Source organism: Pseudomonas sp. PvP028, assembly GCF_017832255.1.
Taxonomy (GTDB): domain Bacteria; phylum Pseudomonadota; class Gammaproteobacteria; order Pseudomonadales; family Pseudomonadaceae; genus Aquipseudomonas; species Aquipseudomonas syringae.
Genome location: NZ_JAFIBL010000001.1, coordinates 2,143,582 through 2,201,252, shown reverse-complemented (window position 1 = coordinate 2,201,252; position 57,671 = coordinate 2,143,582). Strand labels below are relative to the sequence as shown.

The 57,671-nt window shown below is 60.8% G+C and carries 49 protein-coding genes (2 of these 49 only partly in view); 36 read left to right on the top strand and 13 right to left on the bottom strand.

The window, feature by feature from the left end; genetic code table 11:
- Positions 1-895: the 5' portion of an MATE family efflux transporter gene (locus tag JOE34_RS09915; protein ID WP_209995635.1), read on the bottom strand. The gene continues 446 nt to the left of window position 1, outside the view; the window shows 895 of its 1,341 coding nt (coding positions 1-895); it begins with the start codon at positions 893-895; its stop codon lies beyond the left edge, outside the window.
- A gap of 292 nt (positions 896-1,187) precedes the next feature.
- Between JOE34_RS09915 and JOE34_RS09910 the strand changes: the two genes are divergently transcribed.
- Entirely contained in the window at positions 1,188-6,134 is a 4,947-nt protein-coding gene (locus JOE34_RS09910; protein WP_209995632.1) for an alpha-2-macroglobulin, read from the top strand.
- A 345-nt stretch (positions 6,135-6,479) separates the two neighbouring features.
- Here JOE34_RS09910 and JOE34_RS09905 read toward each other — a convergent pair whose 3' ends face one another.
- Positions 6,480-6,773 (bottom strand): hypothetical protein, encoded by a 294-nt coding sequence (locus JOE34_RS09905; RefSeq protein WP_003307908.1) that lies wholly within the window; start codon positions 6,771-6,773, stop codon positions 6,480-6,482.
- Positions 6,774-6,868: 95 nt separating this feature from the next.
- On the opposite strand from JOE34_RS09905, the gene pbpC reads away from it, so the two are divergent.
- On the top strand, positions 6,869-9,217 hold the full coding sequence (gene pbpC / locus JOE34_RS09900; protein ID WP_209995630.1) for a peptidoglycan glycosyltransferase PbpC: 2,349 nt from the start codon (positions 6,869-6,871) through the stop codon (positions 9,215-9,217).
- 125 nt (positions 9,218-9,342) lie between these two features.
- On the opposite strand, the gene JOE34_RS09895 is transcribed toward pbpC, so the two are convergent.
- Both JOE34_RS09895 and JOE34_RS09890 read right to left on the bottom strand, forming a co-directional pair.
- On the bottom strand, positions 9,343-9,750 hold the full coding sequence (locus JOE34_RS09895) for a response regulator (protein ID WP_003340978.1): 408 nt from the start codon (positions 9,748-9,750) through the stop codon (positions 9,343-9,345).
- Between the two features lie 41 nt (positions 9,751-9,791).
- Positions 9,792-9,998, bottom strand: coding sequence for a Flp family type IVb pilin (locus tag JOE34_RS09890; RefSeq protein WP_004416006.1), 207 nt, complete (start codon positions 9,996-9,998; stop codon positions 9,792-9,794).
- 331 nt (positions 9,999-10,329) lie between these two features.
- On the opposite strand from JOE34_RS09890, the gene cpaB reads away from it, so the two are divergent.
- The 20 genes from cpaB to JOE34_RS09790 all read left to right on the top strand — a co-directional run bounded on the left by cpaB (position 10,330) and on the right by JOE34_RS09790 (position 32,909).
- Positions 10,330-11,289 carry a Flp pilus assembly protein CpaB gene (gene cpaB, locus JOE34_RS09885; protein WP_209995628.1) on the top strand — a complete coding sequence of 320 codons (960 nt, stop codon included), beginning with the start codon at positions 10,330-10,332 and terminating at the stop codon, positions 11,287-11,289.
- A gap of 20 nt (positions 11,290-11,309) precedes the next feature.
- On the top strand, positions 11,310-12,560 hold the full coding sequence (locus tag JOE34_RS09880) for a type II and III secretion system protein family protein (protein ID WP_209995626.1): 1,251 nt from the start codon (positions 11,310-11,312) through the stop codon (positions 12,558-12,560).
- Positions 12,557-13,747, top strand: coding sequence for a pilus assembly protein CpaE (locus JOE34_RS09875; RefSeq protein ID WP_003421096.1), 1,191 nt, complete (start codon positions 12,557-12,559; stop codon positions 13,745-13,747). Before JOE34_RS09880 ends, JOE34_RS09875 begins: the two co-directional genes overlap by 4 nt.
- A complete protein-coding gene (locus JOE34_RS09870; RefSeq protein ID WP_003313926.1) occupies positions 13,747-15,003 on the top strand; it encodes a CpaF family protein in 1,257 nt (418 codons plus the stop codon). Before JOE34_RS09875 ends, JOE34_RS09870 begins: the two co-directional genes overlap by 1 nt.
- 18 nt (positions 15,004-15,021) lie before the next feature.
- Complete coding sequence (locus tag JOE34_RS09865) at positions 15,022-15,906, top strand: type II secretion system F family protein (protein ID WP_024662958.1); 885 nt, start codon at positions 15,022-15,024, stop codon at positions 15,904-15,906.
- 1 nt (position 15,907) lies between these two features.
- Positions 15,908-16,792: a type II secretion system F family protein gene (locus JOE34_RS09860; protein WP_209995624.1), complete on the top strand. Its 885-nt coding sequence runs from the start codon at positions 15,908-15,910 to the stop codon at positions 16,790-16,792.
- Positions 16,793-16,827: 35 nt separating this feature from the next.
- The gene (locus JOE34_RS09855) at positions 16,828-17,565 is read left to right on the top strand and encodes a hypothetical protein (RefSeq protein ID WP_024650497.1); all 738 of its coding nucleotides are present in this window, start codon (positions 16,828-16,830) and stop codon (positions 17,563-17,565) included.
- On the top strand, positions 17,562-17,834 hold the full coding sequence (locus JOE34_RS09850) for a DUF3613 domain-containing protein (RefSeq protein WP_003421100.1): 273 nt from the start codon (positions 17,562-17,564) through the stop codon (positions 17,832-17,834). Before JOE34_RS09855 ends, JOE34_RS09850 begins: the two co-directional genes overlap by 4 nt.
- Before the next feature lie 106 nt (positions 17,835-17,940).
- The gene (locus JOE34_RS09845) at positions 17,941-19,731 is read left to right on the top strand and encodes a protein-disulfide reductase DsbD (protein ID WP_277250963.1); all 1,791 of its coding nucleotides are present in this window, start codon (positions 17,941-17,943) and stop codon (positions 19,729-19,731) included.
- A 129-nt stretch (positions 19,732-19,860) separates the two neighbouring features.
- Complete coding sequence (gene aroQ, locus JOE34_RS09840; protein WP_003313934.1) at positions 19,861-20,313, top strand: type II 3-dehydroquinate dehydratase; 453 nt, start codon at positions 19,861-19,863, stop codon at positions 20,311-20,313.
- A gap of 76 nt (positions 20,314-20,389) precedes the next feature.
- Positions 20,390-20,845 carry an acetyl-CoA carboxylase biotin carboxyl carrier protein gene (gene accB / locus JOE34_RS09835; protein WP_003313935.1) on the top strand — a complete coding sequence of 152 codons (456 nt, stop codon included), beginning with the start codon at positions 20,390-20,392 and terminating at the stop codon, positions 20,843-20,845.
- Between the two features lie 17 nt (positions 20,846-20,862).
- Positions 20,863-22,206, top strand: a complete 1,344-nt coding sequence (gene accC, locus JOE34_RS09830; RefSeq protein WP_003313936.1) for an acetyl-CoA carboxylase biotin carboxylase subunit — start codon at positions 20,863-20,865, stop codon at positions 22,204-22,206.
- Positions 22,207-22,343: 137 nt separating this feature from the next.
- Positions 22,344-23,222: a 50S ribosomal protein L11 methyltransferase gene (gene prmA, locus JOE34_RS09825; protein WP_004415992.1), complete on the top strand. Its 879-nt coding sequence runs from the start codon at positions 22,344-22,346 to the stop codon at positions 23,220-23,222.
- A gap of 24 nt (positions 23,223-23,246) precedes the next feature.
- Positions 23,247-24,569, top strand: a complete 1,323-nt coding sequence (locus tag JOE34_RS09820) for a DUF3426 domain-containing protein (protein WP_046266351.1) — start codon at positions 23,247-23,249, stop codon at positions 24,567-24,569.
- Between the two features lie 317 nt (positions 24,570-24,886).
- Entirely contained in the window at positions 24,887-25,900 is a 1,014-nt protein-coding gene (dusB, locus tag JOE34_RS09815) for a tRNA dihydrouridine synthase DusB (RefSeq protein ID WP_024693336.1), read from the top strand.
- Positions 25,897-26,217, top strand: a complete 321-nt coding sequence (fis, locus tag JOE34_RS09810; RefSeq protein WP_002555375.1) for a DNA-binding transcriptional regulator Fis — start codon at positions 25,897-25,899, stop codon at positions 26,215-26,217. The genes dusB and fis overlap by 4 nt, the downstream gene beginning before the upstream one ends.
- Positions 26,218-26,297: 80 nt before the next feature.
- Positions 26,298-27,902 carry a bifunctional phosphoribosylaminoimidazolecarboxamide formyltransferase/IMP cyclohydrolase gene (gene purH / locus JOE34_RS09805; RefSeq protein ID WP_046266350.1) on the top strand — a complete coding sequence of 535 codons (1,605 nt, stop codon included), beginning with the start codon at positions 26,298-26,300 and terminating at the stop codon, positions 27,900-27,902.
- Between the two features lie 165 nt (positions 27,903-28,067).
- Complete coding sequence (gene purD / locus JOE34_RS09800; RefSeq protein ID WP_003399692.1) at positions 28,068-29,363, top strand: phosphoribosylamine--glycine ligase; 1,296 nt, start codon at positions 28,068-28,070, stop codon at positions 29,361-29,363.
- A 90-nt stretch (positions 29,364-29,453) separates the two neighbouring features.
- The gene (retS, locus tag JOE34_RS09795; RefSeq protein ID WP_003421108.1) at positions 29,454-32,243 is read left to right on the top strand and encodes a hybrid sensor histidine kinase/response regulator RetS; all 2,790 of its coding nucleotides are present in this window, start codon (positions 29,454-29,456) and stop codon (positions 32,241-32,243) included.
- 69 nt (positions 32,244-32,312) lie between these two features.
- On the top strand, positions 32,313-32,909 hold the full coding sequence (locus JOE34_RS09790; protein ID WP_010417720.1) for a MarC family protein: 597 nt from the start codon (positions 32,313-32,315) through the stop codon (positions 32,907-32,909).
- A gap of 7 nt (positions 32,910-32,916) precedes the next feature.
- Here JOE34_RS09790 and JOE34_RS09785 read toward each other — a convergent pair whose 3' ends face one another.
- The 8 genes from JOE34_RS09785 to cobG form a co-directional block, all read right to left on the bottom strand.
- Positions 32,917-33,552 carry a hypothetical protein gene (locus JOE34_RS09785; RefSeq protein WP_010417717.1) on the bottom strand — a complete coding sequence of 212 codons (636 nt, stop codon included), beginning with the start codon at positions 33,550-33,552 and terminating at the stop codon, positions 32,917-32,919.
- Positions 33,553-33,587: 35 nt separating this feature from the next.
- On the bottom strand, positions 33,588-34,223 hold the full coding sequence (locus JOE34_RS09780; protein ID WP_209995622.1) for a hypothetical protein: 636 nt from the start codon (positions 34,221-34,223) through the stop codon (positions 33,588-33,590).
- On the bottom strand, positions 34,216-34,914 hold the full coding sequence (locus tag JOE34_RS09775) for a hypothetical protein (RefSeq protein ID WP_209995619.1): 699 nt from the start codon (positions 34,912-34,914) through the stop codon (positions 34,216-34,218). The genes JOE34_RS09780 and JOE34_RS09775 overlap by 8 nt, the downstream gene beginning before the upstream one ends.
- A 58-nt stretch (positions 34,915-34,972) precedes the next feature.
- On the bottom strand, positions 34,973-35,788 hold the full coding sequence (locus tag JOE34_RS09770; RefSeq protein WP_003391886.1) for a hypothetical protein: 816 nt from the start codon (positions 35,786-35,788) through the stop codon (positions 34,973-34,975).
- Between the two features lie 348 nt (positions 35,789-36,136).
- Positions 36,137-37,840: a precorrin-3B C(17)-methyltransferase gene (gene cobJ / locus JOE34_RS09765; RefSeq protein ID WP_209995617.1), complete on the bottom strand. Its 1,704-nt coding sequence runs from the start codon at positions 37,838-37,840 to the stop codon at positions 36,137-36,139.
- The gene (locus JOE34_RS09760; RefSeq protein ID WP_003313952.1) at positions 37,840-38,571 is read right to left on the bottom strand and encodes a precorrin-2 C(20)-methyltransferase; all 732 of its coding nucleotides are present in this window, start codon (positions 38,569-38,571) and stop codon (positions 37,840-37,842) included. The genes cobJ and JOE34_RS09760 overlap by 1 nt, the downstream gene beginning before the upstream one ends.
- Positions 38,571-39,197 (bottom strand): precorrin-8X methylmutase, encoded by a 627-nt coding sequence (locus tag JOE34_RS09755; RefSeq protein WP_003313953.1) that lies wholly within the window; start codon positions 39,195-39,197, stop codon positions 38,571-38,573. The genes JOE34_RS09760 and JOE34_RS09755 overlap by 1 nt, the downstream gene beginning before the upstream one ends.
- A complete protein-coding gene (cobG, locus tag JOE34_RS09750; RefSeq protein ID WP_096112894.1) occupies positions 39,190-40,533 on the bottom strand; it encodes a precorrin-3B synthase in 1,344 nt (447 codons plus the stop codon). Before cobG ends, JOE34_RS09755 begins: the two co-directional genes overlap by 8 nt.
- 135 nt (positions 40,534-40,668) lie before the next feature.
- On the opposite strand from cobG, the gene JOE34_RS09745 reads away from it, so the two are divergent.
- From JOE34_RS09745 to JOE34_RS09735, 3 genes are read left to right on the top strand one after another with little or no spacing between them, the layout of a single operon-like run.
- Positions 40,669-41,871, top strand: coding sequence for a bifunctional cobalt-precorrin-7 (C(5))-methyltransferase/cobalt-precorrin-6B (C(15))-methyltransferase (locus tag JOE34_RS09745; protein WP_024650486.1), 1,203 nt, complete (start codon positions 40,669-40,671; stop codon positions 41,869-41,871).
- A complete protein-coding gene (locus JOE34_RS09740) occupies positions 41,871-42,983 on the top strand; it encodes a cobalt-precorrin-5B (C(1))-methyltransferase (protein WP_024662973.1) in 1,113 nt (370 codons plus the stop codon). The genes JOE34_RS09745 and JOE34_RS09740 overlap by 1 nt, the downstream gene beginning before the upstream one ends.
- Entirely contained in the window at positions 42,980-43,699 is a 720-nt protein-coding gene (locus JOE34_RS09735; RefSeq protein WP_046266346.1) for a cobalt-precorrin-6A reductase, read from the top strand. Before JOE34_RS09740 ends, JOE34_RS09735 begins: the two co-directional genes overlap by 4 nt.
- Before the next feature lie 804 nt (positions 43,700-44,503).
- Here JOE34_RS09735 and JOE34_RS09730 read toward each other — a convergent pair.
- Complete coding sequence (locus JOE34_RS09730) at positions 44,504-44,962, bottom strand: transposase (protein WP_010417652.1); 459 nt, start codon at positions 44,960-44,962, stop codon at positions 44,504-44,506.
- 142 nt (positions 44,963-45,104) lie between these two features.
- On the opposite strand from JOE34_RS09730, the gene JOE34_RS09725 reads away from it, so the two are divergent.
- The 11 genes from JOE34_RS09725 to JOE34_RS09675 all read left to right on the top strand — a co-directional run.
- A complete protein-coding gene (locus tag JOE34_RS09725; RefSeq protein ID WP_010417648.1) occupies positions 45,105-45,566 on the top strand; it encodes a copper chaperone PCu(A)C in 462 nt (153 codons plus the stop codon).
- Positions 45,567-45,959: 393 nt separating this feature from the next.
- Positions 45,960-49,430 (top strand): DUF6543 domain-containing protein, encoded by a 3,471-nt coding sequence (locus tag JOE34_RS09720; protein ID WP_010417645.1) that lies wholly within the window; start codon positions 45,960-45,962, stop codon positions 49,428-49,430.
- A gap of 255 nt (positions 49,431-49,685) precedes the next feature.
- A complete protein-coding gene (urtA, locus tag JOE34_RS09715; RefSeq protein ID WP_010417642.1) occupies positions 49,686-50,951 on the top strand; it encodes an urea ABC transporter substrate-binding protein in 1,266 nt (421 codons plus the stop codon).
- A gap of 319 nt (positions 50,952-51,270) precedes the next feature.
- The gene (urtB, locus tag JOE34_RS09710) at positions 51,271-52,860 is read left to right on the top strand and encodes an urea ABC transporter permease subunit UrtB (RefSeq protein WP_032662544.1); all 1,590 of its coding nucleotides are present in this window, start codon (positions 51,271-51,273) and stop codon (positions 52,858-52,860) included.
- The gene (gene urtC, locus JOE34_RS09705; protein WP_004415957.1) at positions 52,860-53,939 is read left to right on the top strand and encodes an urea ABC transporter permease subunit UrtC; all 1,080 of its coding nucleotides are present in this window, start codon (positions 52,860-52,862) and stop codon (positions 53,937-53,939) included. The genes urtB and urtC overlap by 1 nt, the downstream gene beginning before the upstream one ends.
- The gene (gene urtD, locus JOE34_RS09700; RefSeq protein ID WP_003391874.1) at positions 53,936-54,796 is read left to right on the top strand and encodes an urea ABC transporter ATP-binding protein UrtD; all 861 of its coding nucleotides are present in this window, start codon (positions 53,936-53,938) and stop codon (positions 54,794-54,796) included. Before urtC ends, urtD begins: the two co-directional genes overlap by 4 nt.
- 109 nt (positions 54,797-54,905) lie before the next feature.
- Positions 54,906-55,604 carry an urea ABC transporter ATP-binding subunit UrtE gene (gene urtE / locus JOE34_RS09695; RefSeq protein WP_003391872.1) on the top strand — a complete coding sequence of 233 codons (699 nt, stop codon included), beginning with the start codon at positions 54,906-54,908 and terminating at the stop codon, positions 55,602-55,604.
- A 48-nt stretch (positions 55,605-55,652) separates the two neighbouring features.
- The gene (locus JOE34_RS09690) at positions 55,653-56,498 is read left to right on the top strand and encodes an urease accessory protein UreD (protein ID WP_003317022.1); all 846 of its coding nucleotides are present in this window, start codon (positions 55,653-55,655) and stop codon (positions 56,496-56,498) included.
- Positions 56,499-56,799: 301 nt separating this feature from the next.
- The gene (gene ureA, locus JOE34_RS09685; protein ID WP_003347927.1) at positions 56,800-57,102 is read left to right on the top strand and encodes an urease subunit gamma; all 303 of its coding nucleotides are present in this window, start codon (positions 56,800-56,802) and stop codon (positions 57,100-57,102) included.
- 10 nt (positions 57,103-57,112) lie between these two features.
- A complete protein-coding gene (locus tag JOE34_RS09680) occupies positions 57,113-57,655 on the top strand; it encodes a GNAT family N-acetyltransferase (protein WP_003347925.1) in 543 nt (180 codons plus the stop codon).
- Positions 57,656-57,665: 10 nt separating this feature from the next.
- A protein-coding gene (locus JOE34_RS09675) for a GNAT family N-acetyltransferase (RefSeq protein ID WP_003347923.1) crosses the window boundary here: on the top strand, positions 57,666-57,671 show its start. Its footprint extends 528 nt past the window's final position; the window shows 6 of its 534 coding nt (coding positions 1-6); its start codon is at positions 57,666-57,668; the stop codon falls past the right edge of the window.

The following is a 57,671-nucleotide window of genomic DNA, read 5'->3' as shown; positions in this document are numbered from 1 at the left end:
CTTCGACCGCATGCGCCAGCCCATCCAGGGCATGGGCAGTCAACAGCAGGCCATTGAGCAGCAAGGCATTAGCGGCGACCGTCGCATCCCCCAGGCGAGCGCCCTGCACGGTGATCAGGAACATCACCGATTGCAGCGCCAGCGTGCGCAGAAAGATGTCCCGGTTGACTGCCAGCAAGGGCCGCCAGTTGCTCCATAGCCGCAAGGCCGACCAGACGATCCGCCCAGGCCAGGCGCGCAAGGTGTTACGCGCCAGCAGCAGACCGAGCACCACGCCCGTCCACTCCGCGAGTACCGAAGCACGTGCCGAGCCAACCACGCCCCAGTCCAGCCCCATGACGAACCACAGATTGAGCACGATGTTGACGGCATTGGTCACCAGCAGAATCGCCAGTGGCGCCCGAGCGTTCTGTGCGCCAAGAAACCAGCCGACCAGCGCATAACTGGCCAGCGCCGCAGGCAGGCCGAACAGTCGGGTATGGAAGAAATCCAGGGTCATTTGCTGCAGATCGGCAGACGGCTGCATCATCGTCAGCGCCAGATGGCTGAACGGCAAGGCGATCACACCCAGCAGCAACGCCAACCCGACAGCCAGCAGCAGCCCCTGCAACAGAATCCGGCGCAAGGCAGCGCTGTCACTGCGCCCTGCCGCCTGCGCGGCAAAACCGGTAGTGCCCATGCGCAGAAAGCCCATGGCCCAGGCGAGAAAGGTATACAGCGTGGCGCCCACCGCCACGGCGCCCAGTTGATGGGCGTGGGGCAAATGACCGATCACCGCGCTGTCGACCAGCGCCACCAACGGCACGGAAATATTCGACAGAATCATCGGCGTCGCCAGCGCCCAGACGCGACGATGGGTTGAGCGATGACGCCAGTCAGTGAGCAACGTAGACATGAGAACCCCCGGCAAGGCGGGCATTGTAGCCAGATCAAACGCAGGGTGTCCCAGCGTTTCGATACGTCCGGAAACGGTACTCATGCCTCGAAAGCTGCAGCGTTATCGTTGCGCACGCTCCAGTGGGAATGCATTTCGTGACGCTCGGCGTCACCCGCTGCATGCCAACGCGCAATGGCACGGATAGTCAGTCCGTTCGATAGATGACCTTACGGGTCAATCTGACAGTAATACTTGTCATCACGACTGTTATATAGTCGCATCCTCTCTACCGTTGCCGATGAGTGCCCCCATGTTAAACAAAGGATTGTTTCTGGCTTGCGCGCTTGCGCTGCTGAGCGCCTGTGATTCTTCTTCCACGGATAAACCCGCGCCCGCTACGGCCCCCACGACCCAGGCAACGGTCAACGACACAAAGCCCAAACCCGCGGTCGATCTCGCCGCGCTGAGCAAGCGCTACGCAGGCCGCGAACTGACGGTCATCGACGTGTCGGAAATCCAGGTCGAGGGCGCAAGCACCCTGTCGGTGAGCTTCTCGGTCCCGCTCGACCCCGAGCAGAAATTCGACGAAAAACTTCACCTGGTGGACAGCAAGAGCGGCAAGGTCGACGGTGCCTGGGAGCTATCTGACAACCTCATGGAATTGCGCCTGCGCCACCTGGAGCCGCAGCGCAAACTGGTCCTGACCGTCGATGCCGGTCTGCTGGCCGTCAACAAGGCCAAACTTGCCGCCGAATACATCAGCCGTCTGGAAACCCGCGACCTGCAGGCCTCCGTCGGTTTCGCCAGCCGTGGCAGCCTGTTGCCGACCCGTCTGGCCGAGGGCCTGCCGGTGATCGCGCTGAACGTCGACAAGGTGGATGTCGAGTTCTTCCGCATCAAACCCGACTCGATGCCGAACTTCCTCGCCCAGTGGGACGGCGCGTCGAGCCTGTCCAGCTACAGTTCCGAAGAGCTGCTGCCCATGGCCGACCTGGTCTACAGCGGCCGCTTCGACCTCAAGCCCGCGCGCAACACCCGTGAAACCCTGCTGCTGCCGATTGCCGGTATCAAGCCCCTGCAACAGCCAGGTGTGTATCTGGCGGTGATGCGCGCCTCGGGCACCTACAGTTACTCGCAGCCGGCCACCCTGTTGACGCTCAGTGACATCGGCCTGTCGGTGCACCGCTACAGCAACCGTCTGGACGTCTTCACTCAAGCGCTCGAGGGTGGCAAGGCGCTGGGTGATATCAGCGTCGATGTGTATGACGACAACGGCAAGGTCGTCGCCCAGGGCAAGACCGACAGCGACGGTCACGCGCAACTGCCATTGCCGGCCAAGGCTGCCGTGGTGCTGGCGCACAAGGACGAACAGACCAGCATGCTGCGCCTCAACAGCTCGGCGCTGGACCTGGCCGAGTTCGATATCTCCGGCCCGCAGGCTCACCCGCTGCAATTCTTCATCTTCGGCCCGCGCGACCTGTATCGCCCTGGCGAAACCGTGCTGCTCAACGGCTTGCTGCGCGACAGCGACGGCAACACCGTCAAGCCGCAGCCCGTCACCGTCGAAGTGCGCCGTCCCGATGATCAGGTCAGCCGCAAATTCGTCTGGGAAGCCGACAGCAACGGTTTCTACCAGTATCAATTGCCGCTTGCCGACGAAGCCCCCACCGGACGCTGGCAACTGGTGTTCGACCTGGGCGACGGCAAACCGCAGCTCTACGAGTTCAAGGTAGAGGACTTCCTGCCCGAGCGTCTGGCGCTGGAGCTCAAGGGCAGCGACACGCCGGTGGCACCTGCTGACGACCCGCAATTCGATATCACGGGCCGCTACCTGTATGGCGCGCCCGCTTCGGGCAATACGCTGACCGGTCAGGTCTATGTCCGCCCGTTGCGCGAGGCGGTGCCGAAGCTGCCGGGTTATCAGTTCGGTTCGATCACCGAAGAAGACCTCAAGCATGATCTGGAGCTTGAACCCGTCACCCTCGATGCCGAAGGCCATTCGACCATCGCCGTGCAGAGCGCATGGGCGCAGGCCAAATCGCCGCTACAGCTGATTCTGCAAGCCAGCCTGCAAGAGTCTGGCGGGCGTCCGATCACCCGTCGTCTGGTGCAGCCGATCTGGCCTGCCGAACACCTGCCCGGCGTGCGTGCACTGTTCGGCAGCAGCACTGGCAGTGACGACTACGACAACGAGGCCAAGGGCGAGGCGCAGACCAACGGCGACGGCCCGGCCGATTTTGAAATCGTCATGGCCGACGCGGCTGGCAACAAGCTGGCCGCTGACAACGTGAAAGTCCGGCTGATCCGCGAGCGTCGCGATTACTACTGGAACTACTCGGCCGACGACGGCTGGAGTTACCACTTCAACGAGAAATTCCTCAACCTCAACGAAGAGACCGTCAGCATCACCAAGGACGCCACCGCCAAAGTCAGCTTCCCGGTCGAATGGGGTCCTTACCGTGTCGAGGTGGAAGATCCGTCCACCGGAATGGTCAGCAGCCTGCGCTTCTGGGCCGGTTATCGCTGGCAGGACAACACTGACGGCGGCGCGGTCAGACCGGATCAGGTGAAGCTGGCGCTGGACAAGCCGGCCTACAACGATGGCGACACCGCGAAAATCACTGTCACCCCGCCGGCTGCGGGCAAGGGTTATCTGCTGGTCGAGTCCAGTGAAGGGCCGCTGTGGTGGCAGGAAATCGATGTGCCTGCCGAAGGCAAATCGTATGACATCCCGCTGGACAAAAAATGGGCGCGCCACGACCTGTACGTCACCGCTCTGGTGATACGTCCCGGCGAGCGCAAGGCCAATGTCACACCCAAGCGCGCCGTGGGTGTTCTGCATCTGCCGCTGGACCGGGCGCAGCGCAAGCTGGCGCTGACGGTCACCGCGCCGGAGAAAATGCGCCCCAGACAACCGCTGACCCTCAAGGTCGCCGCCAAAAATGCTGACGGCAGCGTCCCCAAACAAGTTCACGTGCTGGTGTCGGCGGTGGACGTCGGCATCCTCAATATCACGAGTTACGCAACGCCCGATCCGTTTGCCAGCCTGTTTGGCCGCAAGCAGTACGGAGCAGACCAACTGGACATCTACGGTCAACTGATCGAAGCCGGCCAGGGGCGACTGGCAAGCATGGCGTTCGGTGGCGATGCACTGGCGAAGGGCGGCAAACGTCCGGACACCAGCGTCACCATCGTGGCGTTGCAAAGCGCGCCGGTGACGCTCAATGACGCCGGTGAAGGTGAAGTCAGCGTTGATATACCGGACTTCAACGGCGAGCTGCGAATCATGGCTCAAGCCTGGACCGACGACCGCTATGGCATGGCCGAGGCGAAAACCGTGGTTGCTGCGCCGATCATCGCCGAACTGTCGACGCCGCGCTTTCTTGCCGGTGGCGACCAGACCAGCGTGGCGCTGGACGTCTCCAACCTGTCGGGCAAGGCACAGAAGCTGGACGTGAAAATCAGCGCTGAGGGCCAGTTGAGCATTCCGGGCGGCGAACAGAGCAAGCCCCTGCAGCTCAAGGAGGGCCAGCGCGTCACCCTGAAGGTTCCGGTGCTGGCGCAAGGCGGCCTGGGTCAGGGCAAAATCAAGGTGCTGGTCGAAGGTCTGGAACTGCCGGGCGAAAACCTGCCGGCCTTCACCCGCGAATGGACCGTCGGCGTACGCCCTGCCTACCCGGCGATGCTCAAGCATTATCGCGCCACGCTCAATGATCAGCCCTGGAGCCTGCCGGAGGGCGCGCTGGAAGCGTTCGAACCGGCCGGTCGTGAGGCGCTGCTGTCATTGTCGAGCCGTCCGCCCTTGAACCTCGGCGAACAGATTCGCGCATTGAAAGCCTACCCTTACGGCTGCCTGGAACAGACCGCCAGCGGCCTGTACCCGTCGCTGTATGCTGATGCCGCAACCCTCAAACGCCTGGGTCTGACCGGCGAAACGGATGCCGAACGCAAGCGCAAGGTCGAGATCGGCATCGAGCGGCTGCTGGGCATGCAACGTTACAACGGCAGTTTTGGCCTGTGGGGCTCGGACAGCGACGAGGAATACTGGCTGACTGCGTATGTCACCGACTTCCTGCTGCGCGCCCGCGATCAGGGCTTTGCCGTACCGCCGGATGCGCTGAAGAAAGCCAGTGAACGCCTGCTGCGTTATCTACAGGATGCCGGACAGATTCAGGTCAATTACAGCCAGAACGCCGAACATACGCGCTTCGCAGTGCAGGCCTATGCCGGGCTGGTGCTGTCGCGCAGTCAGCAGGCACCGCTCGCGGCCTTGCGCAGCCTGTTCGACCGCCGCAGCGACGCGCGCTCCGGCCTGCCGTTGGTGCAACTGGCAGTCGCGCTGGAGAAGATGGGCGACAAACCCCGCGCCGACCAGGTCCTGATGGCGGGTCTGGCCGCCAGCCGCAAGAATGAATGGCTGGCCGACTACGGCAGCTCGCTGCGTGATCAGGCGTTGATACTGGCATTGCTGGAAGAAAACGACCTCGCCAAAGACAAGCGTGATGAGCGCCTGTTCGCCCTGGCCGATGAGGTGGCCGCCAATCGTTACCTGTCCACGCAGGAAAGCAATTCACTGTTCATGGCTGGCCATAACCTGCTGGGCAAACCGGAAAAGGACTGGACCGCCAGCATCGCCAGCGGCACTCAAACCCGCGAACTGAGCAACCGGCAGCCGGGCCTCAAGCTGGACGGTTCGCTGCTGGCCTCGCCGCTTTCGGTACACAACCAGAGCAGCGAAGCGCTTTACCAGCAACTGACCGTCTCCGGTTATCCCACCCAGGCGCCTGTAGCGGGTGGCGAAAACCTGAGCATTCGCCGCGAGTACCTGAACCTGAGCGGCGCACCGCTGAACATCGGCGCCTTGAAAACCGGGCAATTGGTGCTGGTGCACCTTGAGATCGGTGCCAAACAGCGCGTGCCGGATGCACTGGTGGTGGACCTGCTGCCTGCGGGCCTGGAGCTGGAAAATCAGAACCTGGCGCAGAGCGCGGCGAGCCTGGAAGACGCCAGCGAAGACGTGAAAACCATCCGCGAGTCGATGGAAAACGCCGGGATCAAACATCAGGAATATCGTGGCGACCGCTACGTGGCAGCCCTGGACATCGAGGGCAGCAGCACCGTGCACCTGCTCTACCTGGCGCGAGCCGTCACCCCGGGCACCTACCGCGTACCGCCGCCGCAGGTCGAATCCATGTACCGCCCGAACTGGCAAGCCCTGGGCGAAGCGCCAGCGCAGATGGTGGTGAAGGGAAAGTGATCGATTACTGACTGGAATGCGTGACAGTTAGGGCAAGCTCGCTCGCAAACGGACCGACACACCACAGCTCCAGTAGGAGCGACCGGGGCGGCGATCCGCATTGTTCGCGAAAGGGCCGGTACATCCGCTGAAGATGTATCGCCCGTACCAGAGCCTTCGCGAACAAGCGAAGCGTCGCCCGGTTCGCTCCTACAAAAGTAAAAAGTGTCTCAGATGTGCGCCACAGAAACGATCGAGGCACCCTACACAACTGCCCCGACACACCGCAGATCCAGTGGGAGCGAGCTTGCTCGCGAAGGCGTCGCCCCGTTCACCCACCATGGCGGCGGGTTAGCCTTCAACGCATCAATGAATGATCCAGCTCAGCAACCAGAGGCCCAGCGCCAGCCAGATGATGCCAAGGATGATCGAAGCGCGCATGAAGGCGCGGACCGCCGAGTACAGCAGCATCAGGCCGATGACCAGTGCGATGATGCTGATCAGCGAGGTGTCCATGCCCAGCGTGCGGGACAAGCCATCGACAAAATTTCCCCCAGCATGGGTAAACCCGTTGAACAACCACGCCAGACCGTCGACAAAGAAGCGAATGATCGCGCCGATGGCCTGCCCGAGCCATTCAAAAAAGCCTTCTACCTGCATATGTGCGTCCTGATTGGGGTCGTGAAGAAAATGGTCTGTCCGCTTTGGCTGTCGCAATGCGTGTCAGGTTCCGTGGATCATAAAGGCTCTTTGCGTTGAAACCTGAATTTCTTCTGCGCCTGCCGCGAACATTCAAGTGGCTGGCGGGCGCAATCATGCTGCTGATCGCCCTCCTCTGGCTGGCTGACCGACTCTGGCCGCTGCCACTGCCCAGGGACGATCTGGCTCGCGTCGTTCTGGCCGAGGACGGCACACCGTTGTGGCGCTTTGCCGACGCCAACGGCGTGTGGCGCTACCCGGTCAGCAACGAGCAGGTCTCGCCCTACTACCTCGAAGCCCTGCTGACCTACGAGGACCGTTGGTTCTACAGCCATCCCGGGGTGAATCCGCTGGCGCTGTTACGCGCCACCTGGCAAAACCTCAGCGGTGCCCGTGTAGTCTCGGGCGGCAGCACACTGTCGATGCAAGTGGCGCGGTTGCTCGATCCGCATTCACGCACGCTATCCGGCAAGTTTCGCCAGCTGTGGCGCACGCTGCAACTTGAGTGGCACCTGTCCAAGGATCAGATCCTCAGTCTGTACCTCAATCGCGCCCCGTTCGGCGGCACATTGCAAGGGGTCGCAGCCGCCAGTTGGGCCTATCTGGGCAAGTCGCCGCAAAACCTGACCCGCGCCGAGGCGGCATTGCTGGCGGTGCTGCCACAGGCGCCTAGCCGCCTGCGTCCTGATCGCCACCCGCAGCGCGCGCAACAGGCCCGCGACAAGGTGCTGAGGCGTCTGGCAGAGTTTCAGGTGTGGCCGCAGGCAAGCGTGAACGAAGCCCTGGAAGAGCCTCTATGGCTGGCACCGCGACAGGAACCGAGCCTGGCGCCGTTGCTGGCCCGACGCCTGAATCGCCCCCACAGCCCGCCACTGATCCGCACCACGCTGGACGCCTCACTGCAACGGCGCATGGAAGACCTGCTGATGGGCTGGCGCGCACGACTCCCGGAGCGAACGTCGGCAGCGATTCTGGTGGTCGAGGCGGAAAGCATGGCCGTGCGCGCGTACGTTGGCTCGGTGGATATCAATGACGCCAAGCGTTTCGGCCATGTGGACATGGTCACTGCCCTGCGTTCGCCGGGCTCGACGCTCAAGCCGTTCCTGTACGGCATGGCCATGGACGCCGGGCTGATCCACTCCGAATCCCTGATGCAGGATGTACCGCGGCGCTATGGCGACTATCGACCAGGCAACTTTTCGAGCGGTTTCGGCGGGCCGGTGGCGGCCAGCTCGGCGCTGTCGATGTCCCTCAACCTGCCTGCCGTACAGTTGCTGGAGGTCTACGGGCCGAAGCGCTTCGCCGCTGAACTGCGCAATGGCGGCGTCCCCCTGACCCTGCCGCCGCTGGCTGAGCCGAGTCTGGCGCTGATTCTTGGCGGCGCAGGCAGTCGGTTAGAGGACTTGGTGACAGGCTACAGCGCCTTCGCGCGCGGCGGGCGCAGTGCCGATGTTCGACTGCAACCGCAGGACCGACTGCGTGAACGGCGGATGATGTCACCGGGCGCTGCGTGGATCATTCGACGCATCCTCAGTGGTCAGTCGCGCCCGGACATCGACCCGCGCGCCGAGCTGGTACAGCGCCCGCAACTGGCCTGGAAAACCGGCACCAGCTATGGCTTCCGCGATGCCTGGGCGATTGGCGTCGGGCCGCGTTTCCTGGTTGGTGTCTGGATCGGCCGGCCGGATGGCACACCTGTGCCAGGGCAGTTCGGGCTGGCTTCGGCAGCGCCACTGATGCTTCAGGTGCACGATGTGCTGGTCAATCGCGACAGTCAGCGCGGGATCGCCGCACCAGTGCAACCCGTGCCGCTGAACGTCGGTGTGGCAGCCATCTGCTGGCCGCTGGGTCAACCGATGAGCAAAAGCGACCCCAATTGCCGTCGCCAACGTTTCGCCTGGACGCTGGACGGCACCACGCCGCCCACCCTGCAAGCGGCCGACCAACCGCTTGGGCTGGGTTTGCAGGAGCGTGTCTGGGTCAATGCCAAAGGGCTGCGCGTTGCGGCCAATTGCCCGGACGCCCGAGCGCAGGACATCGCGCTGTGGCCTGCGCCTCTGGAGCCCTGGCTGCCCAGAGCAGAGCGACGCGATGCTCGCCTGCCGCCCGCGGACCCGGATTGCCCACCGCATAACCTGAACCTCGCTCCCCCGCTGAGCATTGTCGGTGTGCGTGAAGGCGACAACCTGCGCCTGCCTGCCGCCAGTCGTCAGGCTTTACGCCTCACGCTCTCGGCACTCGGCGGCAGTGGCCATCGCTGGTGGTTTATCGATGGCAGACCTCTGGCAGACACCGACACCCGGCAAGACTTCACCCCCACCCTGAGTAAACCGGGGCGTTATCAGTTAAGCGTGCTGGACGAGAGCGGCCAGACGGCGCGGGTTGAATTCAGCGTGGTGGAGTGAACGCAGACGGGTGTGACGCAGAGCGTCACGAAAGGCATTCGCACGCTGGAGCGTGAGGAACGACAGGCCGCTGACTTCGTGCCCATACTCCAGCGTGAACATGCTGCAGGGCGCGGTGCCTGTCGTCACTGAACCTGAAAAACCTTCGGCTCGGGAAACAGGTTGTTGAGGGTTTCCAACAAACGCACGTGATAGATCGGCTTGCGAAACAGGTCGAGCACGTGCAAACGCAGCAAGTCGCTGACGTCATCCATATCGGCATGGCCGGAAGTGACGATAACGGGCAAATGCTGACGTGAGGTGTGATCGCGCAGGTGGCGAATCAGCTGGATGCCGCTTTCCTCCGGCATCCGCAGGTCAGTGATCACCAGTGCGATATCCGGATGGAGGGTCAACTGGTGCAAGGCCATCTTGACGGAAGACGCCGTAAAACAGCAGAACCCCTCACCTTCGAGCAGTTCTGCCAATTCCTCGTTTGCGTCCTCTTCGTCATCAACCAGAAGCAGTTGTTGGCGGATGGGGTGGACAGCCATGTGGTTCTCTCAACAGGGTGAACTCAAGTCACAATAGTAAACTAACTCGCCACCGTGCCACCCAAGGCGAGGATAATTTTGTTGAATTGAGCTTTCACAGCGTCGCCCATTGGCGTCACCATAGCAAACAGCACCAGCGCCACCATGGCTACAATCACGGCGTACTCAATCGCCGATGCCGCCTCCTTGTCCTTCAGAAAAGACTGAATTCGAGTGTAGACACTGACGTACAACTGGGTAAGGAACATCTCATTTCTCCTTGCGCCTTCAATGGCGACAATAAACCTTCGTGCGCATGTATCTCCTCGCAATATCAGCATTGCCTTCAATCAAAAAACCCACAATCTCAACAAAGCATTAACCGGAAAGTTATAGGTCTGCCCAGCCCTTTGCGCAGACTGCCGACACGGCTATGCCATTCATCCGAAAGCATTTTTATACCAAAGCAGAATGGCGCTTTGATTGCCATGAGCTACCTTCACATAACGGACATTTGACCTCGTCCTCTATTACCTGCTGGTGAAATTGCCGCACCGCGTGTGTTGAAGTTGTCCTGCGATGACAAAGGGAAAAGTTGCCATGAGCAGTCGCATTACCCTGGTGCTTGCTGTCCTGTTTCTGTTGGGGGCGTTGATTGCCGCGTATCTGGGGATCGCCGTCAGCAAACCAGCCGAGGCACCTGCAGTTGTCATTCCGCCCAGCGAACCTGTCACCACCGAAACAGCGATCCAGACACCTCCGACTCCTCACGTCGAGGAAGCTCTGCGTCACAACGTCGTGGTATTGGCCAGGGATATCCCTGCCTACACCGCAATCACGGCCGATGACCTGACCATCGAGCGCCTCAAGGTCGCCCCACTTGGCAGCTTTGAAGCCATCGATAAGATCGTCGGGCGCAGCAGCTGGCGCACGCTGACCGCCGGAAGCTGGCTTACGGAGAGCAACTTCGAAGCAGGCGGCACCCTGGCGCGAATGATTCGGCCACACGAGCGGGCCCTGGCGTTACAGGTCGATGAAGTGACGGGCGCCTCCGGGCAACTCAGCCCCGGCGACTACGTGGATGTACTGCTTTACCTACCTGAAGACGTGAGCAATCCGAATCGGTCGAGCCAGGTCGTGGTGCCTGCTCTGCGGATTCTCGGCGTTGGCGCGCTGCTCGGTCCGGACCGCAACGGCAAGCCGGTGCAGGACCTCAACGCTGACGAACGCCTCAAACAGGAGCAGCAGCGGATCAACGCGCGAACCGTCACGGTCGCGGTGCCGCAAGCCCTGGTGGCGCGCCTGATGCTGGCGTCGCAAACCGGTGTGCTGCGTCTGGCCGTGCGCAGCGCCGACGAGGGCAACCTGCAGGATTACTGGGCCAACGAAGCCGGCGGCCCAGAGGCTGCCGAGCGACTCGATTCAGCCAACCGCCAACTGGTCAGCTTCAGACAACTGAGCCTGGGGCCGGCCAGCGCGCCAACAGCAGGCGCAACCCCGCGTACGTCTCGCGCTGTCGAGGTCATACGCGGTAACCAGATCACGCAACAAACTCCCTGATTGAGCAAGGATTGCATTTGATGAGCTGTTGTTCCGTGCCAGTTATAAAACCCCGTTTGCTGGCGTTAGTCATCGCAACATTGTGCGCGCCAGGCGCGTGGGCCGCTTCGGGCAGTTGTGCCGGCCTTGCCGCGATGCCGGCGGCCGTGGAAATCGACCAGGGCATTCAACAGGAGGTGCGCTCTGTGGTGCCCATCACCCGCATCGCCGTGGGTGATCCGAAAATCGCCGATGTGCATGTCAACGGCACCGACGGTTTTCTGTTGACTGGTGTCGCGCAGGGGACGACCAGCCTGATGGTCTGGACGGCCTGCGCAAGTGCGCCGCGCCAGAGCATGGTCTTCGTGCGTGGCCGAGCGACGACCACCATGGTCGAGAGTGTCACCGCGCCGTCTGCCGATGCTCAGTTACCCAGCCAGGTGCAGACTGACATCCGCTTTATCGAAGTCAGCCGCACCAAGCTCAAGGAGGCCAGCACCTCGATATTCGGCAAAGGCTCGAGCAACTTTCTGTTCGGCGCGCCCGGCACGGTGCCGGGCGTCAACGTCACACCTGGCGCTGTGGGCGGCATAACGCCGAGCATTCCGCTGAACAACAGCAATTTCAATATCGTCTGGGGCGGTGGCAGCAGCAAGGTGCTGGGCATGATCAATGCCATGGAAAACAGCGGCTACGCCTACACCCTGGCACGCCCAAGCCTGGTCGCCCTCAACGGGCAAAGCGCGAGCTTCCTGGCCGGCGGCGAATTCCCGGTGCCGGTGCCCAACGGTGAAGGCAACGGTATCTCCATCGAGTACAAGGAGTTCGGCGTGCGCCTGACCCTGACCCCGACTGTCGTGGGCCGGGACCGGATTCTGCTGAAGGTCGCGCCGGAAGTCAGCGAACTGGATTTCTCGGCCGGTATCACCATCGCCGGGACCACCGTGCCCGCCCTCAACATCCGCCGTACCGACACCAGCATTGCGCTCGCCGACGGCGAGAGCTTCGTGGTCAGCGGCCTGATCAGTTCCAGCAACAGCGGTTCGGTGGACAAGTTTCCCGGCCTCGGCGACATCCCGATTCTCGGTGCCTTTTTTCGCAGCTCGCAAATCCAGCGCGACGAGCGCGAACTGCTGATGATCGTCACTCCGCATCTGGTCCAGCCACTGGCCGCCAACGCCCGGCTGCCGTCGCTGCCGGGTGAGGGGCTGCGCACCTATGACCCGAGCTTCCCGCGCCTGTATTTTCTGGAAAACGGCGATTTCGACCGCCGCGACGGGTTATCCAAATGAGCCAGAGCCTGAGCCAGACCTTCCTGGCAATCACCCGTAACAACACCGACCTGGAGTGGCTGCAAAGTGCTCTGGGTTCGTTGGGCCAGGTGGTCAGTGCCGGTACGGGCAGCCTCGACGACCTGCTGGCGCTGGTGGACGTGACGTTCGCCAGCGTGGTGTTCGTCGGCCTGGACCGTGAGCATTTGATGACCCAGAGCGCCCTGATCGAAAGTGCGCTGGAAGCCAAACCGATGCTGGCCATCGTTGCGCTCGGCGATGGCATGGATAACCAGCTGGTGCTCAATGCCATGCGCGCCGGAGCCAGGGATTTCGTTGCCTATGGCTCTCGCTCCAGTGAGGTCGCCGGCCTGGTCAGACGTCTGAGTAAGCGCCTGCCCGCCGTGACGCCCAACCCGAACATGAGCGGCCTATCGGTGCTGTATGGCGTACAAAGCGATGACGACGGGGCCTTGATCGCGACGCACCTGGCGATGGTCGTGCACAAGAGCGGGCAGCGCACGCTGCTGCTGGACCTCGGCCTGCCACGCGGCGACAGCCTGTTGATGCTCGGTCTTGAGTCGACCTTCAGCTTCGGTGACGCCCTGCGCCACTTGCGCAGGCTCGATGCAACGCTGATCGACAGTGCTTTCACCACCAGCGAAAGCGGCCTGCGCATTCTGGCTTACAGCGAAGCCGACGATCATCTGGAACAGTCCAGTGCCGCCGAGCTTTATATGCTGCTCAGCGCGCTGCGGCAGCATTTTCAGCATGTGGTTGTGAACCTGGTGGGGCAGCCCGACAGCGAAGCCTTGCGCTCGCTGGTCAGCCATTGCGATCAGTTGCTGTGGTACACCGACCAGAGCGTACTGGGCTGTCGACGCAACCTGACAGTGCTCAACAACTGGCGCGAAAAAGGCATGAAAATGCAGCACGCCGGCCTGCTGGTCGATCGTTATCAGCGCTCGGTCGCGCCCAACTCCGAAACTGTGAGCAAAACCTTCGGCCTGCCGGTGCTGGCGGTACTGCCGCTTGCGCCGGAGTTGCGCCTGAACGCCAAGAATCAGGGCGTGACGCTGTTCGAACTGGCGTCACGCGATGCACTGTGCTCCGGGCTGCGGCGGCTTGGCGAGCATCTGGCACGGCATGCCGAGGCACGCGAGAAACCCGATCAGGGCTGGCTCGCTCGACTGTGGGGGAACCGGTAATGGCGGAGAAACTGTTTGGCGTCTCATCGCGCACGCAAGGCAAGCCTGATGACGGGCAAGGCCTGAAACTGGTGCTGCACCGCTACATCATCGACGGCATGGAAGAAAGCGGCAAAAGTCTGCTCGAAGGCTCACGACCGGCCCTGGCGCAATTCGTCATCGACAAGGTGGCCGAATACGTCGCACGGCTACGGCTGGCCATCTCGCGTTACGAAATGGAGCGCCTGGCTGAAGAACTGGTCGACGAACTGACCGGCTTCGGCCCGCTCGAGGTGCTGCTGCGCGACACCTCGGTGACCGAAATTCTGGTCAACGGGCCAGGCAAGGTCTTTGTCGAGCGCGATGGCGTGCTGCACCACACCGACCTGCGCTTTATCGATTCGCACCACGTCGAGCGCGTGATGCAACGCATCCTGGCACCACTCGGGCGGCGACTGGACGAGTCTTCACCGATGGTCGACGCACGCCTGCCCGATGGCAGCCGGGTCAACGCCATCATTCCGCCCATTGCGCTGGACGGCCCTTGCCTGTCGATCCGGAAATTCCGCAAGGACATGCTCAAGAGCGCCGACCTGGTGGCCATGCAGACCATCGATCAGTCGATTTTCGAGTTCTTCCAGGAGGCCGTCGGCAAGCGCTGCAACATTCTGGTCAGCGGCGGTACCGGCACGGGCAAGACCACCATGCTCAACGTGCTGAGCCAGTTGATCGACAGCAATCAGCGTCTGGTGACCATCGAGGACGTTGCCGAGCTGCAGCTCAGTCATCCGCATGTGGTGCGCCTCGAAACCCGCCCGCCCAACGCCGAAGGGCACGGCGAGGTGCGCGCCAGCGACCTGATCCGCAACTCGCTGCGGATGCGCCCGGACCGCATCATCCTCGGCGAGATTCGCGGCGTCGAAGTACTGGACGTATTGACGGCGATGAACACCGGCCACGACGGCTCGATGAGTACCGTGCACGCCAACAATGCACAGGATGCCCTGCTGCGCCTGGAAACGCTGGTGGGCCTGACCGGGCGGCTGATCCCGGAAAAGACCCTGCGCCAGATGGTCTGCGCGGCGCTGGATGTGATTATCCAGCTGACGCGCCTGCCTGACGGGCGCCGCTGTGTCAGTGAAGTGGTGGAAGTGGTCGGCATCCGCGATGACATCTACGTCACCAATACCCTGTTTCGCGTTGATCGCCGCACCGGGGTCGGCTTCATGCGCGAAGCAGCCCACGCCGCTGGCGACAAGCTGCGGCCTGGCTACTGACATGCTCAAGGAGTCGGCATGAGTGCGTCTCTGGTACTGGGCCTGATCTCCTTGCTGCTGTTTATTGCGTCCATTCGCATGTTCTACCTGGCGCTCAATCAGGGAGCCAGTGAACGGGTCCGGCAGCGGCTGATGGCCGGACAAGTACGGCCCGTGGCCGAAAAGACCGGCTGGAGCTACCTGGATCGGGCCTTTTTGCGCGCCGGGCTGGGACAGCCGACCAAGCGCATGGGCCTGGCCTTGTCGCTGTATGCGCTGCTGATACTGATCGGCTACGCAACGGCCGGCGTCGTCGGTGCGCTCAGCGTGCTGCTGGCGGTGCCTCTGACACTGCGTGTGTTCGTGTCGTGGCGCTATGAGGTGCGCGTGCGCCGCATGATCCAGCAACTGCCGCAATTGCTCGACCATACCGTGCGCAGCCTCAAGTCCGGCAGAACCCTGGCCGACGCGGTGCTGCACGGCATCGACGCCACCGACCAGCCGCTCAAGGACGGCATGAGCCGGATCGAGCGTAACGTACAACTGGGGGTCAGCCTGCCGGATGCGGCAAGGGACTTTGCCGAACTGTATGAGCGCGACGAATTTCACCTGTTCGCCATCGGCTTGCGGGTCAATCACCGCTACGGCGGCAATGCCAGCGAGCTGATGGAAAACCTGATCAAGCTGATTCGTGATCGGGAACAGGCCGGTCGCCAATTGCGCGCAATGACCGGCGAAACCCGAATGACTGCCGTGGTGCTGGCCCTGCTGCCGATCAGCATGGCCGGTTACTTTCTGGCGGTGAACCCCAACTATCTGCTGCATATGTGGGACGACGAAAGCGGCAAGATCATGCTGAGCGCGGCCTTCGCCCTGCAGGCCACGGGGTGCGTGGTGTTGTGGCGCATGTTGAGGAGCATTTGAGATGGAACTGTTATTCGCCGCCATGATGCTTGCCGCTGTCGCATTTGTGCTGTTGTCCGGCGTAACGCGTCAACGTCGCAATGAACGCCTGGTGGCCAGACGCTTGAGGGGCGAGGTGATCCGCGAGAGCCGTATCGGCAGCCTGTTGCGGTTGCTCGGCGATACACGCATTGGTCAACGCAGCATCAGCCTGGATTCGGAAACCCAGATACTGCTCAACCGCATCGGCTGGCGCCGCGCCAGTAAACGCTCGTTGTTCGCAGCCTGCCAGGTCGGCGTTCCCGTCGGCCTGATGGTCGTGGCCATCCTCGGCCAGATGCTGTTTTTCAAAGGCATCCAGCAACCATTCATCGCGCCGATCTTTGCCCTGGGCGCCGGCTATCTGCTGCCCAAGCGGATTCTGGCGACCGTGGCTCGGCGCCGTCAAAAACAAGTGGTGGTGGAAATCTCTACCTTTATCCCGTTGCTGCGCATCCTGTTCGAGTCCGGCATGGCGGTCGAACAGGCGCTTCGGGTACTCAGCAACGAAGGCAAAGACCTGTTGCCGGTGCTGTCCGAGGAAATCCGCGTAGTGTTGATGCGTGTCGATTCCGGTCTGGAACTGGGCGAAGAGCTGAGAAAAACCGCCGCCCTGCTGGACGTCGACGAGTTGAGCGACACCTGTGTGATCCTCAATCAACTGATTCATCAGGGCGGCGGCGCATTGAAGTCTCTGCTCACGCTCAAGCAACTGATCGATGACCGACGCCTGACCCGACTGCAAGAATACATTTCCAAACTCTCGGCAAAGATGTCGGTGGTCATGATGGTGTTTCTGTTCCCCGCCCTGCTGATTGTGCTGGCCGGGCCAGGATTTATGGCAATCAGCAGCGCACTGGGCAGTTGACCCGGTGTTACCCGTGCACGAAAGGACGCATTGCAATGAAACCAGTGATCATATTATTCGGGCTGCTGTTGCTGGGCGGCTGCGCCAGTGATGGTCGCCCCCTCTGGACGCAGACCACGGCTCAGCCGGGCCAGTGCCCCAAGCTGACCTCGGATCAGGAGTTCTCCCTGAATCTGGCTCAGAACATGGCCGATGAAGGCCGCCTGCATGCCAGTCTTGCCAACCTGGAAAGCCTGCCCGACAGCCTGGGCGAGGTTCGCCTGCGCAAGGCCCGGGTGTTGCGGCTTTTGGGCAGTAACGAGGCCGAGCCTCTGTACCGCAGCCTGCTGGGCACCTGCCGGGCAGCCGAGGGTGAGCATGGCCTCGGGCAACTGGCCGCAGCGCGTGGTGACAACGCGCTGGCACAGCAACACCTGCTGATGGCCAGCAAGCTGCAACCGACCGATGAAAAGATCCGCAATGACCTGGGCGTCGTCTACCTCAACCAGCTGAAACTGGAACAGGCACGCTTTCAGTTCCTGACGGCCATGGAACTCAAACAGTCGGACTCGCTGGCGGCGGTGAACCTGGCCACGCTGCTGATCTATCAGAACAACTGGACGCAAGCCGCCGAACTGGCGTCGCGGGCCGGGCTGACGCCTGAACAGGTGACCGATGCCCAGGCGCGCGCCGAGCAATTGCGAAAGCGCCCTGCCGCTCCTCGAGCATCTGCACGGCCCATTGCGAGCCTGACAGGGCAAAATGATCGTCAGTCCCAGGAGGTACGACCATGAAACGCATCATACTCACCGGGTGTGTACTGCTGTTGAGCGCAGGTGATGCCTGGGCAGACAACACTGAAACTGCGACTTCTGAAACCCGGCAGACCGAGACCTGGCTGCAGCTTCAGGCCAGCGGCAAGGCTGCTTCGCCGACGCCACAGGTCAATACCGCGGCAGAGCGCGACCTCAGCCTGCAACGCTGGCTGGACACGTATAAGTACAAGATCCCGGATTTTTACGATCAGGAGGCTGGTGGCAGCTTTTCCTCGGGCAAGAAATAATTCCGGCACGGTCGTGGGCCTGCTGACACCCACTCTTACAACCTGCCCTCGGCACGCCGCCGGGCACTCCGTTATCATGCGCGGACTTTCGATATTCGAGACTGCCATGCGCCGTTTGTTATGCCTGCTGTTATTGATTCTGGCCCTACCCGCCTCCGCAGCCGGTTTGCTGGATAGCCGACCTTCATCCACCCTGGGCGGTGGCTCGCTGGATAACAGCAAGGACTTCCTGCCTGTGCGTCAGGCCTTTCAGTTGAGCCTGATCGAAACAACGCCGGAGTCGATCAAGCTGAGGCTGGTCGCCACCGATGGCTACTACCTGTATCGCCACCGCTTCCAGTTCCGCACCGAGCCTGCCGACATCGGCCTTGGCGAAGCGCAACTGCCCAAGGGCGAGCAGAAACACGACGAGTACTTTGGCGATGTCGAGGTCTACCACGGCATTCTCGATATCGACCTGCCACGCAAACCCGGCGAACAACGCCCCTTCACCCTTGCAGTCACCTACCAGGGCTGCGCAGACAAGGGCTTGTGCTACCCACCTGAAACCGAACGTTTAAGCATCGGTGATGTGGCCGCCAGCCCGGCCAATCAGGCCTCTGCCACCCCACCCGCCGCCACGGCAGGCTGGAGCTGGAAAGAACTGGCACTGTTTTTTCTCGCCGGCGTAGGCCTGACCTTCACACCGTGTGTACTGCCGATGCTACCGATCCTGTCCGGCGTGGTACTGCGCGGTCAGGTGGGCGGGTTACGCGGGCTGAGCCTGTCTCTGGCTTACGTACTGCCAATGGCGGCGTGCTTTGCCCTGCTGGGCGCGCTGATGGGGATGTTCGGTGCAGGCCTTAACCTGCAGGCACGATTGCAATCGGCCTGGGTGCTGGTGCCGTTCTCGGCATTCTTCGTGATCTTCGCCATAGCCATGTTCGGCGCTTTCGAACTGCGCCTGCCGCAATCGATCAGCTCTCGCCTGGACCGTATCGCCGGCAAGACCCAGGGCGGTTCATTGTGGGGTGCAGCGGTGCTGGGCGTGGTCTCCAGCCTGTTGGTGTCACCTTGCGTATCGGCGCCTCTGGCCGGTGCGCTGTTGTATATCAGCGCCAGCGGCGATGCGCTCGGCGGTGCTCTGAAACTGTTTGCGCTGGGGCTGGGTATGGGCGCGCCGCTGTTGCTGATCGCCACCGGCGGCGCTACATGGCTGCCGAAAAGCGGCCCTTGGCTGGTAACGGTGAAAAACGCCATCGGCGTGCTGCTACTTGGGCTGGCAATCGGCCTGCTGAGCCGTGTGCTGCCAGGGCAGGTCACGCTGTTGCTGGTGGGCCTATTGTCGGCCGGTGTCGCCCTGTTTCTCGGCGCGCTGGAATTCAACGTCAAAACCACACGGCAGAAACTCGCCCAGTTGCTGGGGCTGGCGTTGCTGGTCTATGCGCTGGCGTGCTGGTACGGCGCGCTGTCCGGGCAGACCGACCCCATGCGCCCGCTGGGCCGCGAGTACGCCACGGCGAATAGCGGGGCGGCAGCTTCGGCCGCATCACAGTGGCAAACGATCACCACCTCTGCCGAACTGGACCGTGTGATGCAGGAAGCCCAAAGCGAGGGCAAACCGCTGGTGCTCGACTGGTATGCCGACTGGTGTATCAGTTGCAAGGTCATCGAACACGAAGTCCTGCCTGACCCGGGCGTGGTCGCCCGCTTGTCGGGTTACAAACAGGTGCGTTTCGACATGACCGACAGCAACGCTGAGCAGCGCGCCCTGCTCGACCGGTACAAGCTGTTTGGCCCGCCAGCGCTGCTTTTTTTCGATAAAAACGGCGAAGAACGGCAAACTGTCCGGGTCGTCGGCGAAATCGACGCAGCAGGCCTGATAGAGCGCCTGAACAGCGCCAATGACCAAAACTGATACCTTAGTCACAAACTTTGCGCGAATATCGCTCATTGTGCTGGCTACTGTTGTTAACTGGACAGTCTATTGCCCTTCCGGCATAGTCGCCGGGCGTAAACCGCTCGCAGACAATAAAAGGAACACGCAATGGCGACCATCCTGGTCCTTCACGGACCCAACCTGAACCTGCTGGGCACTCGGGAACCCGGGGTCTACGGCACCGTCACTCTGCCTCAGATCAATCAGGACCTGGAGCAGCGCGCTCGCGATGCCGGCCACCATCTGATGTATCTGCAAAGCAACGCCGAGTACGAACTGATCGACCGCATTCACGCCGCCCGCGGTGAGGGTGTGGATTTTATTTTGATCAATCCGGCCGCTTTTACGCACACCAGCGTTGCAATACGTGACGCGCTGATGGGAGTGAGCATCCCATTCATCGAAGTGCATTTATCAAACGTGCACAAACGCGAACCTTTCCGCCATCACTCCTACTTTTCAGATGTCGCTGTAGGAGTGATCTGTGGCCTGGGTGCCAGTGGATATCGACTGGCCCTGGAAGCCGCCCTGGAACAACTGGCCGCCAGTGCCAAGCCATGACGAGTCCAGCCTGAAGCTGACCGTATGGCTTGAGCCGGCCGACACATTGCCCTTACAGAACCTTGGGAGTTGATTAATGGATATTCGCAAAGTCAAGAAACTGATCGAATTGCTGGAAGAGTCCGGCATCGACGAGCTGGAAATTCGTGAAGGCGAAGAATCCGTACGGATCAGCCGCCACAGCAAGACCCCTGCGCAGCCTTACTACGCGCCCGCTCCGGTTGCAGCGCCGGTAGCCGCACCCGCACCTGCCGCCGCTCCGGCTGCGCCAGAAGTACCGTCGGCTCCGAAACTGAACGGCTTTGTGGTCAAGTCGCCAATGGTCGGTACGTTCTACCGTACCCCGGCACCTACTTCGCCTGCATTCGTCGAAGTCGGCCAGACCGTCAAGAAAGGCGACACCATCTGCATCGTCGAAGCGATGAAAATGATGAACCACATCCAGGCAGAAGCCAGCGGTGTGATCGAATCCATCCTGGTAGAAAACGGTCAGCCGGTTGAGTTTGACCAGCCGCTGTTCACAATCGTTTGACCCGGGGAGAGCCTGCGATGTTGGAAAAAGTTCTGATCGCCAACCGCGGCGAAATTGCCTTGCGCATCTTGCGTGCCTGTAAAGAACTGGGCATCAAGACCGTCGCTGTACACTCCACCGCAGATCGCGAGCTGATGCACCTGGGCCTGGCAGACGAAACCGTCTGCATCGGTCCGGCACCGGCCAATCTGTCCTACCTGAACATTCCGGCGATCATTTCGGCTGCCGAAGTGACCGGCGCCACGGCGATCCACCCGGGTTACGGGTTTCTCGCCGAGAACGCCGACTTCGCCGAACAGGTTGAAAAATCGGGCTTCGCTTTCATCGGTCCAAAAGCAGACACCATTCGCCTGATGGGCGACAAGGTTTCTGCCAAGGACGCCATGAAGCTGGCCAATGTACCGACCGTTCCCGGTTCCGACGGCCCGCTGCCGGAAGACGAAGACACCGCTCTGCGCATTGGCCGTGAAGTCGGTTACCCGGTGATCATCAAGGCCGCCGGTGGCGGTGGTGGTCGCGGTATGCGTGTGGTTCATCGCGAAGAAGACCTGATCGAAGCCGCGTCGCAGACCCGCGCCGAAGCAGCCGCCTGGTTCAGCAACCCGATGGTCTACCTGGAAAAATACCTGACCAACCCACGTCACGTGGAAGTCCAGGTGATTTCCGACGGCCAGGGCCAGGCTATCCATCTGGGCGATCGCGACTGCTCGCTGCAGCGCCGTCACCAGAAGGTCCTGGAAGAAGCGCCGGCACCGTTCATCGATGAAAAGGCGCGCGAGGATGTTCTGGCTGCCTGCGTCAAGGCGTGTATCGATATCGGCTATCGCGGTGCGGGTACGTTCGAGTTCCTGTACGAAAACGGTCGTTTCTACTTCATCGAAATGAACACCCGTGTTCAGGTGGAGCACCCGGTTTCGGAAATGGTCACCGGCATCGACATCGTCAAGGAGATGCTCAGCATCGCCGCCGGCAACAAACTGTCGTACACCCAGGATGACGTGGTCATCAAGGGTCATGCGCTGGAATGCCGGATCAACGCCGAAGACCCGAAGACCTTCGTACCAAGCCCTGGTCTGGTCAAGCATTTCCACGCACCGGGCGGCAACGGCGTACGGGTCGATTCGCACCTGTACAGCGGCTACAAGGTACCGTCCAACTATGACTCGCTGATCGGTAAAGTGATCACTTGGGGCGCGACCCGCGAAGAGGCCATGGCACGCATGCGCAACGCCCTGGACGAAATCGTGGTCGACGGGATCAAGACCAACATCCCGCTGCACCGCGACCTGACCCGCGATGAAGGCTTCTGCGAAGGCGGAGTCAACATCCACTACCTGGAGCACAAACTGGCCAATCAATAAGCCAGTCTGCTTCACAACGACAAAGCCGCAGTGATGCGGCTTTGTTGTTTGCAGCGCATAGCAGTAAACTTGCCCGCTTCCTGCGGCCGCACTGGCCTTACTGGCCGCACTTATTTCCAAATCGAAGGTAATCCGCCATGCCTTGGCTGCAAGTCCGTCTCGCCATCAGCCCAGAACAAGCCGAAACCTACGAAGACGCCCTTCTTGAAGTCGGCGCCGTGTCCGTGACCTTCATGGACGCTGAAGACCAGCCGATTTTCGAGCCCGAACTCAATACCACGCCGCTGTGGACACATACCCACCTGCTGGCGCTGTTCGAAGCCGACACCAACGCCGAGATGGCCCTGGCGCACCTGAGCCTGCTGACCGGCGAAGAATTGCCCGAACACAGCGCCGAAGTCATCGAAGATCAGGACTGGGAACGCAGCTGGATGGATAACTTCCAGCCGATGTGTTTCGGCAAGCGTCTTTGGATCGTGCCTAGCTGGCATGCTGCGCCGCAACCGGACGCCGTAAATCTGTTGCTCGATCCAGGTCTGGCCTTCGGCACCGGGACCCACCCGACCACCGCGCTGTGCCTCGAGTGGCTGGACGGCCAGGACCTCGAAGGCTGCAACGTGCTGGATTTCGGCTGCGGATCGGGCATTCTGGCCATCGCCGCACTGCTGCTGGGTGCCGAACAGGCCGTTGGCACCGATATCGACGTGCAGGCACTGGAAGCCTCTCGTGACAATGCCGGACGCAACAATATCGCGGCCGAACGCTTCCCGCTGTACCTGCCCGAGGATCTGCCACACCAGCAGGCCGATGTGCTGGTCGCCAACATTCTGGCTGGCCCGCTGGTTTCCCTGGCGCCGCAACTGGCTACCCTGATCAGAGCCGGCGGACGCCTGGCACTGTCAGGCATCCTTGCCGAACAGGGTGAGGAAGTTGCGGCAGCCTATGCTGACAGTTTTGATCTGGACCCGATCGCTAACCGAGATGGCTGGGTACGCATCACGGGTCGCCGCCGTTAACCGCCGCTTCAACCGGACAGCCGCATGACCGACAGTTTCGTCACCCAGTGCCCGCACTGCCAGACCAGTTTCAGAGTCAGTCACGCTCAACTGAGCGTGGCCCGTGGCGTGGTGCGGTGCGGCGCCTGCCTGCAGGTGTTCAACGCAGCGCGGCAGTTGCTCGAGCAACGCGCAAGCGATGATTCCGAAAAAGAGGCGCCGCCAGCCTCGCCGGTGATCGCAGCCCTGCCCGAACCGGAGCCCCTGCCGACGCCAGTGCCGGAGCCCGAGCAGAAGCCACAGCCGGAGCCGGAAAAGGCGCCCGAAGAGGACGATCCCTGGCAGGTCAGCGAACTGGATCTGGACAATCTCAATCTGGACGAAGAACTGGCCCGCCTCGAACAACGCGAGACGCGCAGGCCTGACACCTTTGCCCGCCCGGTCAGCGACATCGACAACGACGCTGTGAGCCTGACGGCGAAGCGTGACAGCCGGCAGAGCGATGAGGCGGCATGGGTCGATACGCTGCATAACGACGATGTCGAGCAACTGCCCGAGCTGCATGCAGAAGTTATCCAGGATAGCGACTCTGCAGAAGCTGCGGAGCCGCCGGAGGACGACAAACGTACCGAGCCGTCACTGTCACTGGACAAGGATCTGGACGATGACGAGCCGCCGATGCCAGTCATCATCCAGCGCAAGGCCGCGCCTGCCGAGAAGGTCGAGCGCTGGTCAGCGGTGGATGACGATGATGAAGACGATGACCATGAGCCGGAGCCTGAACCGCGGGGCAAGCGCAGCCGCAACGAACCGGCAGTGCGCGACCAGACACTCCTTGACCTGACCGACGACCCTTTACAGCTGGACTGGCAACGGCCCAAACCGCGCTGGGGCCGACGCCTGGCCTGGGGGCTGTTGATCGTGCTGGCGCTGGCGGGCCTGGCAGGACAGTACGTCTGGTATCACTTCGATCAGCTGGCACGCCAGGACCAGTACCGCCCATTGTTTCAGCAGATTTGCCCACAGGTTGGCTGCAAGGTGCCGAGCAAAGTCGACATTTCCCAGCTCAAGAGCAGCAACCTGGTCGTGCGCAGTCACCCGGAGTTTCAGGGGGCTTTGGTGGTCGACGCGATCATCTACAACCGCGCCTCTTTTTCCCAGCCGTTTCCCCTGCTGGAGCTGCGTTTTTCCGATACCGGCGGTCAGTTGATTGCCAGTCGTCGGTTCAAGCCCAGTGAATACCTGAGCGGCGAAATGGCCGGCAAGGAAGAGATGCCGCCGCAGACGCCGATCCATATCGCGCTGGATATCCTTGATCCAGGTGCCAAGGCCGTGAACTACAGCCTGAACTTCCGCTCGCCGGAATGACACGCCCGACGCCGATGCGTCGGTCAAGACTGCTTCTTTACACGTAAATTTCATCAAAGAACGCTGCACGATCGCAGAAATTTCGCGGCAAAATACCCTCTTATCGAGGTGGTCGAGCCCCGGCAATAACTGTTCAGATTTTATCCAATTCAGCCTTTATCCAGTCATCGAGAGCGGGTATCATGCCAACCCTTTTTCAAACTCTCGGTTCGATCTGACGGTGGCGCATGCGGCTGGCGGGATGAGCCGTTGCAGACCGGGTGAAACAGTTTTTTACACGGCCTGCGGATGATTTGGCCTCCACAACAGGTAAGGCTATGTCGGCAGTACGCATCGGCCCATATACAGTGCAAAACGGCTTGATTCTCGCCCCGATGGCGGGCGTCACCGACCAGCCTTTCCGTCAGCTGTGCCGAAGACTCGGCGCCGGCCTGGTGGTTTCGGAGATGGTCACCAGTGACATGAGCCTGTGGAACAGCCGCAAATCGCGTCTGCGCATGATCCACGAAGGTGATCCCGAGCCGCGCTCGGTACAGATCGCCGGTGGTGATCCGCAGATGCTGGCAGACGCAGCACGTGCCAATGTCGAACTGGGCGCCCAGATCATCGACATCAACATGGGTTGCCCGGCCAAGAAAGTCTGTAACAAGGCAGCAGGCTCGGCGCTGTTGAAGGATGAGCAACTGGTCAACGACATCCTGCAGGCCGTCGTGGCGGCAGTCGATGTACCGGTCACGCTGAAGATCCGCACCGGATGGGATCGTGACAACCGAAATGGCCTGACAGTGGCGAAAATTGCCGAGCAGGCGGGCATCACGGCACTGGCGGTACACGGGCGAACCCGTGCCGACCTGTACACCGGCGAGGCCGAGTACGACACCATCGCCCAGATTAAACAGGCCGTGTCGATACCGGTCTTTGCCAATGGCGACATCGATTCACCGCAAAAGGCCCGGCACGTGCTGAAGGCCACCGGTGCAGACGGATTACTGATTGGCAGGGCCGCACAGGGGCGTCCCTGGATTTTTCGCGAGATAGAACACTTCCTGCGGACCGGAGAAACACTGCCGGCGCCGCAGTCGAGTGAAGTGGAACGCATTCTGCTTGAGCATCTGGCAGCGCTCCACGTTTTCTATGGAGACGTGATGGGCGTGCGCATTGCACGCAAACACGTCAGTTGGTATCTCGCAACCCTGCCGGGCGCCAGAGAGTTTCGCGCCCACTTCAATCGTTTGGAAGATACGGAAGCACAGTGCGCCAACGTCCGGGAGTTCTTCAGCCAAGGCTGCAAGGGCCCGGATAACGAGAATGATAAAGAGGTGGCCGCATGACGATGATGACCGAGACTTTAGTGAGTGGAACAACACCCGTGAGCGACAACGTCAATTTGAAACAGCACCTCAACACGCCGAGCGAAGAGGGTCAGACCCTGCGCGGAAGTGTCGAGAAGGCGCTGCACAATTATTTCGCCCACCTCGAAGGCGCATCCGTCACTGACGTCTACAACCTGGTGTTGTCGGAAGTCGAGGCTCCGCTTCTGGAAAGCGTGATGAACTACGTCAAGGGCAACCAGACGAAGGCCTCCGAGCTGCTGGGACTGAATCGCGGTACGCTGCGCAAGAAACTCAAACAGTACGATCTGCTTTAAAGCATTCAAAACAGAAAAGGCGACCTTGCACCGCGGTCGCTTTTTTTTGCTGACTTCTTTTGCTTTTGATGGAAATCGAGATGACCGACCAGACTACCCGCCTGCCGATCCGCCGCGCTCTGATCAGCGTATCCGACAAGACAGGAATCCTTGAGTTTGCCCGCGAGCTTGAAGCGCTGGGCGTCGAGATTCTTTCCACTGGCGGTACGTTCAAGCTGCTCAAGGACAACGGCGTCGCGGCAGTCGAAGTGGCCGATTACACTGGCTTCGCTGAAATGATGGACGGCCGGGTCAAGACCCTGCACCCCATGATCCATGGCGGGATTCTGGGTCGTCGCGGCATAGACGACGCCGTCATGACCGAGCACGGCATCAAGCCGATCGATCTGGTTGCGGTCAATCTGTACCCGTTTGAAGCCACTGTTTCCAAGCCGGGCTGCGACCTGCCGACCGCCATCGAAAACATCGACATCGGCGGGCCAACCATGGTCCGGTCTGCAGCGAAGAACCACAAGGACGTCGCCATCGTGGTCAATGCCGGCGATTACGGCCAGGTCCTGGAAAGCCTCAAGGCCGGCGGCCTGACCTACGCTCAGCGCTTCGACCTGATGCTCAAGGCATTCGAGCACACCGCCGCCTACGACGGCATGATCGCCAACTACCTGGGCGGCGTCGACCAGACCGCCGAAACCCTGAGTACCGAAGGCCGCAGCCAGTTTCCGCGCACCTTCAACACCCAGTTCGTCAAGGCTCAGGAAATGCGCTATGGCGAGAACCCGCACCAGAGCGCGGCGTTCTATGTCGAAGCCAAACCTGCCGAGGTTGGTATCGCTACCTCCACCCAGTTGCAGGGCAAGGAGCTGTCGTTCAACAACGTGGCCGATACCGATGCCGCCCTGGAATGCGTCAAGAGCTTCGTCAAACCGGCCTGCGTGATCGTCAAGCACGCCAACCCGTGCGGTGTCGCGGTCTGCCCGGACGATGAAGGCGGCATTCGTCAAGCTTATGAACTGGCCTATGCCACCGACTCCGAGTCGGCATTTGGCGGCATCATCGCCTTCAACCGCGAGCTGGACGCTGCAACCGCCAAGGCCATCGTCGAGCGCCAGTTCGTCGAAGTGATCATCGCACCGAGCGTCAGCGCCGAAGCCCGCGCCATCGTCGCCAGCAAAGCCAACGTGCGCCTGCTGACCAGCGGCCAGTGGAGCGAGCGCCTGCCTGCCTGGGATTACAAACGCGTCAATGGCGGCCTGCTGGTACAGAGCCGTGACATCGGCATGATCACCGAGGCCGACCTCAAGGTCGTGACCCAGCGTGCGCCGACCGAACAGGAAATGCATGACCTGATCTTCGCCTGGAAAGTCGCCAAGTACGTCAAGTCCAACGCCATCGTCTACGCCCGCAACCGCCAGACCGTCGGCGTCGGCGCTGGCCAGATGAGCCGCGTGAACTCGGCGCGTATCGCCGCCATCAAGGCTGAACACGCCGGACTTCAGGTTCAGGGCGCGGTCATGGCCTCCGATGCCTTCTTCCCGTTCCGTGACGGCATCGACAACGCGGCCAAGGTCGGCATCACCGCTGTCATCCAGCCAGGCGGCTCGATGCGTGACAATGAAGTGATCGCTGCGGCAGACGAAGCCGGCATCGCGATGGTGTTTACCGGCATGCGTCACTTCAGGCACTAAGGGCAGCGGCAAGCTTCAAGCTTCAAGCTTCAAGCTTCAAGCTTCAAGCTTCAAGCTAAAGCCTAACGCACTAACCATTCAACGCCATGAGCTGCACGCAAGCTGCCCCCGCTTCTACTTGCAGCTTGTAGCTAACAGCTTGTAGCTACTCCAAAGGAGTCTGTTTTGAATATTTTGATCATTGGCAGCGGCGGTCGTGAACACGCCCTGGCATGGAAAGTCGCCCAGGACCCACGCGTGCAGAAGGTGTTTGTCGCACCGGGCAATGCGGGCACGGCGATCGAGGCCAAATGCGAAAACGTGGCCATCGACGTTCTGGCACTGGAGCAACTGGCGGATTTCGCTGAAAAGAACGTTGCGCTGACCATCGTCGGCCCTGAAGTGCCGTTGGTTGCAGGCGTCGTCGACCTGTTCCGCAGCCGTGGCCTGGACTGCTTCGGCCCGACCGCCGGTGCTGCGCAGCTTGAAGGCTCCAAGGCGTTTACCAAGGACTTCCTGGCGCGTCACAAGATTCCTACTGCCGACTACCAGAACTTCACCGAGATCGAGCCTGCCCTGGCCTATCTGCGTGAAAAAGGTGCGCCGATTGTCATCAAGGCCGACGGCCTGGCCGCGGGCAAGGGCGTGATCGTCGCCATGACCCTGGCAGAAGCCGAAGATGCCGTACGTGACATGCTGGCTGGCAACGCCTTTGGCGACGCTGGTTCGCGCGTTGTCATCGAAGAGTTTCTCGATGGCGAAGAAGCCAGCTTTATTGTCATGGTCGACGGCAAGAATGTATTGCCCATGGCCACCAGCCAGGACCACAAGCGCGTCGGCGACGGCGACAGCGGGCCGAATACCGGCGGCATGGGCGCATACTCCCCTGCCCCGGTGGTCACCGCCGAGGTTCATCAACGTGTCATGGACCTGGTGATCTGGCCGACCGTCAGGGGCATGGCCGATGAAGGCAACGTTTACACCGGCTTCCTCTATGCTGGTCTGATGATCGATAAAGCGGGTAACCCGAAAGTCATCGAGTTCAATTGCCGCTTCGGCGACCCGGAAACCCAGCCGGTCATGCTGCGCCTGCAATCGAGTCTGGTACTGCTGGTCGAAGCTGCGCTGGCGCAAGCGCTGGACAAGATCGAAGCACAGTGGGACCCGCGCCCGAGCCTGGGTATCGTGCTGGCCGCCGGAGGCTATCCTGGCGACTACGCCAAAGGCGCAGTCATCGAGGGTCTGGATGCAGCAGCACAGCTCGAAGGCAAGATTTTCCATGCAGGCACGGCCTTGCAGGATGAGCGTGTCGTGACCAGCGGTGGTCGTGTACTGTGTGCCACAGCGCTGGGTGACAGCGTCGGCAACGCGCAGGAAAATGCCTACGCGCTGGCCGCAAAAGTCGACTGGCAAGGGTGTTTTTACCGCAAGGACATTGGCTACCGTGCCATTGCCCGTGAGCGTGGCGAAGACCAGGAGTAATCGATCGGACCAGCCTCTTCAACCAGAGGCTGGCCGGTTGGTCCGGTATTCGCGGTTTTACCAGGCATTCACTCACGAAGGGATTTCATTGTGCGCGGGCTCAGGATTGCCATAGCCTCAACCGTCGGACTGCTGACCCTGCTGTTCATGCTTTCGGCGCAGGCCGAGCATGGTGCAGGCTGGTCGACGCTGCTCGACGAAAAGGCCCACCTGACGCTGGATGAAATCCGCTCGGCGCGCTATCAGAATCAATTCAGCCCCACCGAACTGGAACGTGTCACGGCTGCGGATCGCGGCGGTGCCGTGTGGCTGCATTACCGCCTGCAACCGACCCAGCACGAACAACTCCTGCGCATCTTCGCCCCGGATCTGTCCAGCGCCGACCTGTATGTCATGGATGGCGATCAACAGATTGACCACGTGCGCACCGGCAATGACGTGCCGATTGAAGATCAGCGACTGCCGTCCAACGATTTCCTGCTACCGGTTCCGCAAAGCTCGGCCCCTCTGGATATCTACCTGAAGCTCGTCTCTGCACAGAAAATGCGCCCCAGCATCACCCTCGAACCGGCGATAAAAAGCGCCGCCAACGAGACCCAGCCGTTGCTGTTCGGGCTGCTTTTTGGCGCGCTGTCCATGCTGATCGTGCAGAACCTGACGCGTTACGGACACACCCGGTCGCGCAGCAATCTGTGGCTGGCCGCCTGCGAATCGTTACTCGGGCTCAGTGCCCTGCTGCTGCTCAACCTGCTGCGCCCGATCGACCCGTGGAATATCGCGCAAACCCCTAGCGCGCACTTGGCACTGCTGCTGGCCGCTGTCGCAGGACTGATCTACACCTACTATTTCTTCGTCCACCGCAATGCCCGCAAGCTCGACCGTCTGTTGCTGGGCACCGCGGTGCTCATGGGGATCGGCGCCTCGCTGGTGCTGTTCGACGAGCAGTTGCCGATCAATATCCTGACGTTCGGCCTGGTCTCGTTGACCACCCTGAGCATTCTCGCGGTGTCGATGTGGCACTGGCAGAAGGGCTATCGCTCGGCGCGCCTGTTTGTCCTCGGGATGATCACCTTCAATATCGGCTACATGGTGGTCCTGCCCGGCCTGCTGTGGCTGAGCCTGGTGCCGCCACAATGGCTGATACTGGCGCTGCTCAGCGTGTTCTGCATCAGCGGGCTGCTGATGAGCCTGGCGCTCAGCGAACGGCATCGCAGCATCACCGAAGACCGGTTCAGCATCAGCCGCGATCAGGCGGCCAGCACCGCCGAAATCAACGCCAAGGCCGAGTTCCTGGCGAAGATCAGCCACGAGATTCGCACTCCGATGAATGGCGTGCTGGGCATGACCGAACTGCTGCTCGGCACCCCGCTGTCGGTCAAACAACGCGACTACGTGCAGACCATTCACAGTGCTGGTAACGAACTGCTGACGCTGATCAACGAGATTCTCGACATCACCAAGCTTGAGTCTGGGCAGATCGAACTGGACGACGTGCAGTTCGACATCGGTGCGCTGGTCGAGGACTGCCTGAATATCTTCCGCGCCAAGGCCGAGCAGCAACAGGTCGAGCTGATCAGCCAGATTCAGCCTCAGGTGCCGCGTGTCATCAATGGTGATCCGACTCGCCTGCGCCAGACGCTGCTGAGCCTGCTGGAAAACGCCCTGAAGAAGACCGACGAAGGTGAAATTCTTCTGGCCGTCGCCCTCGAGTCCTCGAAAAGCGGCAATACGCGGTTGCGCATTTCGGTTCAGGACAGCGGCGAATCGCTTTCCGATGAAGAGCGCGAAGAGCTGCTGCACGCCGAACTGCACAGCCGTAACTTCCTGGCCAGCAGCCGGCTCGGCGGCCATCTCGGGCTGGTGATCGCTCGTCAGTTGATCGTACTGATGGACGGCGAGTTCGGCATTCAGAACACTGGTGCGCAAGGCAATACGTTGTGGCTGAACCTGCCGCTGGACGCAAAGCTGCTTGAACAGCCGACCATCGATCTGGACAGCCCGCTGAAAGATGCCAGGGTGCTGGTGGTCGATGACAACGACACATGCCGCAAAGTGCTGGTCCAGCAATGCAGCGCCTGGGGCCTGAATGTCAGCGCCGTGGCGTCCGGCAAGGAGGCCCTGGCCCTGCTCAGAACCAAGGCGCACCTGCGCGACTATTTCGATGTGGTCCTGCTCGATCAGAACATGCCGGGCATGACCGGCATGCAACTGGCCGCCAAGATCAAGGAAGATCCAAGCCTGAACCACGACATTCTGTTGATCATGCTGACCGGCATCAGCAATGCGCCCAGCAAGATCATCGCGCGCAACTCCGGCATCAAGCGGATTCTGGCCAAACCGGTAGCAGGCTACACGCTCAAGACCACGTTGGCAGATGAACTGACCCAGTTGAACAAGGGTGTCGTGTCGAACAAGCCCGGCCCTGTCGTGACTCCGCCGGTCAACGTCCCTGGCGACTTCCGGATTCTGGTGGCCGAAGACAATAGCATTTCGACCAAGGTCATCCGCGGCATGCTCGGCAAGCTCAACCTCAACCCCGATACCGCGAGCAATGGTGAGGAAGCGTTACGTGCCATGAAGGCGCAGCGTTATGACCTGGTGTTGATGGACTGCGAGATGCCGATACTCGACGGTTTCTCGGCCACCGAGCAATTGCGCGCCTGGGAAGTCGGCAATCAGCGCGTACGCACCCCGGTTGTTGCACTGACCGCGCATATTCTCACCGAGCACAAGGACCGGGCACGCCAGGCTGGCATGGACGGCCACATGGCCAAGCCCATCGAGCTGTCCCAGTTGCGCGAACTGGTAGAGCACTGGGTGGCGCACCGTGACAAGGCCCGCGGGCTGACGGCTGACGACGAGCGCTATCGGCAAAACTGACAGCAACGGGAAAGGCCTATGGCCTGATAGACTGGCGCTGCCATCCACCTGCTGCTGTGAGTCGAAGCCATGCTTCACGTGTTGTTCAGCGTCTATCTGAAAATGCTGGTGCTTTACAGCCCGTTTTTCGTTCTTTCCTGCTTCATCAGCCTCACGCGAGGTCACTCGCGCAAGGAGCAGCGGCGCCTGGCCTGGAAGGTGGCACTGGCGACACTGGTTTCCAGCGTGCTGCTCTACTTGTTCGGACGGATTATTTTCGATGTATTCGGCATCACGGTGGATGCGTTCAGAATTGGTGCCGGCAGTGTGCTGTTCATATCGGCACTGGGCATGGCACAGGGCAAGTCAGCGGTGCAGACCGATAATATCCAGCAGGATGTGACTATCGTTCCTTTGACCATCCCGCTTACCGTCGGCCCCGGCACGATCGGTGCGTTGCTGGTCATGGGCGTCAGTCAGCCCCACTGGGACGACAAACTTACCGCCATCCTGAGTATTGCGCTGGCCAGCCTCACCGTCGGCGTCGTGCTTTACCTCTCCAACCGTATCGAACGAATCCTCGGTGATCAGGGTTTGCAGATTGTCAGCCGCTTGATGGGATTGTTTGTCTGTGCGCTGGCCGCGCAAATCATTTTCACTGGCATCAGGGGCTACCTGCTGCCCTAGGCAGGGTTCAGATACTTGCAGACCGCACCAGCCCCAGCGCCCTGCCGTCCAGATAACGCATAACCTCGTCACGGTGAGTTGCATACACCTTGCTGTCAAAGATGTAACTGCCGCCCTTGAAGTGAAACAGCAGTCTTCGTCTTCCTGGCGCATGGTCGTCAACGCTCAGGTGCAGACTGCAAAGCAAGAGGAGCATCCTGCCAGACTCATACTTTTCGCAGGGTACGACCTGAAAACTGCCCAGACGTCCCTGATCCAAGCCGTTTTGAAAATACGACTCCGCTGCCTGATTGACCCCCATTGCAGCAACCGCACGCTGCACCATGTCGCTAAGACGCTTGCGATCCGCGGGATGACTGACCTTGAACGTCGCCTCTAATAAATCGTCGACACTGCTCACCACCATTGAGTCACCCAAGACCAGGCCCTTTTGCTGTATGCCGCGCGTCTTGAGGCGGCTGCGGTAGTAATGCATCCAGCTGCCCCACTGGGTCTTGAAATCAAACTGCCTGCCCGCGAACAACTGAGCGTCCAGAAGCACGTTCTGAATATCCGTGCGCTCCTCGCTCGCAAGTCCGGGCAGAAACGCGACCATACTGGGGATATTGCCCAGATAGGCCGCATTCTCTGTATCTGCACTCATTTGCGTTACTCCCTTCCATGGGCTTTTCCAGGTTATTAAAGACTGATGATTTCCGCTGCGGCACGATCAGCCAGCGCGTCCTGCACAGTCTGGCGAAACGGCTCGAAGCTCTGGCGACTGAAGCGGAACGCAGTAGCGACGGCATGCACCTGCATTTCGCCGCCCACTATCTGCCAGAAATAATGTGCGGGCCGCAGCGCCAGGGTGGTCATCTGCAAGCTGCACAGGAGGATCGACACTTCGTCCTTACTGCGCATTGCACATGGCATGAGCTGAAAGCTTTCAGAACGCCCGGACGTGAACCAACTGCTGAAAAAACTCGCCGCATAATCACTGCTCAATAACTTGTCGAACGAACTGCGGTACAACTGGCGAAGCTCGCCGGCATTATCGACCACGGGTAGCTGCAGTTTTCCGATATCCCTGAAACTGTGGATTTTCAATCGGGCATCGTTGATCCCGGCGCTCCGCAAACCGCCAGTGGCGGCAATCGAGCGCTGGTAAGCCTCCAGCCATGCACGCCAGTTCGTCCTGGAAGAATGGTGATCATCTGCGACCAGTCGGGCATGGTGCAGACAATCGATTATGTTCTGGCGCAAATCAGGTTCGACGTCGCGGGCGAAGGACAGCAGGCCGGCGTCCGTCAGCAGGGCTTCATCCGGATCAGACATCTGAACTGCCCCCAAGCGACATGATCAGACCCGCGCGCTTGCTCGACAGCGCGGTGTCGATGCCATCGCGAAACTGCGAATAGACCTGTTCGAACAGCTGCATTGCATAGACAGTCACAGCGATGTTGCCGTAGACACTTGTCGGCTCGATGACCTCGAAAAGAAACCCGGATGACAACGGCTGACGTGTGGCGAACTGAAACTGCGCCAGTTTCAGGTTCTGCCGGGTGTCGACGAACGCCAGTTGCAGAAGCACGCTGACCTGCAACTTGCCCGCGTGATTCAAACCGCTCTGTATGGTCTGGCTGCGCAGCAGATGAAGCGCTTCGTTCGTGAAGGACTGATTGCCCACCTTACGCATGAACGCCTCCGCATGCCGGAGCGTCTCGGCTGGCACGAAGGGGGCGAGCGCACGCGTCATGCAACTCCACACCGTTTCGACAGACTCTTCCGGCAAAGGCTGGCTGGTGCGTTCGTTGGCACTCGGCAACCAACCGAAACGCTGCGCTGCGGCGAGACGGGTTTCATTCCATTTTTCGGGTTCGGCAAACTTCGAGTGTTGCTTCGATGCGGCCAACTGCACGTACAGCATCGAATCCAGTACATCGTTTTTCAGGAATACCCGCTGCGGCTCGGGGAAAAACATCAAACAGCCCGCATTGACGACTACGGCATCCAATTCCTGTTTCATGGGAAAATTCCTTTTATCCCGAAGGCGGAGGCAGTCCATGCCTCCGCCAACACTCCGGTCAGATTTCGAAATCTGCAATCGCACGTCTGGCATTATCGTCCAGCCGTTGCTGGATCATGTCGCGATGGCGCGCATACAGCGCCGTATTGAGCAACAGGCTGTCCTCCCCCTTCCAGGTCTGGACACTGGTGTCCTGCCACTCCCAGAACAGTACGTTGGTGACGTCACTGTCAGCCTGAAAACTGACCGCTGCCATGGCCAGACTGACGATGCTGTCCTCGGATTCGATACAGGAGGCGATACGGAAGCTACCGCCACGATGTGCCTTGGTCTGGCTCTCGAACAGGCGCAGGGGTTCTTTTTTGGCCCTCAATGCGGCGATTGCATCTCCAGCCACCTTGAGCATCAGCAGCGATGCAGGCCCAGGTAACGCGGCAGCTGCAATGGCCGAACCAAGGATCTCCAGACCCAATTCGTCCATCGTGAAACGCTGATGGGTGGCACGATAACGCGCATAGTTCCACTGAGTGGAAAGCCAGCCCAGCTTCGAAAGCACTTCGTTGAACTTGTCATACCACTGATCACCCTGGGTTTGAGCGCTGAACGCCTTGTTGGCCACCAGGGTGGCAAACAGAAAGGAATTTATTACGTCCTGCTTGCTCTGCGCCGACATCCCGGCGGCAAATGCCAGCAGACTGCCTGCGACCACCGCCGCCTCATTGCCGGGTTTCGCGTCGGTTACGTCACGCGCCTTGAGCAAGCCTGGATTGGCCGCCGCCGCGTACGCGCCGAACGAAGATGGGCATTCAGCCAGCTCGCAGGCGGCGATGTAATCGAGGTTGTCAGTGCTGTTCATGGTTTTTTCCTGTGTCATTTCATTAGTCCTTTAATTCATGAGTCCTAGTGGACTGAATCGAGACTAACGAAATAAATCATGCAGTTTTTTCGGTGCTTCCCGTTTGCCCCATGATGGCTTTCGGGCACCAGGCTGCCGAACGTGACACGCAGAGCGAAATTCGACGCGCCATCTGCCTCCCGGTTTACTGCGAGTGAGCGAACATTCCCGTGAGATTTCTGGCGTCGGACTACAGACTACGCAGATTGAAGAGAGCCGATTCGCTCAAGCCTGTGAGCCGAAACACCGGCTCACAGGCTTGAAGTGAGATCACCACTTCAGCACTTTCCCACAATAGGTAGCAGCTGGTATTACACGGGTGCGAGCTCACGCTGTAGGCTTGTTGCCGTACCAACGCGGCGTATAGACCCAGTTGCCGCCTTCGTGACGCGCAAAGGTGCACGTCAGGGAAGAGCCGATCAAGACCATGGTGCGCATGTCCACCTGCTCCGGGGTCAACTCGCCGAGCGTGATAACCCTCAGAGTCTGGCCAGGACGGCCGATGTCGCGCCCCAGCGTCACGGGCGTTGCAGGGATGCGATGCTGGCGGACAATCTCCAGCGCGCGCCCCAGTTGCCAAGGTCGGGAGCGCGATATCGGGTTGTAGAACGCCAGAGCCAGATCGGCCTGGCAGGCGAGGTCCAGACGCTTTTCGATGATCTCCCAGGGCTTGAGGTTGTCGGACAGCGACAGCACACAGAAATCATGCCCCAGCGGCGCACCGGCCTGGGCTGCGGTGGCCAGAGAGGCCGAGACACCGGGCAGAATCTCCAGCTCGACCGCATGCCAGTGAGGATTATCCGACTCATGCAACGCTTCAAGCACCGCTGACGCCATGGCGAACACTCCCGGATCACCGGACGACACCACGACCACCGAGCGGCCTTGAGCAGCCAGCTCGAAGGCATGTCGGGCACGCTGCATTTCTTCGCGATTGTCAGTGCAGTGCAGCACTTGGTCGGCACGAAACGGCCCCGCCATGCGCACATAGGTCTCATAGCCCAGCACATCGTTGGCACGTGCCAGTTCGGCCTTGACCGCAGGCACCATCAGATCTGCTGCGCCAGGGCCCAGGCCAATGACTGCAACGCGGCCACGTCCGCGACCGATGCTCTGCACCTCCAGCGGTTGCGCCGCGACAGCAATCGCTGTGTGGGCGTCGACGCAAAGCGGTGGCAACAGCTGCGGCACAGCCTTCATGGCCATCTCGCTGGCCGCAGCGGCGCTGACGAATCGCACCGCAACGTCCAGCTCGGCGGCAGCCTTGTGCAGGTGCGGATTGGCCATCTGCTCCTCGGCAGCCAGCAGACAGGCCAGAGACTGCCCGGCGATACGTGCTTCGCGCAGGGCCGAGCGCACGTGCTCAACCAGTTGATCTGTGAGGTCAGTCAGCGCAACCAGCACATTACGCGGGTAGATCAGCAATTCATGGGGTGAAGGCTCGCGCAGGGCACTGCCGACATGGATGGCCAGCGCCGCCTTTGGATCTTCGGGCAGTTGCGCCTGAGCCAGCCACGGGGCTTGGCCCTCGATGCGCACGGGTTCACCGGATAGCAGGTCGGAAACGAAACGCTTGCCCAGCTCCAGATCGCCCAGCGCATAGCCGCTTGGCGGATTGAGCAGGCAGGTGCCGAAACGCAGCTCGCCGCTGGTAGTGATCGCCGGCGCAACGCCAAGCCCGCTGGCGATGCTGCGCGCCAGAACATTCACCCCGCCAAGGCCGCCGAGCAGCGGCACCACGGCGCTGCCGTCTTCGGCCACAGCGAGCACCGGCGGTTCGGCGCCCTTCTCCAGCAGCACGGCGGCCAGAGTGCGAATAACGATACCGGCCGCACAAAGGGCGATGATCGGCGTGTTCTGTTGATACAACTGGCGCAGCGTCGCGCCGAACTCACTGTAAGTACGGTCGGCACCCTGCACGCGCTCGGCCAGGCCATGAATCAGCGCATCGGGAAACAGCTGTTGAATGCGCCGCGCGGTAGCAAGGCTGCCATTGCCGAGAATGACGATGGCCGGAGTCATGGAGGTCATTAGCCTTGCCACCTGTCGCCAGGGACGATAATCAACGAAAAATAGGGAGACGACGTCGGGTCGACCTGATCCAGCGGAACGATTTTCTGGTTGCTCATCGTGGCGCGCTCGACATACAGCGCACGCCCGGCCATCCCCAGTTCGATCAGCACTTCGCGGACCTTGTGGAAGTTGCGCCCCAGTTTCATGATCACCGCCGCGTCGGCATCGGCCAGCTTGCGTTTCAGGTCATCGTGGGACAGCACACCGGACAGCACCGACAGGCTCTGATTGCGATACACCAGCGGCGCGCCCAGCACCGAAGCACCGCCGAGCATCGAGCACACGCCCGGAATCACTTCAGCGTCGTAATGCTCGGCCAGACGATCGTGCAGGTACATGTAGGAGCCATAGAAAAACGGATCGCCTTCGCAGATCACCGCCACATCGCGTCCGGCGTCCAGGTGCGCGGCAATGTGCCGGCTGGATTCGTCGTAAAAGTCGCTGATGAGCTTTTCGTAGGACAGTGTCGCCGGCAATGCCTCGGTGGTAACCGGGTAGACCAGCGGCATCAGGGTCTGAACGTCCTGCAGATGCGCTTCGATGATGCCGAAGGCGTTGCCCTTTTTACCCTTGGCCACGAAATACGCCACCACCGGCGACTCGCGCAGCAGGCGCAGGGCCTTGACAGTGATCAGCTCCGGGTCGCCAGGACCGACGCCCAGGCCAATCAATCGACCGCGTGCCTGCATCATTCGATCTCCGTGGCCAGTGCGTTGACAGCGGCCACGGCCATGGCGCTGCCGCCACGACGGCCCTGCATGATCACGAACGGCACGCCGCGGCTATCGGCGGCAAGCATCGCCTTGGACTCGGCGGCGCCGACAAAGCCGACCGGAAAACCGAGAATCAGCGCAGGCTTCGGCGCACCGGCATCGAGCATTTCCAACAGGTAGAACAGCGCGGTCGGCGCGTTGCCGATGACCACCACGCTGCCTTCCAGGTGCGGACGCCACAACTCGAGCGCCACCGCAGAACGCGTATTGCCCAGCTCCAGGGCCATTTCCCGTACGCCTTCATCATGCAAGGTGCAGATGATCGGGTTATTGGCGGGCAGACGGGTGCGGGTGATGCCTTCGGAGACCATCCGCGCATCGCACAGGATCGGCGCTCCGGCGGCCAGAGCGTTGCGCCCGGCAGCACCGGCACCCGGCGAGAAGCGCAGGTCTTCGATGACTTCGACCATCCCGCAGGCATGGATCACGCGCACAGCGAGTTTTTCCAGGTCGGCAGGGATCGTGTCAAGACGCGCTTCGGCGCGAATGATCGAGAAAGAGTTGCGATATATCTCCTGACCATCGCGGATGTAATCAATCATGCATGTTGCTCCGTGAGCCGGCGTTCAACTGCGCACCGACTGCTTCAATAGTAAGGTTGCGCGCGCGCAGCACGCCGAAACCGGCATGCGCTGTATCGCGAAAATAAAGATCGTAACGGCCCGGCGCGACAGCCAGCAAGGTTACTGGCGCTACGTGGGCGGCGGCGCAGGAACGCGTGCAGCCGCTCAAGTGAACAGCCTGGCCGGTAGCCAGCACGGCAGCCAGTTGCAGGGCGTCGGCCTTGGTGTCGGCCAGCCCCTTGGCGCACCCGGCAGAACCGGTACAGGCGAGCATTTGCGCCAGCGGTTGCCCGGCCGCCCCGACGAAGCCCGATGCCTGCAACGCGCCCAGCACCGCCGTCGCGCGCTCGACCGGCACGTTGGGCAATAACAGGCTTTGCCAGGGCGTCAGACGCAGAGTGCCATCGCCCTGATCCGCCGCCAGTTGCGCCACGCTGGAAAGCATCGCCGCATCGAGACGCCCCAACGGTACTGCAGCGCCCACCGCAACCTGGTCAGGCTGGGCCTGTGGATAAACACCGATATGCCGAGTGCCCTGAATGGCCGGACGCTGCCAATCGGTGATCGCCTTATCGGTGCGCACTGTGCAGCCGGACCGAGTCGACAGCTCGCGCAGCAGATCGGCGGTCGATACCTCGGCCAGCAGGTGCCGCATCCGGGTGTGCTCGGGGCGGGCCAGGTCGAGAAACAGTTCCAGCAGTGCGACAACCAGCGTCTTCCCCTCGGCCACAGGAACAGCGGCCAGCGGTCGATCACGGGCCGGACAGCCGGCCAACCCGAACGCCAGCAACACTTCGTTATCGAATTTCAGCGCCGACAGCCACACGTCGTGCGGGTGTTCGAGCATGACCAGCGCTTCGCCAGCGTCCAGCGACAGGGCGAACTTGGGGGACAGCTCATGAAAACGCGGGTGATGTTCCAGCGCGTCGAGAATCTGCGCCGCCAGCGGCCGGGCATCGAAGAGCATCTGCGGGTCCAGCCCGGCCGTCGGGCTAAGCATCAGGTTGCGCACATCGTCGCTGGCCGGGTTGGCGGGGCCGAGCCCTGCCGCCATCAAGGCACTGATCAACCCGTCATGATCAGCACCAATGCCGCGAATCTGCAGGTTGGCGCGGTTGGTGGCTTCAATAACGCCGTGTGCATAGGTGCGCGCGGCCTCGGCGACGGCCATGGCCTGCGCACTGCTGATCACCCCGCCCGCCAGCTTGATCCGGCAGATCCCGCCGTCCAGTGCCGGGACGATACGCAGCAACCCCGGACAGGCCGAGGGGCGTAGCGTTGCAGAGGATGTGCGAGCGGACTGCTGCTCGTTCAATGGGTCACCCGATGTGAACTGGCTGGAAACGGACGTTGATTAGAGCACTTGTACCCCGTCGGGCGCGGTATTATGCCTGCTTTGTCCGCAGGCATGAAAAGGCGCTCTGTCGGAAGTTCGGATTGAGGTAGGTACATGTCACCGTGGCTGACAGTCGTGGGAATCGGAGAAGACGGTTACAAGGGGCTCGGCAAGAACGCCAGACACGCTCTGCTGCACGCTGATCAGGTGTTCGGCGGCCCGCGCCAGCTGGCGTTGCTGCCACCGTGCATTCGCGCCGAGCGACGTGCGTGGCCGAGTCCTTTCTCGTTGAACCCTGTGCTCGAGCAGCGGGGTGCCGAGATCTGCGTACTGGCCAGTGGCGACCCGATGATGTTCGGCGTCGGCGCCAGTCTTGCACGCGTGGTCAGCATTGATGAAATGCGCATCCTGCCCGCACCCTCCTCTTACTCTCTGGCTGCAGCCCGCCTAGGCTGGCCGCTGCAAGACGTGGTCACCCTGTCGGTGGTTGCCCGGCCGGTGGCGGCGCTGAACGCACACTTCCACCATGGCATGCGTCTGCTGGTGTTGAGCAACGACGGCAGCAGCCCCGCCGTGATTGCCGGCTTGTTGCGCGAGCGCGGCTTTGGTCCAAGCCGCATGACCGTCCTGGAACATCTGGGTGGCGAAGCCGAGCGACGCGTCGAGGGGCTGGCCAGCGAGTGGGGCAACCCCGAGATCGCTGCGCTGAACCTGGTTGCCATCGATTGTCGCGCCGACGCCAGCGCCATCCGTCTGAGCCCCATTTCAGGTCTGCCGGACAGCGCCTTCGAACATGACGGCCAGCTCACCAAGCGCGACGTACGCGCCATCACCCTCGCCCGCCTTGCGCCGCTACCGGGCGAACTGTTGTGGGATGTCGGCGCGGGCTGCGGCTCCATCGGCATCGAATGGATGCGCGCGCACCCGACCTGCCGGGCGATGGCCATCGAAGCCGATGAAGGCCGCCAGCAACTGATCGAATTCAACCGCGACGCACTCGGCGTGCCTGGCCTGCAAGTGGTGCGGGGCAGCGCGCCTCAGGCATTGAGTGGTCTGGAACGCCCGGATGCGATTTTCATCGGCGGTGGCGTGACGCGTATCGGCGTACTGGAGACCTGCTGGGAACAGCTGCGCCCGGGCGGCCGACTGGTCGCCAATGCGGTCACCCTGCAAAGCGAAACCGCCTTGATGGCCTGGCGCGAACGGCATGGCGGCGAGCTGACCCGTATCCACGTCGCCCACGCGCAGCCCCTCGGCGAATTCGACACGTGGCGTCAGGCGTTGCCGATCACCCTGCTGGACGTAGTCAAACCCTGATGCGCGAAGAAACCGCCGAACAGCCTGCGCCACTGCGCAGTGGCCTGACCACTGGCAGCTGTGCGACCGCAACCAGCCTGGCGGCGGCGCGACTGTTGCTCTGCGGGCAGGTCAGCGACGCGGTGGGTATCGTCCTGCCAAAGGGCAAACAGGTGCAGATGCGTCTGGAATTCTGCCGGCTTGTGGATAACTTCGCGGAAGCCGCAACCCTCAAGGATGCCGGCGATGATCCGGATGTCACCCACGGCGCGCTGGTGTTTGCCCGTGTCAGGCTGCAAACAGCGGCGGGCGTGCGCTTCGTCGCGGGTGCAGGTGTCGGCACTGTGACCCGCCCAGGGCTGGTGCTGGCAGTGGGTGAGCCGGCCATCAACCCGGTGCCTCGGCGCATGATGACCGAGCACTTGCTGCAACTGGCCGAAGAACAAGGCTACAGCGGCGGATTCGAAGTCACGATCGGCGTCGAGGGCGGCGAGGCGCTGGCGCTCAAGACCATGAACCCGCGCCTTGGCATTCTCGGCGGACTGTCGATTCTCGGCACCAGCGGGATCGTCCGGCCGTTCTCCTGCGCAGCCTATATCGCCTCGATCCATCAGGGCATCGACGTCGCCACCACCAACGGCTATCGGCATATCGCCGCCTGCACCGGCAATGCCAGCGAAGACACCATGCGCCGCGTCTACAAAATTCCGGACATCGCCCTGATCGAGATGGGCGACTTCGTCGGTGCGGTGCTCAAGCACTTGCGCAAGGTGCCTGTGGATAAGTTGAGCGTGTGCGGCGGCTTCGGCAAGATCAGCAAGCTGGCCGCCGGCCATATGGACCTGCACAGCCGCCATTCCAGCATCGACCTGCCACAGCTGGCGCAATGGGCTAGGGATGTTGGCGCGGATGCAGGCCTGCAACAGCAGATCCTTGCAGCCAACACCAGTCAGCAAGCGCTGGCGATAAGCGCCGCGGCGGGTGTGCCACTGGGTGACGAAGTGTGTCGCCATGCGCTGAATTTTGCGCGCAGCATCGTGCCTGCGAGCGTTCAGGTGGAGGTTTTCGCCATTGATCGTCAGGGCGGGCTGGTGGGTCAGGCTGGCGTTCACTCACAGAGAGAAGCGACATGAAACGCATACTGCTGCTGGGCGGTATTACCGAGGCTCTGGCCATTGCGCGAAGGCTCGGGCCTGAGCACATCTACAGCCTGGCGGGCGTGGGCCGGGTGCCGTCGGATCTGGCCTGCCAATTGAAGGTCGGCGGTTATGGCGGCGCCGAGAGCATGGCGCAGTACATGGGCGAACAGGGCGTCGACTTGCTGCTGGACGCCACCCATCCGTATGCCGCACAGATCAGCCACAACGCAGCGCGTGCGGCCAAACTGGCTGGCATTCCCTGCTGGGCTTTGCGCCGCACCGCGTGGCAGGCAGGTCCGGGAGATGACTGGCGCGAAGTGGCTGACTGGTCAGAACTGGCCACTGCCCTGCTTCCTTTCAAGCGCCCGCTGTTCACGCTGGGTCGCGAGCCCTTGCAGCACTTGCACGAAATACCGCCGCACCAGTTCTGGACACTCCGGGCACTGGACGACTACCCCGGCAACGAACGCTGCGAAGTGATCGGCGCACGCGGCCCATTCATGCTGGAAGACGAACGCCAGTTGTTCGAACAGCGCCGCATCGACGTACTGATCAGCAAAAACAGCGGCAGCAGCTCCACCGAACCCAAACTCGACGTCGCCCGCGAACACGGCCTGCCCGTCCTGATCCTCAAACGCCCACAGTTGCCTGACGTCGACCGGCTGTTCTGGGGTGTGGATGAGGTGCTGGAGGCCTTAGGGTTGGATTAATGAGCGGTCTTTAGTCCTCACTGATACCCCTGAAAACACCTCGGACCTGTGGAAGTGAGCTTGCTCACGAAGAGGCCGGTGCTGCCGCTGAAAATCTGTTGATCCGTTAATGCGCCTTCGCAAGCAAGCTAGCTCCCACAAGGTCAGCGATGCTGCAGAATATCCACATGGCTCGAAGTATCCCGAGCCTGCGGAAATAAGCCACATAGCTTGAAAACACCTCGGACCTGTGGGAGTGAGCTTGCTCACGAAGAGGCCGGTGCAGCCGCTGAAAATCTGTTGATCCGTTAATACGCCTTCGCGAGCAAGCTCCCACAAGATCAGCGGTGCTGCAGAATATCCACATGGCTCGAAATACCCCAGAGCCTGCGAAAATAAGCCACATAGCTTGAAAACAACTCGGACCTGTGGAAGTGAGCTTGCTCACGAAGAAGCCGGTGCAGCCGCTGAAAATCTGTTGATCCGTTAATACGCCTTCGCGAGCAAGCTCGCTCCCACAAGGTCAGCGGTGCTGCAGAATATCCACATGGCTCGAAATACCCCGAGCCTTTGGAAATAAGCCACATAGCTTGAAAACACCTCGGTCCCGTGGGAGTGAGCTTGCTCACGAAGAGGCCGGTGCAGTCGCTAAAAATCTGTTGATCCGTTAATGCGCCTTCGCGAGCAAGCTCACTCCCACAAGGTCAGCGGTGCTGCAGAATATCCACTTGGCTCGAAATACCCCGAGCCTGCGGAAATAAGCCACATAGCTTGAAAAACCCTCTGACCTGTGGGAGTGAGCTTGCTCACGAAGAGGCCGGTTTTTCACAGCCAAATTGCGTCCCATAAGGGATAATCACGCACGCTTTTGACCAGGTTGGCTCGAACAGGATTGGCAACGATATAACGGGCAAAATCTAAAAGGCTTTCTTCAGTGCGGATGCTGACGTCGTGGAACCCGCTTTGCCAAAAAGGTCCACTGCAGCCTCTGGCTCTATTTATGGCGATCGCGCTTTTCGATTTAACGCGCTGTACAACGCTGGATAATGAGTGACTATTCAACTGCAGCAGCCAGTGAATGTGGTCGGGCATTACCACCCAGGCTAATGAATCGGCCAGTTGCTGCTCTTGAACCTGTCGAAGTTCATCAACCAGCAGACGACCCATGCGCCAATCGGAAAAAACAGGATTTCTCTGGAATGTTTTTGCGGTGACTAAATACATTTGGCCCGTACCGGAGAATCGCCCCAAGCGCAAACGATGTGACTGTGCCCTTTCATTCATCCTAATCACCCAATGGCTGCATGCTGGGGAACGACTGTACGAAACGGGCTCACTCAGCAGCGCTCAAAGGTTTGCCCAAGTGTTTCGGATGTCCAATTGAGCTACCTTTCACTCCTTCATCGAATCCCCGGAGAATCTCCCCATGCTCAAAAAAGCATTGCTGCTGGCCGCACTGCTGCTGCCAGCCTGTGTCGTCCATGCCCATGAGTACAAGGCCGGGGCACTGCTGATTGGCCATCCATGGTCAATGGAGCTACCGCCCAACGCACCGACGGTGGCGGCGTATTTCACCCTCGAGAACAAAGGTGACAGCGCTGACCGCCTGATTAGCGTCGACACGCCCATCGCCGGGCAGGCGCAATTGCATGAGCATGTACATGCCGACGGGCTGATGAAAATGCAGCACGTTCAAGCGGTCGACATACCGGCTGGCGCGAAGGTGGCTTTCGCCCCGATGGCCTGGCACGTGATGTTGCTGGACATCAAGGACCGTTCCAAGCTGGTCGTCGGCCAGCGCTTTCCAATGACTCTGCATTTCGAAAAGGCGGGGGATGTCGAGGTGCAGGTCGTGGTACAAAAACAGGCTCCGGAACATCAGCACTGAGTAGTTTTCACGGGCAGGGCCAAGAGCTGATGTCTTCAGCGATACTGTCGCGGCGACACTCCTGGCACCCAGGACCGATGCTGATTCTCCGGGCGCTTGATCGAATAGTGCTTTCGCGCTTTGCCAAAACAGCGGCGACAGCTTAGATTGCTCACTGCGGGGCCTGAAACCACTGAGTGGCGTTGTGATGAATTCCTCCTCATACCCGGTTTCAGGCCCCGCCCTCACCTCAATCTTGCGCGTTTCCGAGACTTCCTACCGATCAGACAGCCGATGCTGCAGTCCTCTGACTGCGCAGGCCGATACCTGCGTGCCTTCAAGCCTGACTATATGAAATGAACCGCCCGGCATATGCCTCTAGCGGATCATCCATCATGCAGACGAATCGGCACCATGACCTTACCGCGCACCGCATCAACCCAGGCTCTAAACGCCTCGCTTGCCAGCGATACCTATCCACCCGACTTCAGCAAGACGACCCAGGAACTGGCCCGTACCCTGCTTCACCCCCTCAAACCCGAGCTGGATGTCGAGACGACCTGGCTGACCTACCGTGACAGCGAGGTCGAATTCGACCACGGGAGCAACATACACAGGGTTCCACTGATCCCTGGCCTGATCGAATACTTCACCGGCCATTTGCAATGGATCGACAATGATGTAGTCGCTCTCCACCCGCCTCTTGACACGCCCTCCCCAACGCCTGACACACAGCAACCTGACGTCAAGCCACCAGCCATTCAGCCGCTGGGGCGGGCAGCGACCGTAACGTTCTTCACCGAGGTCAGCGAGCAACTGGAGCAGTGCTATAAACAAAATCTTGCAGACTACTGGAACACTGCGACGCTTGATGGCGAAACCCGGAGCAGCCGGTTTGTCGCAGAGCAGATCGAGTGCCTGACATCCGAATGTGCAGTGCTGATCGCCTTGGGAAAGATGACAACCGGGCACTACAGCCTGCTTTCGGCCGCCCTCGGGCCCTGTGCCACAAATGCGACAGAGGGTTTCGCAGACTTACAGCCGCACAGTGTTTACAGCCTGTCGGCACGAGACGGCGACGGCCCCTCGCTGTCACTTTACGGCGCGTTTGCCATTGCCCGGCGTCTTCGTGATGCGCCGGTCCAGCCAGACCTGGAAGAGCTGGAAGATGTCCTGCTGTTTACGCCCCATGACGGGCTGGAAGCATTTGCCTCATTGCAACAGTTGAACGACGCGCTTGTTCAGCGAGTGACTGAACCCGAGTACCGAGGACGTTTGGGCGATGGCGTCACCGCCGGGCAGGCAAGCACCACCAACCCCACCCCTGTCTTGCAATGGCAATACACCCTGATGGACGGCAATTTTCTCAGCCTGCTGCTTGCCCGGCAGGTTGTCGCGCAGCAGTCGGTCTTCGCTCAGACTGTACAGCTGGCCCGCTCTCAGAAGATGGACGCGGTCTGCTTCAAGCAAATGATAGCGAATTTGCTGAAACCCAGGATTTACTTCGACAACCACTGGCGACTCGACGGGTTCGATAGCGATCTGGTGCAAAACCAGATGCCCGATTGGTGGAAAACCATGACGCTGACGCAGCGTCAGGCATGGCATTGCCAGGCACAGCGGTTTGGCGAGTTGGTGGTGAACATGCGCAAAGCCAGCAAGGAGCACTTCGGCCAGGCGGAAAATGACAGCCGCACCTATCCGACGCGCTTTATCGACCAGCAACTGGCTCAACTGCTGAACCGGCTATCCATCGCTGCAACAGCGCAACAGATCAATATTTCACTGACCTACAGGACGGGCATCGAAGTGCTCGATATTCCCGGCGCGCCTGTCTTGCCAGAAACCAAGACCGAGAACGTTTCACTCAGGCAACTGGCACATACCCAAGCCCTGCACACCAAGGCCAAGGATGCCGTTCTTCTGCGCGCTGTCGACGCTGAAGGCGTCTCTCTTGCGCACTTGGACAAGCAGGCCGTAACGGAGCTGATTGCCACGCTGGAAGATCCCCGACACCTCAGTGATTACCTTGAACTGCACCTGAAAACCTCGGCGTATGCACAGCAGCTCAAGCGGTCAGAAAAAGCCATGTTGCGAGCTCAGATGAAGATGGCGCTGCTGGAGATCGAACAACAGGCTTTTGCACACCCCGGTCGCGAATGGATCAAGGCTGTACTGGATTCGCCAGGAATTCAAGGACGGCGAACCATCAACGAGCAAGCCATTGAAGTCCGTTTTTTCAGCGTCAACCAATTCAAGATGACCAACGTGATGCTGATTGCTCCAGCCGGAACATTCGAGAAGGGGCCGCTGGTGCTGTGCACGCTGGATGCTGCCGACGGTGTAGTTTTCCGCTGGTTCAACAGCATGTATCACCTGACCACCAGTTTTCTGGAAGAGGCACCCTTCCAGCAGTATCTGATTCAACAAATACCGGTTTCCAGGCGTATTGAGACGCTGCATGCCATGCAGTACGAAAAGGAAGCGAAGCATTGGCGTCTGCCCGAAGTATTCACCCAACTGACGCTGCTACCGATCCCGTCAAGGCTGCTGCGCCCGGTCGTGTTTGTTAGCCAGAGCAAAGACATTTACGAGGAAAATCATGAGACCAAGATCAACCATCTGATCAACGAAGCCAAACGGCAGATGAGCCTGACCACCGGTACAGGGCAATCGGGTCGGGGATTCGATCTGATCGCGAGCATTGCGATTCTGTTTCTGCCTGGCCCGATCATGATGCCTGTCTCGCTGGGCGCTGGCCTTTACAAAACCTGGAGCGCTTTTTCGAAAATCGATGAAAACGACCTGGAAGGCGCCGCCGAGGAGTTTCTGAGCGCCCTCAGCTACCTTGCCATTGCCTTGGTCGGCCACTTGGCGCTGGCCTTGAAACCGGCAGGAATCGCCGCAAAAACGGTGAGACGTCCGCACCTGGTACGCAGAGTCGGTCGCGATGGTCAGGCACAGATCGGCTACCTCCTGTCGCATTCAAAGGCGCCGCGTTTCGCAGACTCGAAATTGATCGCTGCCATGGACCCCAAACGCTTCGTCGCCATTGAGGTAGAAGGCCAGACCTGCTTCATAAGCCGACGGGCCAACGTGTTCGGCCACTCACGCCTTTATCGGGTAAACCCGATGGATACCACGCAATTGGTGCACGGGCAGGAGTTTGCTCTTCGCAGCACGACCGGGGTCTGGAAAATCGTGGGCAAACAGATCCCGCGTATGAGTCAGTCCGCAATCCGCAATGCCGAGGCGCGGCTGACCAGCCTGACAACTCTCTGGCCGGCGTCTCTGGAGGAAGCAAGTAGCACCGAACGCTTGAGTTTCGAGACCGACTACCTGGCGCTGGCCAAGACATCCAACGCAGAAAACTTTTCCGAAATCACCGCCTACGTGGAAGGTGGTTCAACGGACATCAACCCGCTGCTGCGAAGCGGTGTGCGCAACGCCACCACGCGCAGGTTTCTACGTCAGTTCCACAAGCTCAAGGCGTGGGAAGGCACCGCATTTCGCGCCACCTATGTGTCCAGCGACGGGGTGGCCTGCCTTGAGCGCGAAGTGGGTGCAGTGTTTACCGACAATGGCGTGCAGTCTGCATCAATGTCGCGAGCCAATGCCTCCAGATGGAGCCAGGACGGGTTCGTGAGTCGCAACGCCAATGCCGAAAACCACCCGGTGTTTTTCATCTTTGCACCGGCGGTGCCCAAGAAGAACATGTTCACCGGTTTTCTTGGTGATCACGTGGCCATTGCGCCGGGGACATACGTGCAACTGGGTGCGACCAAGCGGGTCAACGGACAGCTGTTTGCCTGGTTTGATGCGCCTGAACAACTGGTTGATCAGACCTACGATCTCTATACCGGAGAACAGGAACTCTGGGTCTGAAACCCTCACGCGGCTGATCCGGGAAGCCGGCCTTAACTGGCCGGCGCTCCTGCGAAGCAGCCTTGCACCATTGCAGAGCCCGGAGCGCCCGCGGGGCAAAGCCGGGTTCCACCTTGGTGCACACCCTCCACGAACCGCGACACATTCGTTTCATTTTGCGACGTTTCTACGTTGGCCCAGACCTTGCTAAAGCTTGAAAGCGCAATGAAATGTACCGCCGCCAAACCATCAAATAATGTACTAAGGGAGCAGTCAATGAAGCGTCGCAGCCTGATCAAAGCCTTTACCCTGTCCGCATCGATCGCCGCCATGGGACTGGCCTGGACCGTTCAGGCTGCCGAGACCATCAAGGTCGGCATTCTGCATTCGTTGTCCGGCACCATGGCCATCTCCGAGACGTCGCTCAAGGACATGGCCTTGATGACCATCGACGAAATCAACGCCAAAGGCGGCGTCAACGGCAAGATGCTGGAGCCGGTCGTCGTCGACCCTGCGTCCAACTGGCCGCTGTTCGCGGAAAAAGGCCGTCAGTTGCTGACCCAGGACAAGGTCGCCGTGGTATTCGGCTGCTGGACATCGGTGTCGCGCAAATCAGTGCTGCCGGTCTTCGAAGAGCTCAACGGGCTGCTGTTCTACCCGGTGCAGTACGAAGGCGAAGAGATGTCGCCCAATGTTTTCTACACCGGCGCTGCGCCTAACCAGCAGGCCATCCCTGCCGTCGAATATGTCATGAGTGAAGATGGCGGCTCGGCCAAACGCTTCTTCCTGCTCGGCACCGACTACGTCTACCCGCGTACTACCAACAAGATTCTGCGCGCATTCCTGCATTCCAAAGGCGTGAAAGATACCGATATCGAAGAGGTCTACACCCCGTTCGGTCACTCCGATTATCAAACCATCGTGGCCAACATCAAGAAGTTCTCCGCCGGTGGCAAGACGGCCGTTATCTCCACCGTCAACGGCGACTCCAACGTGCCGTTCTACAAGGAACTGGCCAACCAGGGCCTGAACGCTACCGACGTACCGGTTGTGGCCTTCTCGGTAGGCGAAGAAGAACTGCGCGGCATCGACACCAAGCCACTGGTAGGCCATCTGGCCGCCTGGAACTACTTCCAGTCGGTGGAAAACCCGGTCAACAAGAAGTTCGTGGCTGACTGGACGGCCTACGCCAAAAAGAAAAACCTGCCAGGCGCTGACAAGGCCGTGACCAACGACCCGATGGAAGCCACGTATGTCGGCATTCACATGTGGGCGCAGGCGGTCGAGAAAGCCAAATCCACTGACGTGGACAAGGTCCGTGAAGCCATGGCCGGCCAAACGTTCGCAGCGCCGTCGGGCTTTACCCTGACCATGGACAAGACCAACCACCACTTGCACAAGCCCGTGATGATCGGCGAAATCCAGGACGACGGACAGTTCAACGTCGTGTGGCAGACCAAAGAGCCGATCCGCGCCCAGCCATGGAGCCCGTACATCCCTGGCAACGACAAGAAGCCGGACACCCCGGCGAAGAGCAACTGAAGGATAAAAGCCGACTGCTGATCGTTCCCACGCTCGCCGCCAAGCGTCATATACAGGTCCTGAAGCCCGCGAAATACGGGGCTTCAAAGCTTCTGCCCACAGGGCGTAGGAGCGACCGGGGCGGCGATCCGCCTTGTTCGCGAAGACGGTAGTTCGAACGATACATTTTCGGAGAATGTACCGGCCCTTTCGCGAACAAGTTCGCTCCTACGGCCTTCGGCCAGAATCAAAAACAGCCCCCGCATGTGACGCTTGGCGAAGGGCGTGAAGGACCGTCTCAAGAGTAGACGACGCCATACTGAATCAAGGCCATATTGATATGCCTTCTTATTTTTATCGTTTGATCCTCACCATCAGCCTGCTGCTGCCTTTGGCTGCCCAGGCCGGCGATGCCAGTGACTTTGTCGCAGCCAGTTCTTCGCAACAGGCAGAACTGCTGGAAGCCTGGGCCGCCAAGCCTGTGCCGGAACGTGTCGAGCTGCTCGAAGCCTTGCGCGATGGCCGTGTGGGTGCCGACAGCAGCAAGCGCGCCTGGATCGAAAACAACGATCAATACGTGGCCGTCGATGCACAGGCCCCTGCCGCCGTCGATGCTCCAACGCCTGACGAACCGCGTAAATTGCGCTTGAACAACCGGCTGCGTGGCCTGGTTGAAACGGCGCTGGCCAGCCATCAGTTGCTGGCAGCCGATACACGACTGCGCATGGCCGCCGCCCTGCAATTGCAAAAAAGCGCGCGCCCTGCACAACTCGAGTTGCTGACCGAACGCGTGGCCAGCGAATCCGATTCCAGTGTCAAAAGCGCACTAACCCTGGCGCTGGCCAACCTGCAAATGGTCGACACCAGCCCGACAGTACGTCTGGCTGCCGTGCGACTGCTGGGCGAAACCGGTGACCCGCTGGCGCGTACCCGCCTTGAATCATTGCTGGCACCCGGCGTGGAAACCGACGCTTCGGTACGCGTGGCGGCTGAAACCAGCCTGGCGCAGGTCAAGCGCAAGCTGATGATCGGGGAAATCCTCGGCCAGGCGTTCAGCGGCATGTCGCTGGGCTCGATCCTGCTGCTGGCGGCGCTGGGTCTGGCGATTACCTTCGGCCTGCTGGGCGTAATCAACATGGCCCACGGCGAGATGCTGATGCTGGGGGCCTACTCAACCTACGTCGTGCAACTGATGCTGCAGCGCTACGCACCGGGGGCCATCGAGTACTACCCGCTGATCGCGTTGCCGGTGGCGTTCTTTGTCACCGCCGTGATCGGCATGGCCCTGGAGCGCACGGTCATTCGTCATCTGTATGGCCGGCCACTGGAAACCCTGCTGGCCACCTGGGGCATCAGCCTGATGCTGATTCAGGCCGTGCGTCTGGCCTTCGGCGCGCAGAATGTTGAAGTCGCCAACCCGCAATGGCTGTCTGGCGGTATCCAGGTGCTGCCTAATCTGGTGCTGCCTTACAACCGCATCGTGATCATCGCGTTCGCGCTGTTCGTGGTGGTGCTGACCTGGCTGCTGCTGAACAAGACCCGCCTGGGCCTGAACGTGCGCGCCGTCACGCAGAACCGCAACATGGCCGCCTGCTGTGGCGTACCGACCGGGCGCATCGACATGATGGCCTTCGGTCTGGGCTCAGGTATCGCGGGGCTGGGGGGTGTTGCCCTGAGCCAGATCGGCAACGTGGGTCCTGATCTTGGGCAAAGCTACATCATTGATTCGTTCCTGGTGGTCGTGCTCGGCGGTGTCGGGCAACTGGCCGGCAGCGTGATGGCGGCCTTCGGGCTGGGCATCGCCAACAAGATTCTCGAACCGCAAATCGGCGCCGTGTTGGGCAAGATCCTGATCCTGGCGCTGATCATTCTGTTTATCCAGAAACGTCCGCAAGGCCTCTTCGCACTGAAAGGACGGGTGATTGACTGATGAGCCAGCCATTGATAGTAACTGCCGCGCAAAAAGTCGGGCCCAGAGGCACGCTGACCGCAGGCTGCGTAATACTGGCGGTGCTGCTGGCACTGCCGCTGCTGTCGCTGCTGCCTGCCGATAACAGCTTTCAGGTCTCGGCCTACACCCTGACCCTGGTGGGCAAGATTCTCTGCTACGCCATTGTCGCGCTGGCGCTGGACCTGGTCTGGGGCTACGCCGGGCTGTTGTCGCTGGGCCACGGCCTGTTCTTCGCCTTGGGCGGTTACGCCATGGGCATGTACCTGATGCGCCAGGCCGCTGGCGATGGTCTGCCGGCCTTCATGACCTTCCTGTCGTGGACCGAGCTGCCGTGGTACTGGGCGGGCACCGACAACTTCCTCTGGGCGATGTGCCTGGTGGTCCTGGCACCGGGACTGCTGGCATTGGTATTCGGCTTCTTCGCCTTCCGCTCGCGGATCAAGGGCGTGTACTTTTCGATCATGACCCAGGCGCTGACCTTCGCCGGCATGCTGCTGTTCTTTCGCAACGAGACCGGCTTTGGCGGCAACAACGGGTTCACCAACTTCCGCAGCATTCTGGGCTTCAGCATCAGTGCCCAAGGGACCAGAGCCGCGCTGTTTATGGCCACGGTCGCATTGCTGGTGGCCAGTCTGTACATCGGCTGGCGCCTGGCGCAGAGCAAGTTCGGCCGCGTGCTGACCGCGCTGCGCGATGCGGAAAACCGTCTGATGTTCTGCGGTTACGATCCGCGCGGCTTCAAACTGTTCGTCTGGGTCCTGAGCGCCGTGCTGTGCGGTCTGGCTGGCGCCTTGTATGTACCGCAGGTCGGCATTATCAACCCCAGCGAAATGTCGCCGACCAACTCGATTGAAGCCGCTGTCTGGGTAGCCTTGGGTGGCCGCGGCACGCTGATCGGCCCGCTGCTGGGCGCAGGTCTGGTGAACGGCATGAAGAGCTGGTTCACCATGGCCTTCCCGGAATACTGGCTGTTCTTCCTTGGCGCGCTGTTCATCATCGTCACGCTGTATCTGCCCAAGGGCGTGATCGGCATGCTGAAGAAAAGGAGCGAGCAATGAAAACCACTCCGACCCCGTCTTTCATGCTGGAACCGATCCTGGCGCCAAACTCCGACGCTGGCACCAGCCGCGACGCAGTGGGATTCGGCAAAAGCGCTGGCAAAGGCCTCAACACTCGCCACGGCACGATCCTGACGCTGGAAGACATCAGCGTCAGCTTCGATGGTTTCAAGGCACTGAACGATCTGAATCTATACATCGGCGTAGGCGAACTGCGCTGCATCATCGGCCCCAACGGCGCGGGCAAGACCACGCTGATGGACGTCATCACCGGCAAGACCCGCCCCAGCCACGGCAAGGCCTGGTTCGGTGAAACGCTGGACCTGACGAAGATGACCGAAGTGCAGATCGCTCAGGCCGGCATCGGCCGCAAGTTCCAGAAACCCACAGTATTCGAGGCCTTGAGCGTGTTCGAAAACCTCGAGCTGGCGCAGAAGACAGACAAATCGGTGTGGGCCAGTCTGCGTGCGCAGTTGAGCGGCGAACAACAGGACCGGATCGGTGAGGTGCTGGAAACGATACGCCTGACCAGCTCGATGCACCGTCCTGCGGGCTTGCTGTCCCACGGCCAGAAGCAGTTTCTGGAGATCGGCATGCTGCTGGTTCAGGACCCGCAATTACTGCTGCTCGACGAGCCCGTCGCGGGCATGACCGATGCCGAAACCGAATTCACCGCCGAGCTGTTCAAAAGCCTCGCCGGCAAGCATTCGCTGATGGTGGTTGAACACGACATGGGTTTCGTCGGCTCGATTGCCGACCATGTCACCGTGCTGCACCAGGGCAGCGTGCTGGCTGAAGGCTCGCTGAACGACGTACAGGCCGACGAACGCGTGATCGAAGTTTACTTGGGGCGCTAGCGCGACCAGCTGCAAGCTTTTAGTTGCAAGCTGCAAGCTAGAAGCAAAAACAACGTGCTGCTCTTTACTTGCAGCTTGAAGCTTGAAGCTTATAACTCATGAGGCCCTCATGCTCACTGTTAGCCAGCTCCACCAATATTACGGCGGCAGCCACATTCTTCGCGGCCTGTCGTTTGATGTGAAGGTCGGTGAAGTCACCTGCCTGCTGGGCCGCAACGGCGTGGGCAAGACCACGCTCTTGCGCGTGCTGATGGGCCTGCTGCCATCGAAGGAAGGCTCGGTGCAATGGGAAGGCAAGACCATCACCCAGTTCAAGACGCATCAAAGGGTACATGCCGGGATTGCTTACGTGCCGCAAGGCCGGGAAATATTCGGCCGGCTGACGGTCGAGGAAAATCTGCTCATGGGCCTGTCCCGTTTTCCCGGCTCCGAGGCCAAGGAAGTGCCGGCCTTCATCTACGAGCTGTTCCCGGTGCTGCTGCAAATGAAGCACCGCCGCGGCGGCGATCTGTCCGGTGGTCAGCAGCAGCAACTGGCCATAGGCCGGGCACTGGCGAGCCGTCCGCGCTTGCTGATTCTCGACGAGCCCACCGAAGGTATTCAGCCCTCGGTGATCAAGGAAATCGGCGCCGTCATCAAAAAGCTCGCCGAGCGTGGCGACATGGCGATTCTGCTGGTCGAACAATTCTACGACTTCGCCGCAGAGCTGGCCGATCAGTACCTGGTGATGTCGCGGGGCGAGATCGTCCAGCAGGGCCGTGGCGAGAACATGGAGAGCGACGGCGTTCGAGGTCTGGTCACCATTTGATGAGTCAATCCGTTATCGTGCAGCATTCGACAAGCCAATGAAGACACCATGAACCTGCCTGCCAACACCGCCCTCTTCACCCCCAGCTGGCACGCCGAGCTGGAATTGGGTTACGGCCGTTTCGATGACAGCACACGCCCGACACTGCGGCGCCACAAAGGACCTCTGCGCGTGCAAAAGCATCTGTACGCCGAAGGTCCGGAGGTGTGCCAGCACATCATCGTTCATCCACCGGGCGGTATCGCCGGGGGTGACCGGCTGGATATCTCGGCCACCGTCGGTGCCGATGCCTGGGCACAGCTGACCAGCCCCGGCGCGGCCAAATGGTATCGCGCCGCCAGCCCGGCCTTTCAGCAACTGGAACTGCACGTCCAGCCCGGTGCGACACTGGAATGGCTGCCGCAGGAAACCATCGTCTTCAGCAATGCCCAGGCAGAACTGAGCACTCGGATAGAGCTGCACGGTGATGCAAAGCTATGCTACTGGGACGTGGTGGCTTTGGGCCGGCCGGCCAGTGGCGAGCGGTTCGAGCACGGCCATTTTCAATCGCATCTGGATATCCGTCGCGACGGCACATTGCTCTGGCATGAGCGACAACGCATTATCGGTGGCGACGGGCTGCTGGGTTCGCCCATCGGCCTGGACGGCAGAACCGTGTTCGCCACCCTGCTGATGACCGGCGAAGTGGGCAGCGAGCTGCTCGAGGCCTGCCGTTCGCTGTCGATGCCCAACCCGGTACGCGGCGACCTGACTCAATTGCCCGGTCTGCTGGTCGCTCGCTGTCTGGCAGACGAAGCATTGCACGCCCGGGCCTGGCTGATACAAATCTGGAAATACCTGCGCCCTGCCCTGCTGGGACGCGAGGCGGTAACGCCAAGAATCTGGAATACCTGATTGATGACTGGACGCTCTGCATTCCAGGCTACACCCTCGGCGCTGATGCACTCAGCGTGGTACATAAGTCCTGAAAAGCCCGAAAATCGGGGCTTTTAGCGCTTCTGCCCGCAGGGCGTGGGAGCGAACTTGTTTGCGAAGACAATGTTTTAGGCGCTGCATGTTCGGCGACTACACCGGCCCCTTCGCGAACAAGTTCGCTCCCACGGCCTTCGGCCAGAACCCAAAACAGACTTATATATAACAATGAGGGCTCAGCCTGGGAACGATCAACCACCGAATTTGAACAAACGGAAGCCCCATGGACCTGACACCACGCGAAAAAGACAAGCTACTGATCTTCACCGCCGGACTGGTCGCCGAACGGCGTCTGGCGCGCGGCGTGAAGCTCAATTACCCGGAAGCCATGGCCTATATTTCTGCAGCGCTGCTCGAAGGTGCGCGTGACGGACAGACCGTCGCTGAGCTCATGCACTACGGCACGACCCTGCTGACTCGCGATCAGGTCATGGAAGGTATCGCGGAAATGATCCCGGAGATCCAGGTGGAAGCCACCTTTCCGGATGGCACCAAACTCGTCACCGTGCATCAGCCGATTGCCTGAAGGAGTGATCATGCAGGACGCGATTCGCGACGCCTTGCCGGACGATCTGCCGGGCATTCTGGACATCTACAACGATGCGGTGCTCAACACCACGGCTATCTGGAACGAGCAGCCGGTTGATCTGGCTAACCGCCAGGCCTGGTACGCAGCTCGCCAGAGCCAGGCGTATCCGATTCTGGTGGCCGTCGACAACGCAGGCGACGTGCTTGGCTATTCGTCGTTTGGCGACTGGCGGCCGTTCGAAGGCTTTCGCCATACGGTCGAGCATTCGGTCTACGTGCGCGCCGACCAGCGTGGCAAACGCCTGGGCCCGCGCCTGATGGCCGCTTTGATCGAGCGCGCCCGCGACTGTGACAAGCACATGATGGTCGCGGCCATAGAAAGCGGTAACGCGGCGTCCATCGCCCTGCATGATCGCCTGGGTTTCAAGACCACCGGACAAATGCCCCAGGTCGGCACCAAGTTCGGTCGCTGGCTGGACCTGACGTTCATGCAGCTAGACCTGTCGCCCGGTGCTCAGCCACCGGTTTCACAAGCCCCTTCCGCCCTTTAGAGAGCACGCCATGAAC

What these genes read in the sequence shown, in the direction of transcription:
- JOE34_RS09910 (WP_209995632.1), top strand. Translation starts at nt 1,188, where the DNA reads ATGTTAAACAAAGGATTGTTTCTGGCTTGCGCGCTTGCGCTGCTGAGC.
- JOE34_RS09905 (WP_003307908.1), bottom strand. Translation starts at nt 6,773, where the DNA reads ATGCAGGTAGAAGGCTTTTTTGAATGGCTCGGGCAGGCCATCGGCGCG.
- JOE34_RS09895 (WP_003340978.1), bottom strand. Translation starts at nt 9,750, where the DNA reads ATGGCTGTCCACCCCATCCGCCAACAACTGCTTCTGGTTGATGACGAA.
- JOE34_RS09890 (WP_004416006.1), bottom strand. Translation starts at nt 9,998, where the DNA reads ATGTTCCTTACCCAGTTGTACGTCAGTGTCTACACTCGAATTCAGTCT.
- cpaB (WP_209995628.1), top strand. Translation starts at nt 10,330, where the DNA reads ATGAGCAGTCGCATTACCCTGGTGCTTGCTGTCCTGTTTCTGTTGGGG.
- JOE34_RS09880 (WP_209995626.1), top strand. Translation starts at nt 11,310, where the DNA reads ATGAGCTGTTGTTCCGTGCCAGTTATAAAACCCCGTTTGCTGGCGTTA.
- JOE34_RS09875 (WP_003421096.1), top strand. Translation starts at nt 12,557, where the DNA reads ATGAGCCAGAGCCTGAGCCAGACCTTCCTGGCAATCACCCGTAACAAC.
- JOE34_RS09870 (WP_003313926.1), top strand. Translation starts at nt 13,747, where the DNA reads ATGGCGGAGAAACTGTTTGGCGTCTCATCGCGCACGCAAGGCAAGCCT.
- JOE34_RS09865 (WP_024662958.1), top strand. Translation starts at nt 15,022, where the DNA reads ATGAGTGCGTCTCTGGTACTGGGCCTGATCTCCTTGCTGCTGTTTATT.
- JOE34_RS09860 (WP_209995624.1), top strand. Translation starts at nt 15,908, where the DNA reads ATGGAACTGTTATTCGCCGCCATGATGCTTGCCGCTGTCGCATTTGTG.
- JOE34_RS09855 (WP_024650497.1), top strand. Translation starts at nt 16,828, where the DNA reads ATGAAACCAGTGATCATATTATTCGGGCTGCTGTTGCTGGGCGGCTGC.
- JOE34_RS09850 (WP_003421100.1), top strand. Translation starts at nt 17,562, where the DNA reads ATGAAACGCATCATACTCACCGGGTGTGTACTGCTGTTGAGCGCAGGT.
- JOE34_RS09845 (WP_277250963.1), top strand. Translation starts at nt 17,941, where the DNA reads ATGCGCCGTTTGTTATGCCTGCTGTTATTGATTCTGGCCCTACCCGCC.
- aroQ (WP_003313934.1), top strand. Translation starts at nt 19,861, where the DNA reads ATGGCGACCATCCTGGTCCTTCACGGACCCAACCTGAACCTGCTGGGC.
- accB (WP_003313935.1), top strand. Translation starts at nt 20,390, where the DNA reads ATGGATATTCGCAAAGTCAAGAAACTGATCGAATTGCTGGAAGAGTCC.
- accC (WP_003313936.1), top strand. Translation starts at nt 20,863, where the DNA reads ATGTTGGAAAAAGTTCTGATCGCCAACCGCGGCGAAATTGCCTTGCGC.
- prmA (WP_004415992.1), top strand. Translation starts at nt 22,344, where the DNA reads ATGCCTTGGCTGCAAGTCCGTCTCGCCATCAGCCCAGAACAAGCCGAA.
- JOE34_RS09820 (WP_046266351.1), top strand. Translation starts at nt 23,247, where the DNA reads ATGACCGACAGTTTCGTCACCCAGTGCCCGCACTGCCAGACCAGTTTC.
- dusB (WP_024693336.1), top strand. Translation starts at nt 24,887, where the DNA reads ATGTCGGCAGTACGCATCGGCCCATATACAGTGCAAAACGGCTTGATT.
- fis (WP_002555375.1), top strand. Translation starts at nt 25,897, where the DNA reads ATGACGATGATGACCGAGACTTTAGTGAGTGGAACAACACCCGTGAGC.
- purH (WP_046266350.1), top strand. Translation starts at nt 26,298, where the DNA reads ATGACCGACCAGACTACCCGCCTGCCGATCCGCCGCGCTCTGATCAGC.
- JOE34_RS09790 (WP_010417720.1), top strand. Translation starts at nt 32,313, where the DNA reads ATGCTTCACGTGTTGTTCAGCGTCTATCTGAAAATGCTGGTGCTTTAC.
- JOE34_RS09785 (WP_010417717.1), bottom strand. Translation starts at nt 33,552, where the DNA reads ATGAGTGCAGATACAGAGAATGCGGCCTATCTGGGCAATATCCCCAGT.
- JOE34_RS09780 (WP_209995622.1), bottom strand. Translation starts at nt 34,223, where the DNA reads ATGTCTGATCCGGATGAAGCCCTGCTGACGGACGCCGGCCTGCTGTCC.
- JOE34_RS09775 (WP_209995619.1), bottom strand. Translation starts at nt 34,914, where the DNA reads ATGAAACAGGAATTGGATGCCGTAGTCGTCAATGCGGGCTGTTTGATG.
- JOE34_RS09770 (WP_003391886.1), bottom strand. Translation starts at nt 35,788, where the DNA reads ATGACACAGGAAAAAACCATGAACAGCACTGACAACCTCGATTACATC.
- cobJ (WP_209995617.1), bottom strand. Translation starts at nt 37,840, where the DNA reads ATGACCTCCATGACTCCGGCCATCGTCATTCTCGGCAATGGCAGCCTT.
- JOE34_RS09760 (WP_003313952.1), bottom strand. Translation starts at nt 38,571, where the DNA reads ATGCAGGCACGCGGTCGATTGATTGGCCTGGGCGTCGGTCCTGGCGAC.
- JOE34_RS09755 (WP_003313953.1), bottom strand. Translation starts at nt 39,197, where the DNA reads ATGATTGATTACATCCGCGATGGTCAGGAGATATATCGCAACTCTTTC.
- JOE34_RS09745 (WP_024650486.1), top strand. Translation starts at nt 40,669, where the DNA reads ATGTCACCGTGGCTGACAGTCGTGGGAATCGGAGAAGACGGTTACAAG.
- JOE34_RS09740 (WP_024662973.1), top strand. Translation starts at nt 41,871, where the DNA reads ATGCGCGAAGAAACCGCCGAACAGCCTGCGCCACTGCGCAGTGGCCTG.
- JOE34_RS09735 (WP_046266346.1), top strand. Translation starts at nt 42,980, where the DNA reads ATGAAACGCATACTGCTGCTGGGCGGTATTACCGAGGCTCTGGCCATT.
- JOE34_RS09730 (WP_010417652.1), bottom strand. Translation starts at nt 44,962, where the DNA reads ATGAATGAAAGGGCACAGTCACATCGTTTGCGCTTGGGGCGATTCTCC.
- JOE34_RS09725 (WP_010417648.1), top strand. Translation starts at nt 45,105, where the DNA reads ATGCTCAAAAAAGCATTGCTGCTGGCCGCACTGCTGCTGCCAGCCTGT.
- JOE34_RS09720 (WP_010417645.1), top strand. Translation starts at nt 45,960, where the DNA reads ATGACCTTACCGCGCACCGCATCAACCCAGGCTCTAAACGCCTCGCTT.
- urtA (WP_010417642.1), top strand. Translation starts at nt 49,686, where the DNA reads ATGAAGCGTCGCAGCCTGATCAAAGCCTTTACCCTGTCCGCATCGATC.
- urtB (WP_032662544.1), top strand. Translation starts at nt 51,271, where the DNA reads ATGCCTTCTTATTTTTATCGTTTGATCCTCACCATCAGCCTGCTGCTG.
- urtC (WP_004415957.1), top strand. Translation starts at nt 52,860, where the DNA reads ATGAGCCAGCCATTGATAGTAACTGCCGCGCAAAAAGTCGGGCCCAGA.
- urtD (WP_003391874.1), top strand. Translation starts at nt 53,936, where the DNA reads ATGAAAACCACTCCGACCCCGTCTTTCATGCTGGAACCGATCCTGGCG.
- urtE (WP_003391872.1), top strand. Translation starts at nt 54,906, where the DNA reads ATGCTCACTGTTAGCCAGCTCCACCAATATTACGGCGGCAGCCACATT.
- JOE34_RS09690 (WP_003317022.1), top strand. Translation starts at nt 55,653, where the DNA reads ATGAACCTGCCTGCCAACACCGCCCTCTTCACCCCCAGCTGGCACGCC.
- ureA (WP_003347927.1), top strand. Translation starts at nt 56,800, where the DNA reads ATGGACCTGACACCACGCGAAAAAGACAAGCTACTGATCTTCACCGCC.
- JOE34_RS09680 (WP_003347925.1), top strand. Translation starts at nt 57,113, where the DNA reads ATGCAGGACGCGATTCGCGACGCCTTGCCGGACGATCTGCCGGGCATT.